Genomic DNA, 55,080 nt, shown 5'->3' with positions numbered 1-55,080 from the left:
TGAAAGGATCATTTGTACCGTGTTTTTTAACTAACTTATTAACAATTGACTTTATCGACATCACATCCAACACTCCTGTTAATCTCTATATTTTTTAGGGGTGAATTTCTGTTTCGCTACTCGTTTAGCGAGTCTTAATGAATTTTCTAAACTTGATAATAATAATTCTCTATCTTCTAACTCATCTTCACTTAACTCGTCAAGAGTTCTACCATCAAAAGCAGCGTGTCCACTTATAGATAGACCTTCAATCATTTTTTTAAGTTCATCTTGTATAGATTCTTCGTCTTTTTCAGTTAAATCGTAGTAACGTTTCTTGTCAGTACGACCAAGCAAGTAATCCGTGCTTACATTGAAATAGTCTGCTACTCTAATTAAATTACTTCCTTTAGGAGTATTTTTCTTCCAAGAATATAGAGTGTTTTTGCCTAATCCAATCTCTTCTTCGAGTTTATTTACAGAAATACCTTGCTCATCACAAAGTTTTTTTAGTATGTCAAACGCATTCATATCAACGTTTCCTCCCGTTTGCATACCTATCAATTAAATCTAGTTTTAATAAAATGCTTGATTTTTAAATCTAGTTTTAATATACTCTAGGTAAGCTAATTGTTCAGCTAAAAAAGAGTACAAAAAAGACGACCTATTTAAAAACATTTTTCGTTGGGGAACGGTTTAAATGTTGGTTTAAAGGCTTTTTAAAAGTCTTATTTAGCTATGTCTTAATATTAAAACTAGTTTTAATAATTGTCAATACTTTAGCGAATGTTTTAGCTTATTCTTTAACTCATGCGCTGTGATACCGAGCCAATGACGGTATAAATATTCGAACTTATAGCTGATATGACGGTAGCTACGTCAGGTAAGAAAGTGAGGTTAAATTATGCCAGAAGATTTAGGGGCTCAAGTTCGTTCTGAACTATTTAAGCGAAAAATGAGCCAAAAAGAATTGGCTGCAATGGTAGGTATTTCAGGTGCCTATTTAACAGATATTATTCGCGGACGCAAAGATGGTCCAAAAGCGCAAGAACACATTAAGCATATACGTAAAATTCTATGCATTTAGAGTGAGGTGAACTAAATGTTGCAAATCCAAGTAGATGAAGCAAAAGTAGAACAACTCTATATCGATGCGATTAATAAAAAGGTAGAGAAAGTTGATGTCGATTTAGTCTTTTGGGACACCAAAGAATTGAAGCGTCGAGTATGTATGAGTTGGGCAATGATTCAAGATACATTTTTCTTTGATGAGAGGTTCCCAAAAGTGAAGGTGGGAGGCAAGTGGTTTTACCCAGCGAAAGAAACTGAACTGTTTTTGAGAAATTGGTTACTCGAAAGAAGGTGAGTAATTGAAAACGTTATTCGCACTAATCAGCACAAATAGGAAGTCGTTACAACAACGATTATATGAAGTTAGCAATGCTATTAAAAATTAGATATATATTGAGCAGTAACAAGAGGTGATGATTTTGGGATTTAACATGCTTGATTTATGTTCGGGTATTGGCGGGATTTCATTAGCTGCTGAATGGGCAGGGATAAAAACTGTTGCTCACTGCGATATAGAAGAATTTTGTCAAAAGGTACTAAAAAAACATTGGCCTGACACACCAATATTTTCAGATATAAGAACAATAACAAGACAGTCATTAATGGAAAGAGGGATAGATGTTGATTCAATTAGAGCTGTTTCAGCAGGATATCCATGCCAACCATACTCACTTGCAGGAGATCAACAGGGAGATGAAGACGATAGATACTTATGGGATGAAGTCTTCAGAGTCATCAAGGAAGTCGAAGCTGATTGGTTTGTTGGAGAAAACGTATTTGGACATGTTAACAACGGACTATCAGATGTCATCAACGATTTGGAATCTGAAAACTACGAAGTCGAATGTATTGTATTACCGGCTCAAGCCGTTGGAGCGCCACATCAAAGAGACCGTGTCTTCATCATTGCTAGGAACACCTGCAGCGAGTCAATCATACAAAAAGATTCGACCGTTAGCACCTTCAGAAGCCAGTGGCAAGCATGGCAAAGTTTTACCTGGGAGCATTGGAGAAAAGTTTCCGAATTACATTGGTCAGTACCCAAACCCGGCATTTGTGGAATGGATGATGGGTTTTCCAGAGAATTGGACAAAAGTAGATTAATAGCTTTAGGGAATGCTGTTGTTCCGCAACAAATTTATCCGGTATTTGATGCGATTGTTAAATTTGATTACTGAACATTTTGTCAAAATTATAAATAGGGGGAAAAAGAGCATGAATGAAATTCCAACAGCTGATTTTTTAAAAGAATTAGCAAAAGGTGGTCGAACAAGTTATGAGCAAGACGTGTTAAACGGTCCATTGCTCAAAAGAATTATTAGTCGAATAGAAGATTCCGCATTGGAAGGTTATACAGCGTGGGAGAAACTGTTAGATTCGCATGATGATATTAGGGCTTTGAATGTTATTCGGAAAGAGTTACAGGAAAAAGGCTTTAAATGTGAATTTAAAACACGTGAATCATGTGGGCTTTTAGGTAGCTATACAAATCAATTCTTAATTGTTAATTGGGGAGGGGACAACAAATGAAAAGTACAGGTATCGTTCGTAAAGTCGATGAGTTAGGTCGTGTGGTAATTCCAATTGAGCTACGTCGTACATTAAATATCGCTGAAAAGGATGCGTTAGAAATCTTTGTTGATGGTGAGCAAATCATCTTAAAGAAATACAAAGCAAATATGACGTGTGCCGTTACTGGTGAAGTATCAGACGATAATCATAGTTTGCTAGGCGGTAAGTTAATTCTTTCGGATGAAGGGCTTAAAGCGCTAACGGAGCAGTTAAAAGGAGTGGTTAAATAATGCGTCCAGTATTAACTGTGGAGGGCAAAAACTACCCAGCAATGATTAAGGTGATTGGATTTTATGATGATAATTCAACCTTTAATACTGTACATGTTTTGGAAGATACTGATTTGAAATGGGAGTTACCAAAAGATGAATCGTTAAGCGCGTTAGAAAAACGCATCTATGCACATGAAGAACGTATGAGTGAGCTTGCTACAGAATTTATGGAATTGGCAATAGCAAATAATAATATTCCATTCCCAGAAATCGAGGGAAAGGTATTGAAAGAAGAATATCAAATGTTGATGCTGCAAACGGAAGGGTTAATCGAAGCAAAACGAATCATTTTGAATGAACGTAGTTTGATTGAGCAACAGATTGGCGAAGAAGTAAAACAATTTATTGCTAATCCATTCTAACGTGTTAGGGGGTTCAAAATTGGACATTGAAAATCCAATCATTGCAGATGAGTACGAAGAAATATTTTTAGATATATACGGTACTGAAATTGTGCCAGGTGAAGAGTATATTGAGGCTGGTTTCGGTTGTGCCATCCACAAGGAAAATGCCATTCGTTATCTATTAGAGGATGATTCACACAAATTAAAAACTCGCTAGAAGTTGCACCTTCTAAACGAGTCATTATCATACTATTACACCGCTATTATAGCGCAGGAGGAATTTCATTGGCAAATATTTATGAGGTAACAGGATCAATTTTAGAAATCCAACAGCTTATCGAATCGGGTTCAGAAGGTTTAGAGGACACACTCGAATCACTTGAAATGGCATTAGAAGAAAAACTCGAAGGCTATGCAATGGTTATCAAAAATATCGAATCGGATGCAGCTGGTATAAAAGCTGAAGAAAGTCGTTTGGCTGAGCGTCGTAAATCGATGGAAAATGCCATCAAGCGTATGAAAGAAAATATGCAGTATTCAATGGTGGCAACAGGTCAGTTAAAAGTGAAAGGTGAGAAATTCAATTTCACTGTTCAAAAGAACCCACCTTCATTGAAGGTGCTTGATGAAGATCTAATTCCACAAAATTTTGTCACGGTGCAAGAAGTTAAAAATATCGATAAGAAAGCCATTTTAGCAGAGTTGAAGAATGGCACAGAAATCGATGGTGTTGAAATATCACAAGGCGAATCGATTCGTATTCGATAAGCCTTCCACAATTAGAAATGGAGGTCTGTATATATGACAAATGAAGAAATATTAAATGGCATTTTACTACGTGAGCACTTAGTTTTATCAGCAAAATATTCACATGACGAGTTGTTTGCGAAAAATTTAGAAGGTCATAAGGAAGATGTTGAAGCATTATCTGATTGCGATAAATGCGAGTTACTCGAAGAACTTTCGAAAGTAGATGAAACGTTTGAAGATGGCGGGCGTTGGTACAATTGGAAAACTGAAATTTTATCAACTTATTACGAAGGAGAAACTCGTTACATTAGCATTCGTAAACAAGTGCCAGCTACAGAAATGCAAGAGGGTGGGGATTTTGAACCGCCAGAAATTAACATCGTTCAACGTAAAAAAGTAGAAACGTATATTTACGAATAGGAGGCAATGATTAATGGCTAAAGAAAAATTATATACAAAAGAACGTTGGTATGCTGATTCGCACGAAGAGGCGGAAGGGATTGTAACGGAAGCTAAACAAGACGAATCTTTAACGATGCAGAAGATCCATGAAAAGCATAATTCGAAAGGATTTTACTATCTAGTAGATTTAGAGCGCACGTACTCCACTGCTAAAGAAGAAATGGATAAGCGCCCAGAAAAGGATGAAGCACCTGACGGTCAAATGTCCATTGAAGAAGTGCATGAGGGTGTTGAAGTAACTACGGACGGCAAAGGTAACGTATCGGTTAAAAATGATGAAATGCCAAACTTTTAGGAGGTGAAATAATTGGAAATTCAAAATGGTGCAGATATTACAAAAAGTAAAAAAGCGCACATCGTTATTTATTCTAAGCCTGGTGATGGTAAAACGTCGGTCGCTCGACTTTTACCAGGCAAAACATTGGTACTTGATATTGATGGTACTAGCCAAGTTTTAGCGAGTCATACAAATGTAGATGTTGCGAAAATCGATGGTGAGGATGCTCATAATAGCATTCTGAAATTCTACGCATTAGCAAAAGCTAACATTGCGAAATACGACAATATTTTCGTTGATAACCTTACACACTATCAAAAATTATGGTTGCTTAATAAAGGCGAAAAAACGAAAAGTGGAATGCCTGAATTGAAGGATTATGCATTATTGGACAATCACCTTTTGAAGTTAGTTGAAACATTTAATGCGCTAGATGCTAATGTCATTTTTACCGCATGGGAAACAACACGAGAAATTGTTGAGGAAGGCGGCAGTAAATACAATCAATTCATTCCCGATATTCGCGATAAAATTGTGAATCATATCATGGGTATCGAACATGTTGTAGCACGCTTAGTAAAAAAAGCAGATGGTACTCGAGGTTTCATTTTAGAAGGTAACCAATCAATGTACGCAAAAAATCATTTAGACGATCGCACAGGGTGTTTGCAAAGTGAACTAATCCTGTCATCCACAATTAAGGGGGAAAACAAATAATGGGTTTTAAAATTGATTTCGATGAAAATAACGTTTTGACAGGTGAATTTGAATTAGTTGCAGAGGGTAAATATGAAGCGACAATTCTTAATGCAAAAGCAGAAGAATTTCAAGGGAATTGGAATATCGGTTTCGATGTAGAAATTCGTTCAGATGTTACCCAAAAACATCAAGGTGCAAAGGTTTTATATAACACGCTTTATTTATCGAGCAGCAATCCCGAGTATAAAGAATCGACGGAAAAGAAACGTAATTCATTCTTTGTTGCTTGTGGGTACAAGGGTAAACAAAGCCTTGATTTAGAACAAGTCGTGAATGAAATTATCGGGAAAGCGGTGTACGTTTACATTAAACATCGAACTAAGAACGATAAAACATTCCCGCACGTAACATTTGTAGCGGAATCGAAAGTAAATCCGCCTGTGCAGCAAGGTGCGCCAATTGTTGTGGGAGAAGATGATTTACCATTTTAATTAAAATTTCATAGAGAGGTCGCTTTTCGGTGACTTCTCTTTTTTATACCCAAATTTCAATTCTAGGGGTGAAACCGAATGGCAAAAGGCAACAAAAATCGTGTAATTACAACGAGCAATAGCAAAGTGATGATTCGTTATGGTGAGCTTACTAGGATTTTGAATAAAACGGAAATCGTGCAATGGCATAATATTTTGCAGAAGATACGTGATTTCGATGAAAAGGAGATGAATAGGTTAAATGGCTGAAAAAGTGAAGGTTAGTCGTGAGGTTGCAGAAGAAATCGAACGTATAAGGGCATTATATGATAACGATAAAGAGTATTTAATTTTAAGTGCAGCTACTGGTTTTTTGACTAGAAATTATAAAACCTTAAAACATTTAAAAGGTCATGAAGTTGCTGAAATTTTTATCAGTGGTTACAAAATCGTAGAAACACCAGAGGAACAAGTTGTTGCTTATTACAACGAAATTAAATCTCATATCGAATATTCAAAGTCTAAAGGCGAACGAAATAAAGCTGGTGAAGATGCAATGAAAATCATTGAGGACATCACAGGAATATTAGGTTGCAAAATAAAAGGCATCAACGAATGAAGGTGAAACATCATGTCAATAAACTTTAACGACATACCCAATGATTTAAAAATGTTACCCCAATGGATTTTATGGCGCAAAGAAGAACGTAACGGCAAGCCTACGAAAATCCCGTATCAAGTAGATGGAAATGAAGCACGTTCGAATGATCGTCGTACATGGTCCACGTTCGCAACAGCCGTTAAATTCTATATGCAAGGCGGCTATGACGGCATCGGTTTCGTGTTCTCGCGTCAGGACACTTACATCGGCATTGATATTGATAATTGTGTTGTGGACGGCAAACCGAATGAATTTGCTAACGGAATCATTGAAACATTAGATTCATATACGGAATTTTCACCAAGCGGAAAAGGTCTACATGTAATCATCAAGGGGAGCCTTCCACAATCTGTTTTAGGTACGGGCCGAAAATCCGTAAAGCATGGATTGGAAATTTACCAACATGGCCGCTATTTTTCTTTCACTGGTAATACCGAAAATTCAAATGGGATTGAAGAACGTACAGAAGAACTTGCAGAAGTATTTGAACAGTACTTTGACGATAGCGATATACAAGGTCGAGTTAATTTAAGCGAATTCGAAAAAGATGAAATCAAATTCTCGAACGAGCAACTTTGGGAGCGCATGTTTAGAAGTAAGTCTGGTGACGAAATTCGAGCGATGTATAAAGGTGAGTTAATTGTTGATAACGACCATTCATCAACGGATATCGCTTTGTGTAATCACCTTGCATTCTGGACAGGGAAATCAGCAACGCGTATGGATGCAATGTTCCGCGAAACAGGCTTAGCGCGTGATAAATGGGACAGAATCACTTATGGCGATACAGGCGAAACATACGGTGAACGAACGCTTGCGAAGGCGATTGCATCTACCACTACCACCGTTTTAGAGCACAAGCACGAACAAGAATACGCTGAGTTTTCCTTTGACTTCCACAGTGATGCAGTGGCAGCGGATGAGGAAGAAAAACCAAAGAAGAAATTCCGTTTAAATGAATTAGGAAATGCTGAACGTATCGCTCATTCATATGGTCATGTTATCCGTTTTGTCGGTGATACAGGCTATTGGTATTTATGGGACGGTAAGCGTTGGAAAGTTGACCGAGCAATGCAAATTGAGCGTATAGCAAATAAAGTTTTACGTGAATTAGAAAAGTCTGATGATGAAATGGAAGTGCGCTGGGCTCGCAGTTGCGGCAAACGTAATATCCGCATGAATAGCATCAAAGATTTAATGCCATTGGTGCCAGCGGAGAGAGAAGAATTCGACCGTCATAAATATTTGTTCAATGTGGAAAATGGCATCATCAATTTAAAAGATGGCAAGCTGCAGCAACATGATCGTGATTTGCGATTATCCAAAATATCGAATGTCTCATTTGATGAAAAAGCAACGTGTCTAACATGGCTAAATTTCCTAGACCAAATTTTCAAAGGTGATACAGATTTAATTGAATACATGCAGCGTTTAGTCGGTTATTCACTCACAGGAGATATTAGTGAACAAGGTATGTATTTCCTTGTCGGTGGGGGTTCAAACGGTAAATCCACATTCGTAAATATTATTAAAAATCTAATGGGTGACTATGGACTGCAAACGAAATCCGACACGTTTATCAAGAAAAAAGATACAGGTGCAAACAATGATATTGCCCGTTTAGCTAGTGCAAGATTTGTATCGGCGGTTGAATCGGAAGAAGGGGAAAAGTTACAGGAATCGCTTGTAAAAACAATTACAGGTGGGGAGCCGATTTTGGCCCGTTTCCTAAGACAAGAATTCTTCGAGTTCATTCCAGAGTTCAAAGTTTTCTTCACTACGAACCACAAACCGATTATCGGTGGTGTCGATGAAGGTATTTGGCGACGTGTAAAAATCATTCCGTTCACTTTAAATCTAAAACCACATGAACGTGATAAAAAATTAGAAGAAAAGTTGTCGCTTGAAATGCCAGGCATCTTAAATTGGGCGCTAGAAGGTTGCTTGAAGTGGCAGCAGTCAGGCATCAAAGAGCCACGCGTTGTGGTGGATGCGACAGGTAATTACAAAGAAGAAATGGATATATTGGCGCCGTTCCTTTCGGAAATTTGCTACACCGACGAGCCAAAAAACGAAGCGATCCGCATTGAAGCGCAGGAGCTTTATAAAGTTTATGACAGATGGTGTCTTAATTCGGGTGAGCGACAAATCGGAAATCGGTCATTTTATCGAATGTTAGAGACAAAAGGATTCGGAAAAGTGAAGGGCGCTAAAAATAAAGCGTTCCTAACGGGAATTACATTAAATGAAAGAAAGCCAACTTTAGGGGTTATTGAAGGGGTTACCGAAAACGGTGAAACGGGTGGTTTTAAGCTAGTTTAATAACACTTTTAACCCTTTAATAACCCTTGTTAAAAAAATACAAATTCAGTTGTATCAAGGGTTTGAAGTGGTTATTTAAAGGGTTAGGTTATTAAGGTTATTTGTTTTTAGGTTAATTTAAAAAATAAAAATAAATATATAAGTATATATAGAGCCTTTAACCCCGAATCATGTAACCCAAATAACCTAATTTGTATCAAACCCTTATAGCTGTAGGCGTGAGGGTGGGTTATTAAAGAAAAAACAGGGGTTTTAAAGGGGTTATTAGAAGTTTTCGGCAAAATTCAGTAACCCGAAAGGTGGGAGGAATTGGTTCTTAATGTTTTATCACGAATTTGGAAGTCAGGTGGAGTCATTGAGCGTGAAAAAGACGGCTCACTGAAATTATCCAACCATAAAAATATATCTGGTGATGTGCTGAAGGCAGCTGAACCAATTTTTGATGAAATCGATGCATGGTTTAAAAGATTTGAAAATATGAATCCAGTCGATCAGTCAATGCAAAAGGCTATGCTTCATTTCTGTGGATGGCAAGACAACGAAAAATTAGAAGAATGGCTTAAACAAGATAAAAATTCCATAGAAATTTTTTATCAATGGACAATTGAATTAGAGAAAAACGGTTGGGGTGATAAATTTACTGACTATGTAGAATTTGAAAACAAAAAAACAAACGCTTTGAAGAAAGAATTTTTTGATCGAGCAACGGCATTTGCGAAGGGAGCGAAATGAATGTGTAAATTTAGTTTATTTTTAGGATGCGCATTTTTAGTTATGTGGATAGCGATTCTTTGGGGTTATACACCAGGACGTTTTGAAATGCTGTGTGCATATCTAGCTTGTGCGTTTGTTTGTTTCGCTAGAGCGTTTGAAGGTGATTCGAATTGACCCATTTCAAATACACAGACAAAGAAATTAATGAGCTCGTAAAAACAATGATTATTATCATGGACACGCGAGAAAAAAACAGTGTTCATATCATCGATTATTTCAAACAAAAAAACGTACAAATGAAAATACAAAAAATCGATACAGGCGATTATTCATTCATGTTGCCAGCTAATCCCGAAATGGGCGTTATGCGCGACACCTATTTTAAAAGTTTCGTAGAACGTAAAAATTCGGTCGATGAAATTTGTGGCAATTTACAAAAGGATACGCAGCAGGCTTTTATCAATGAGTTGATTCGTTCGCAGGGTAATCGCTTCGTTATCTTTGTCGAGGACGAGCATTTTGACGAAAACCTAGCGCAAGGGAAATATCGTAGTAAATACGACCCGAAAGCGTTAAAAGGTCGACTGGAGAGCTTGAAGGTAAAATACAATTTCGAAATTTGTCCAATGAGTAAAACATTAATTGGCCATAACATTTACCATCGTTTTTTATACCAGTTACGACATTTCTTAAAATACGGACAACTATAAATTTAATCGGGGTGTTCTAAATGCAGATGAATAAAAACGGCATTCCAGTCCAAACAAAAACAGCCCGACAACAGCGAGCCAATTTATTAGAGGATAAAAAATTACGCATGAAGAGATATGTATTAATCGATGAAGAAGCGGAGGTTGAGATTGTAGTACCTCACTTTTCGCCAATCGTTGCAGTATTAGAAAAAGACGGATGGAGGGAGTTAAAGTGAATGCTAAGGAGTTAAGAGTTGAGCGACTTAAAGTTTTGCGTGAAATCGATAAGTTATCAGATCAATGTGAATGCGATACACATGGCGTGAGAAATGAAGATTGCAAGAATTGTAAAGCGCTCGAAAAATTAGGCACTAAATTATCTAAATTAGTTGGTAAACGTAAAGTTGTTGAAGGTGATGAAACGTCAACAAAACCGCATTTGAAATGGAATGACGAACTTATTCAGAAACTCCGTAAAGATGGTGAAATATACACGTATGAGCAAGTTGCTGAAAAATGGGAAGTTAGCGAAGATGCAATACGTCAACGTTGCAGACAATTTAGAGTGAAATGTCAATTAAATAATAAGTATCCAGTTTATGAGTTATATAAAGGTGGCATTTTAATTGCTGTAGGGGGAATAAGTGGTATTGCCAAAGAGACAGGTATTGGCAGAGGCAAAATCGAATATTGCCGTTCTAAACGTACGCACGAAGATATGGAGATGAAACGAATTGGATAAAGAAATTATGAACGAATTAATCACAAATATCGAACAATGGTCAATTAACAAAGGATTGGATAAAGCCAAATCAAGAAAGCAATTTTTAAAAGTAACAGAAGAAGTTGGGGAAGTAGCAGCTGCATTAGCACGTAATGATAAAGACGCGCTACGCGATGGAATTGGTGATGTAGTCGTAACGTTAATCATTCTTGCTCAACAAAACGGCATGGATTTACATGAATGTGTTAATCAAGCTTACGATGAAATTAAAGGGCGTACTGGAAAGATGGTTAATGGTGTTTTTGTGAAGAGTGAAGATTTAACGTAAAATACCCATCATTTTAGCCGTTTTATCTATTACCCTACCAAATACACCTAAAAGAGTATAAGACGTCGAGAAGAGCCTTATAGACATATGAAAATGAACGATAAACTTGCGGAGGGATAACGATGGCAGAGAGAAAAGTTTTAATAGATTTAGGTAATGTTCGCGTCAGTGAATATGATTCAATGAATTTACAAATCGAACGCTTAGAAGGTGTGACAAGTCGCGTTACAAAGCAAACAAATAGTAGGTGGGTGTTTAAAGGTTATTCTCGAACGATTCTGATGGCTTTAGAATCGATATTGAAGAATGAACTATTAATAGATAAAAAGAGTGTCAATGGCTTGGAATCCTATTTAAAATCGGTGCATGATTCTAATGGTGAAATTAGAAAGGCGCTCGCACAACTATAAATATCATCTGTGGAGGGCAAAATGAGCAAATTATCAGCAGCACAAAATAAAGCAATCGAGGAATATTGGTCAGGCTTAGATGATTTAAGAAAACAGTTACGTTATCGTGAATGGGAATTGTTAAATGCTTATCAAAAAGCTGACACAAATATAGGCGGTGGTAAGGCTAATCGGATTTCTGATACAACAGGCAATAAGGCAATCATACTGGCTAACGATACACGTTATCAACATTTGCAAAATATTGTACACATTATAGAAAAGCTATATAGCGAATTGGACGACGATCTTAAGACAATCGTAGACATGCGTTATTGGGATATAGGTAATAATTGTTATGAGTGGGAGGAAATAGCGGACTGTTTATATATGTCTAGGAATAAGGTCTTGAGGAAACGGAATGCCTTGATTGATGAGACAGCTAAACGGATTGGATGGGTTTAAAAAACGTATACTTACCAAAAAAAGTAAAAAAGAAAGGAATTATCACGAGGATATCCCGTAAGGATGCACCTGATGATAATTCCTTGTAGAGTAACGTTGAATTTTTGTATAAAAAAATGTTGTTTCCCTTTGTGTTTAATGAGAACTAAAACTAGTTTCCCAATCTCCAATCCAATATTCTTCACTAGAATCTGCCCACACTTTGAAGTAGACTTTATACATTCCAGGACCGTAAGTTTTAAGTGTCACAGAATGTGCTCCACTTGAAAAGGTACCCTTTTTTCCAGAATCAGGTGTTTTATTCCACATTGAACCTTCCTGTTTATATATATCTACTCGATAATAAACTGTAGGACTGCTACCAGACCTTTCTGCTTTAACTTTAACAGACTCACCAAGGCCATATTGATCTTTATCAGTAGAAACTTTTGCCTTTATTCCACCTTTTGTTTGCCAACCTGAACCTGAAATTGATCTAGTTGAAATTGAATCATCTAATTCATTTAAAACTTGTGAATCTAAAACTGATGTATCAAAATCTAATGCTGAAGCATCTAAAATTGCTTCTGATTTAATTAATTCTGATGCATCAGCTTTTTCTATTGGAAATAAACCAAGACCTGTTATTGATAACGCAGCTGTCATTGTAAGTACTTTTAATTTTTTCATATTTACAAAACTCCCTTAATAATTATTCTTTTTTACAACTATTTAATTATACATTTAGTGTTAAATATAGATACCTTTTCTATTGTTTCCTTAATTTTCCTCGAGGTATCTTTATATTAACATATCAATTATAAAAAAACAATAGGTAATTTTTATGGAAGATTACATATTATAACAAAAATCGACTAAGTTCTACGACTTGTGTTCTTATTTCCTCTGGAGGTAAACTCTATCCTTTGCTAATTTTTATTAAAAAATACTGGTGAACTTCCTTACACTAGCGAAGTTCACAATAAAACAATGTAAATTGATATTATCGAGTTTTACATCAAAGTCGTAGGCGATTGCTTACGGCTTTTTTAATAGCAAATTAACAAACACGTTTACTTGTATGCGTATTTATAAAAAAAGCATAAAAGACTACTAAATTGGTAGTATTTTTTTGTAATGACATATATTTCATTATATTCTATAATAATTATTATCGTATATGGATTGGAAAAGAGGAAACTAAAATGAAAACAAACTTATCATTTAAAGTATTAGGTGCAAGCGCAATTTTATCAGCAGCACTTTTATTTGGAGCACCATCATCTGAACCAGTTCAAGCAGCTTCAGTTCAGACACAAGAATACAAAAAGACTGACCTAAAATCATTAGAGCAGTTAAAACAAATTGCTGTTGATTACTTCAATAAAGGTGAATCACGACCTGAAGAATTAATCGTTTACTCTTCTAAAGATTACGAAGAAGAGCTAGGTATGTATTACTTTACCTCTATGGACATTAGTGAGAAAATTCAAGGATATACTAGCTATGGTAATACGCTTCAAATTGGAGTAGAAGAAATTAAGAAAGGTCTTTATAAGAATACAATTTATGTTTATAATGACCGTGAAGAAGCTCGAGATAAAGAGTGGAATAACATTTTAGACAAGGCTGAAAAACACATTGTAGACAACTACTCATTAAAAACTGATGCAGAAGTTGTACATGCTATCGTTGATTTTGTTGGACAACAAATCACTAATGGTAAGGGTATTGATGAAGATAAAGAGTTTATCTTGGGTTATGATATCGGTAACTCATGTACTGGTTACACTAACTATGCAGCTGAGTTGTACAAACGATTCGGAATTGAATCTCGTTATGTACATGGTGTTGGTAGTACTGGTAATGCACACGCATGGAATGCTGTAAAAGTTGGTGGTAACTGGTATCATTCTGATGTAATGCGTTACGATTCAGGAGATGCTAAAATTAAAAGTGCTGCTTTAATGACTGCTAATAACGGAAACAAAGCTCTTAATACAAACTTCAAAGCAACTGATGTAGCTTTCCAAGATAGCATGGCAAAACCTTACAACTATCAAGAAGTAAAGAAGGCTCAAGCTCCGAAAAATAATACAAAACAAAGCTCCAAGAAATAGATTATTTTATAGCGATTAACATACCAGCTGTATTTACAAATTAATAATACGATTCTAATTTAGAAAGTCACTAGTCGTACCTGATTGGTATAGCTTTTTATTATCAGATTTTTATCATGTCCTTTCGTCAATTATTTGCTTACAATTGTAGGTGGATTGGAGGTGAGTAAGGTGAATAATTTTAAAGTTACATATTATTTCAACGATGAAGATAGTTTCGTTGCAAATATTAGTGCTTTGAATATGGAAACTGCTGTGAAAATGGTAGCTGAAACCATAGAGAACAAAAAGGTAGTTGTAAAGCCTGGTAGCAATCACATGTGGGGATATAATTTAGCTAACGTAACTAAATTCCATATTTCATAATCAACACATAAAAGTCGCACTCACTACGAGTTGCGGCTTTTTATTATGCATTGGAAGAAGATGTTTTTAATGTTTAAAATAATTACTTTTAATGAAATAAATTACATATTTATATTGACGTGAGTAAACATAAATGTTATAATTAAATTATAGAAAGGGGGTAAGGAATTGGAACTTGAAAGAGTAGTAGCGCTTACAGCGTTCGTAAACTTAGCAATCGCACTAGTTAACTTCCAAACAGCGAAGATAAACAGTAAGAAAGCTAAAGAAATCAAAAAGCAAGAAAAGAAAAAAGGCACTACCTCAAAGAAGTAGCACCCAACAAAGTTTTAAAAAAGAAGGTTAAGGCTCGAACCCTTAGCCTTCTAACTTAAATATAAACGATTTTGAAATGCTATTCAACGAATATAGAACATAATAAAAAAATCGAGGTGATTATTATGACGACTGTTATTATTATTTTAACTGTTGTAACAATAGTAGTATTGGGTGCGACTGTTGTTACAATGATAAAAAGCAATAAACAATAGGTGGTGAAATCTAATGTCTGAAAACTACTCTTTCAATTCCAAAGAAAAACTTACCGAGTATATACAAAGTGAAATTATCAATACAACTGAAGCACTGGAAATTCTACAATGCTCACGTCAAAATTTGAACAACCTCGTGAAACGTGGTGTATTAACACCTATTAAAGATTTGCCAAGAGACCGACTCTTCTATAAAGAGGATATTGTTAAACGTAAAAATGAAATGGATAGTAAAAATAATGTTTAGTCACATCAATTACGATGTGGCTTTTTCTTTTGCCCAATAATCTGTGGAAGGCGGTGAGCGCATGACAATTTACGATTTAATCGATGACGATACACGACGGCAATTAAACGCAAAGAAACCTGATGTTCATCGTCTTAAGCAATCACAAAAAGAATAGTTATCGCAACATGATTTACGTGAGTTGATGGGTACGAATCGGCAAACGTACAAGAAAGTGAATGGGAAGGTGAGAAGGAAATGAAGATTAATTAATGCACAAAAAAACAGCCAAAAAGTTTTTGACTGTTCCTTCTACTTGGTTATTAAAAAATAGATAATATCAAAATTGGTCTTTGCAATATAAAGGACCGTGGCATTTACCACCAGATGCACTTGCAGATGGAGCTGTTGCTCCTATTAACAATACAGAAAGACACAAAGCAGATAAGGCAAAACTAAGTTTCTTTTTCATATTATTCCTCCTATTCTGATTATTTATTTAAATTCTATCATACCGGATGTGGTAATAAAATGGGAAAAATACCAAAAATTCCAACACGGTTCGACATATAAGTTGAACTATAGGGGCTTGAAAGAGTAAATGGGCTGACGTATTCAAAGAAGAATGGAAGGGTGAGAGGGAAATGAAATGGTTGCACAAACTATTTAGTTTAGTTGGTATGTCGTTAGGTGGCGCTAATGCTTGTTTCAAGTATGGATGTAAAAAATATTGCGGATATTCGCCATCTGAAGCAATGAGGTTACACGAACTTGAACATCCATTATCATCGCTTTTGTTGCAGAAGGATTGTGACGATGAATTACCAACACATATAGAAGGTAGCGATTAGCCTTGCAGCAGTCCTACGATAAGCATAAACGTGATAAAGAACTAGACCGTTTCTATCATTCATCCGATTGGAAACGTTGTCGTGAATTGGCATTAATCCGTGACAATTATCTATGTCAAGATTGCCTATCAAACAAACGTATTCGCAAAGCGGACATGGTGCATCACATCATCGAAGTTAAAGATGACATGCAGTTTGCATTAACCATTGAAAACCTACGCAGCCTTTGCAATCCTTGTCACAATCAACAACATAGTATTCATTCAAATAAACTAAATAAACTTTCTGACAAGATTACGGTAATTCGTGCAGCAGAGAACGAGGAACGATGGTAGCCCCCCCTAGACCTAAACATTTAGGACAAACGGCGTTACACCGACTGCCTCCTTCCTTTGCTACGCGGAAGAGTTTATGAAAGGGGGGTACCTTATGGAAAAAGTCACAAATGAGTTGTTGCGCAGTTATTTAGGTGATAATTATCAACCATCTGATGATCAATTAATTGCGTTATATGTTGAAACTTATGAATTTTACAAGCGTATGCAAACTGAATTGAAAAAAATGCCGTTGATGATGGAACACACCAATAAAGCAAAAGCAACTAACTTTATCAAGAATCCTCTTTCGATTGAATTGACTAAAGCCGTGCAAACTTTAAATAATTTATTGAAATCTTTAGGTTTGACTCCAGCTCAACGCAAGGAATTTAAGTTGGGTGGTGGACATACTGATGATGGATTCGACAGTTTCTAAAATCGAGGGCTTATTGATTGTTGTAAAACCTTCACCAGTTTTGTTGGCTACTTGGTACGCTAATCAAGTTGTTGAAGGCAAAATAACAGCATGCAAAAAAGTTATACAAGCGTCTAAACGTCATTTGAACGATTTAAAACGACAGGGCGCGGATGATTTCCCTTGGATTTTCGATGAAGAGCTAGCTCACAGGCCTATTCAATTTATTGAAAAATTTTGCAAACCCTCTAAAGGGGCATTCAATCAATTAGTAATGCAAGCGTGGCAACATTTCACACTTGGTAGTTGTTTCGGTTGGGTCCATAAAGATACACGTGTTAGGCGCTTTAAAGAGGCGCTTATTTTTGTTGCACGTAAACAAGGGAAGACAACTAAGATTGCTGGAGCAACGATTTATGGCGCATCTAAGGATAAGGAAAATGGAGCGGATGTTGTTCTATTAGCGAACAGTATGAAACAAGCTAGACTGTTATTTGATGAAGCGAAAGCTATGATTAAATCTTCTCCAGCACTTGCTAAACGTTTCAGACCTTTGCGCGATGCTATCCATTTTGACGCTACGTTTTCCAAAATAGAGCCACAAGCATCCGATTCGGAAAAGCTTGATGGATTAAATACGCACATCGGAGTATTTGATGAAATACACGAATATAAGGATTACAAATTAATCAACGTTATTAAGAACAGTCGTCAAAGTCGTACGCAACCTTTGCTCATTTATATTACAACTGCTGGATATCAATTAGATGGTCCGTTAGTTAACTATTACGAGCAATCAGCAGATGTTTTAAACGGCGATATCGTGGATGACAGAACTTTTTACTACATTGCCGAACTAGACAGTGTAGAGGAATTCGATATCCCTGAAATGTGGGTTAAAGCAAATCCGAACATGGGAGTTTCGATTAAATTAGCGGATATGATTGAAGATTGGGAGAAGGCCAAACGTACACCATCTGAGCGAAATGACTTTATCACGAAGCGTTTTAACAAATTCGAGAGCAGTAACGAGGCTTCATTTTTGGATTACGAGGTATTAAAGCGCAACGATAAAACGATTGACTATTCCACTGCCACTTCATCAGCTGTGGGGGGCTTTGACCTTTCCGACAGTGAGGACCATACGTCAGCTTATCTTGAATGGGCAATTCCAAAGACTGGCGAGATTGTTTTACTTGGCCATACTTGGGTACCGCAAGCTAAGGTTGATAGCGATAACGAAAAAATTGATTATTACAGCTTGCAAGAGGAAGGTCTATTAACCATCGTTCCAGGAGAATACGTCAAAAAAGAATATGTATTCGATTGGTACGTTGAACAGTCCAAAAAATATCCGATTGAAAAAATTATGTACGATCCAGCGAAAGCGTTTGGATTAGTTGAAATGTTACAAGGATATGGATTTAAAACAGAAGTAGTTCGTCAAGGTTTCATTACACTCGGTCCCGCATTAGATGATGCGAAAGAACGCTTTATTGATGGGAATGTAATTTTCAATAATAACCGATTATTCCGTTGGTACACCAACAATGTCGTTCTTGTGGAAGACAGAAATAAAAATAAAATGCCTACTAAGCAGTCGCGCTATCGAAAAATCGATGGATTCGCGGCTTTTTTAAATGCTCATGTAGAAATTATGAAGAAATTCACTTCAATTGTAGGTAATGGAGATATAGCGTTTATTTCACTAAAGGATTTATAACGAGGAGGTGAAAAATTGAAATTATGGCAACGTACAAAACAAGCAGTTTACATGGCTTACGCGAGTTGGAAAGGGAAAGGTTATGACTTTAGTGATTGGTCAGGGCGAACCTTTTGGGGAATCGATAACAGTCAATTAGCTACAAACGAAACAATTTTTAGTGTGATTACGCGTTTATCCAACACTTTATCCACTTTACCGATTAAATTGCATCAAAATTATGATGTAATCGTCAATCAAGCGGCAGATGTTCTGATTAATGAACCGAACCAAAACATGAGCTCATTTGACTTTATCAACGCATTAGAAGTCAGTCGTAATGAAAGTGGTAACGGGTATGCGGTTATTTTACGTGACGTGCGTATGCAACCGAGCGAAATCATTCCACTGGATCCGTCATGTGTTACTGAATTTATTGACCGTGATGATGGCTCGCTGTGGTACGAAGTGCGTGGCGAATCCAAAAATATGTACGTCCACAACATGGATATGATTCATGTTAAGCACATTCGCGGTCCTAATAGATGGAATGGTCTTAGTCCAATAAAAGTTCTAGCAAATACAATTAAGTATGATAAAGCAGTTCAAGATTTCTCACTTTCCGAAATGGAGAAGAAAGAATCGTTTATTTTGAGTTACGCAGCGAATGTTAGCAACGATACGCGCGATCAAATTATAGGTGATTTCCGACGTTTTTATAAAGAAAATGGCGGTATTTTATTTAAAGAGCCTGGCGTAGAGATTGATAAATTAAAAAAGGAATACTTTGCATCCGATACGTTATCTTCCGAAAAAATTACACGTTCTCGCGTAGCTAACGTATTTAATGTACCAGTTAGTTTTTTGAATGAAACAGGCGGCGGTACTTTTGGTAGCAATGAACAAGAGATGATTCGCTTTGTACAAATGACACTATCGCCGATTGTACGTCAATACGAGCATGAATTTAACCGTAAGTTGCTCACGAAAGACGACAGAAAGTATGGAATGTACTTTAAGTTTAACCTCGGTGCTCTCTTACGTGGCGATACAGCTGCACGTACTGCGTTTTATCAAATGATGTTACGTTCGGCTGGTATGAAGCCAAATGAGGTTAGACAATTTGAAGATTTGCCGCCAGATAAGTCAGAAATGGCAAATCAATTATGGATCAGTGGAGATTTATATCCAATCGATTTACCTATTGCAGAGCGTAAGTCCACTACTACTTCAACTGTGGGAGGAGGTGAGAAAAGTGACTAAAAAACAATTACAAAAGTTTTTTCAAATGAAGGCATCAACTGATGGTAAAACAGCGGATATTTTCATTTACGGAGAGATTACAAAGTGGGCGTGGGAAGAACTTGGAGAGGTTTCTTCAATTACTTTCAAAAGCGAGCTTGACGCATTGGGTGATGATGTAGAAACCATCAATGTATACATTAATAGCCCAGGAGGTAGTGTTTTTGAAGGTTTAGCTATTGGTAACATGTTGAAACGTCATAAAGCTAGAGTAATTGCTCACGTCGATGCCTTAGCCGCATCAATCGCATCTGTAATTGCCATGTTTGCGGATGAAATTCGAATGGCATCCAATAGTTTAATGATGGTCCACAACGCTTGGACGTGGGCGAGTGGTAATGCGGAACAGCTTCGTAAAGCTGCGGATGATATCGAGCGCATTAACGAGTCTGTAATCCAATCTTACTTAGATAAGGCAGGAGATAAACTAAATAGTGACACACTAAAGTCTCTTTTAGATGCCGAAACATGGCTATCTGCTGAAGAGGCTTTTAATTATGGGCTTTGCGATGCGATTGATGATTTCAATCAAGCGGCGGCTTGCATTGACGAAAGATTAATCAAACAATACAAAAATGTACCACAACAACTTGTACAATCAAAGCCATCTTCACCAGTAATGAGTGCGGAAGAAAAAGCTTTACGAGAACGTATCCTTGCAGATTCAGAGGCGAATCTAACTTATTTAAATACAATACTTTAATATAAAGGGGAAAAATCATGAAAACACAAACTAAACAACTATTAAAAGCATTAGAGCACAAAAATGCAATTAAATTAGTATTACCTTTAAAAGATTTACAATTTTTTGGCGATAAAACACTTTACGAATTAAAGCAAGCAATGGCGACGATTGGTCAACAATTAAAAAAAGTAGAGGGTGACCTTTCAGCAAAAGCGATCGACCCATCTGCATCGATTGAAGATATTCAAGTGCAACAAAAATCGAAAGAAGATTTACAAGCGCGCTTTAACGTAATTAAACAACAACACGATGAATTAGAAGCGGAACAACAAGCGAAGTTCGCTCAACAACAAGCTGCTAAAAACGCAACATTAGGTGGTATTGATAATCCACAGCAAAAAGTTACAGCTGCTAAAGCAGAGCTGATCCGTTCAGCTATGTTGAATAAACCTGTTTCTACGGAAGTACGAGCTGTTCTAGGCGATGATTCAAGTACTGGTGGTGGAAAGTTCTTGCCTAAAACAGTATCAAATGAAATCATCATGGAACCATTAGCGACGAATCCATTGCGCGGCAATTCAGCAGTTACACGCATTACAAACTTAGAAATTCCAAAACTTAGCTATACATTAGATGATGATGACTTCATTGCTGACAAAGAAACGGCGAAAGAACTTAAATTAACAGGTGATACAGTTTCTTTTGGTCGCTTTAAATTTAAAGTATTTGCAGGTGTGTCGGAAACAGTTTTAAATGGCACTGACACGGAACTTGTAGGTCATGTTGAAAATGCATTGAAGTCAGGTGTGGCAGCAAAAGAAAAGAAAGTAGCATTTGCGAAAACGCCAAAAGCAGGCGAGGAACACATGAGTTTCTATCGTACAGGTCCAACAGCTTTAAAGCGTATTGAAGGCGAATCTAAATACGATTCTATCATTAACGCGTATGCGGATTTACATGAAGATTATCGCGAAAATGCAAAGGTAGCTATGTCTAGAGTAGACTACCTTAAAATGATTAAAGAATTAGCAAATGGAAATGCATCTTTGTATGCCGCACAACCAGAACAAATTTTAGGTATTCCAACTATTTTCATCGATAGTGCAACGGAACCAATTGTAGGAGACTTTAATTACTCTCACTTTAATTATGATTTAAATGAATTATTTGATCGCGCTAAAGACATCAAAACAGGTGTTGAGCAATTTGTAGTTACTGCATGGTTAGATCACCAAATTAAATTAGCTTCAGCATTCCGTATTGCGGAAGTAAAAACGCCCTAATCAGCCCACAATTGGGCAAATGACAATTGGTTCGGATTTTATTATTGGATAGGAGGATTAATTTCAAATGGCTAAAACGAAAGATGAATTAAAAGCAATGTTTGCTACTGGTAAAGAACCAACAGGAGCTGATTTCGCGGAATTAATTGAGGGCGTTGTTGGTCCTAAAGGTGACCCAGGAGTTGCCGGAAAAGGTACTACAGGAGCAAATGGTAAAGATGGCTTCGGTACGGAAACACAGTACAACGATATCATCGCACGTTTAGAAGCTCTCGAAACATCAGGAGGGTGATAACCTGTGAATATACTTTTAGATGATTTAAAAGATTACTTGCGCATTGATGGGGATGATGAAAATTCGTCCCTATCTTTATTTTTGCAATCAGCAATTTTATATTTGGCTAATGCCGGAGTAAAACAACCATCTGACTACTACCATAAATCTGTGGAGGGCAATGACGTTTTTTCGCAACATAGATTAGCCGTCCACATGCTTGCTACTCATTATTATGAGAACCGCATTGTTTATAGCGCTGGTAAAAGTGGAGAGGTTATTCCATACGGATTACAAACGATAATTTTGCAGTTAAAGTGGGTGAATCCCGATGAATTATCAACACAATAACAATTCTGGTCGCATGAATAAACGTGTGACTTTTTTTAATCCACCAGGGGAAATTATCAATGGTTGGCCATCTAAAGATTGGACACCTTATAAGCGAGTTTGGGCCGAGGTTAAAACTCAAAAAGGTTATCGGGTATTTAATTCAGATGCTACGCAATGGCACGGAAAAAAGATTTTAGGAATCAGGTATCGTGAAGATGTACACGCTGGAATGCGAATTAATATAGGTGGAAAAATGGTAGAGGGAGAATTAGTCGGTGGCACAATGTACGAAATGGATTCTCCACCAATAAATGATGATGAGCTTAATCAGTGGTTAACAATTATTTTGAAAGAAGTGTTGTAAATGGATCTTGATATGAGGGGCTTAGAGGCTATATTGCAAAGTTTAGTGCGATTACCGATAGAAGAAGCCGAGGAAAACAAGATTTTGAATAAAGCAGCAGAAGTCGTGAAAAAAGCGGCAATTGAAGAAGCGCCACAAGATGACGGAGCACTAGACGAACATTCGTTGAAAAAGAACATCAAAATTAAACGGGCTAAAGAAGGAGAAGTAAAAATCCACTCAGGCGGAGCGTACCATGCTCATATTGTGGAGGGTGGACGTTCAGCAGGTAATAAATACGCATTAAAAAATGGAAAGCGCCAACTTGTCACATGGGGCGCAACAGCACCTAACCCGTTCTTTTCCCGTGCTTTCGCTAAGAGTAAAGCTGAAGCGACACAAGTTATGATTGACGAAATCAAGAAGGTGAAAAACCTATGATTGATATTGTTGAACATGTCGTTACTGCATTAGTTTCAACGAAATTACCTGTGTTATTTAATTCGGTTCCAACAGGATCTAATATACCGAATCAGTACATTACATTCTTAGAAGTTACTTCTTCCGCAGCGTTAGAAGCAGCTGACCGAGAATTTGAAACCAAAAGGCTGATACAGGTTAATGTATGGTCAAAAGGCAACTATTATCAGCTTGTGGAAGACGTAAAAAAGTTATTAGAATCAGCAGATTACGAAAGAACATTAGAATATGATAACCCAAAATCAGACGGCGACTCGCACTTTAACAAAGTGTTGCAGTTCGCCTTTTTTGATGAATATTAATAAGGAGGTCATGTAAATGGCAGCGACAACAGTAAACGAAAAACCACAGAAAATTAGTTTGAAACGGATTCATTATGCATTAATGACGGATGAACAAGCGGAAAATTGGGGCGATGTTAAAACATTAACAATGCCGATTTCTTTAACGCTTACACCAAACTTTTCGGAAGCTTCATTAGATGCAGGAGATCGTGTGGTAGATTCGGAAGCTCAACTTGACTCGATTACGATAGCAGGTGAAACGGCGGATTTACCAACAGAAGTTTTAGTTGATTGGTATGGTCATAAAATGTCGGCAGAGGGCGGTATTATTACAAACTCAAACGATTCACCAAATGCGATTGCGATTGGCTTTGAATCGGGCTCAAAATTAACTTGGTTCTTTAAATCAAAATTAAAACCAGGCGAAGAATCGGCAGCTACTCGAAAAAAAGGTGAAACGAATTATAAAATTTATCCTTTCAGTGGTGAGGCTTTGCCTTTAATTGACGGTAACATTAAACACACAGTTGATACACGCGACACAGGAGTGGTGGCAACAGCAGAAACATTCTTTGCAACAGTTACAAAAGCTACGCTAAAGCCTCCTACTCCCTAATGAGCCCCAACCGATAGGGGCGGCTGAAATTGGTGTCGATTTTATAATCCAGTAAAAAGAAGGTCCTCCACAGAATAATTGTGGAAGGCCTTTTATTTTTATATTAAATTGAGTAATTAACGAAAAGGATAGATGAATTATGCAAATTACATTGAAAATTGAAGGTAACGATAAAACGTTTGTAAACGATTTTGTATCAGCTCGATTATTGCGTGACGCGTTGAAGTTGAACGAAGACACAGCACAAAAAAAAGAAGAAGGTACGTATACCGCGACGCAACAATTAGATGACTTAGCAGAAATCGTTGTGAAGGCGTTTAACCACCAATTCACTTTAGATCAATTATGGGATAGTACGGCGTTAGAAGATTTCCAAGGAGAATTAATGCGCGTGTTCAATAAAATTTTAGGACTTGGCGGCTACGCTTTAAATGGAGCTGAAAACGAGGGAAAGTAAGTAATTTAACGCCATATCAAGCGATTAAAAATATGTACAGGTCGCTATTAAAGAATGGGTACAAATTGCACGAAATCGATGCAATAGATATTCACTTTTGGTACGAACTTGGAAATGAAGATGAATTTATAGAAGAAGTCACAGCCGACGATATTTCGTGGTTGTGATTTTTTTGTGGATAAAAGGAGGTGAGAATTTATGGCAGCAGAAATAGGCTCATTAGCAGTCAGTCTATCAATGGATGCGAATAACTTTAACGGTACCATTTCGCAAGTTGACCGTAATTTACGCGCGATGGGTGGCGAATTACAAGCTGTACGTGCGCAAGGGACCGAGTATGGTCAATCTGTGGAAGGCTTATCGCAGAAACAGGATATCTTACAACGGTCATTAACTGCATCATCTATTAAATTGCAAGAACAGCGTCAGAAATATGATGAAATGGTTGCCAGTGGAAACGCAAGTGAAGCAGCACTTGAACGACAGGCGGCGGCAGTTAACCGAGCACAAGCGCAATATAACAGATTTCAGACAGAATTAGATCAAGTATCAACAGAACTTAACGAGTTACAAGATGTATCTAGGAGAGCCGGGCAAGCAGTCACGGAGCTTGGCGAAAATGTATCTAAAACAGGCGGCAAAATGAAGGACCTTGGCGGCACTATGACGGCATCTGTTTCGGTTCCTTTACTCGCATTAGGAACAGGTGCACTTGCAGTAGCGGCTCAATTTGATACGGCGCAAGCGCGTATGCAAGCGGAATTAGGAGTTACAGCAGAAGCGGCTAAAGAACTCGAAGGCACTGCACGTAATGTATGGAAGGCTGGATTTGGTGAGTCATTAGATGAAGTGACGAGTGCGCTTGTACGTGTCAAACAAAACATGAAGGAAATCGACGGTAGCGAAATTGAAGGTGTAACTAAAAACGCATTAGCATTAGCGAAATCTTTTGATTCGGATGTTAATGAGGTAACACGAGCCGCTAATAACTTAATGGTCAACTTTGGTATTACATCCGAAGAAGCATTTGATCAATTATCTAATGGCGCACAAAGCGGATTAAACTTTTCGAATGAATTATTTGATAACGTAGCCGAGTATTCTGGATTGTTTAGCACATTAGGTTTCGAAGCGGATGAATACTTTTCTCTATTATCAAAAGGTGCACAAGCCGGAGTATACAATTTAGATTACCTTAATGATGTTGTAAAGGAGTTTGGTATACGAATTAAGGATGGTAGTGACGGCGTTTCCGATGCGCTAGCTGTCTTATTTGCACCAGAAGGCATCGATGATTTCACTTACGCTTTACAACAAAACGGTAAAGCAACAGACGAATATATGCAATTAACGCAAAAGGTAAGCGCTGAAACAGCAGATGAAATGATTAAAAACCTTCAAAAAGGCGGTAAATCAGCAGCCGATACAAGCACAGTTCTTCAAATGGTGATGGGCGACTATCACGAATTTACTGAAGGTATTGATAGTGGAGCGATTCGCGGTTCAGAAGCCATGGATACTATCCTCAAAAAATTACAAGCATTAGAAAGTCCTGCGGAACGAGCACAATTAGGTGTAGCGCTATTCGGAACGAAATGGGAAGACCTAGAAGAAAAAGCAATGTTCTCGCTTATTGGAATGAGCGAAGGTTTAACAGATGTCGCAGGCACGATGGGGAAATTGACAGAAGTTCAAGAACAAACTTTTGGGCAACGTTGGGATAACTTAACGCGTAGTGCTGCATCATCATTGGAACCTGCTGGAAAGATAATGCTTGATTTAGCTGAAGATTGGCTACCTAAAATAGCAACAGCCGTTGAAGATGTTACAGGATGGTTTGCGGACCTATCGCCTAAAGCACAAGGAGCCACGTTAGCGATAGGCGGTATTGTCGCGGTTGCAGGTCCAGCAGTAGCGGTTTTAGGTATGTTTGTTACTGGCATTGGCGGAATTGTAACTGCATCAGCACCGCTAATTGCAGGATTAGCCGGAGCAAGTTCAGGTGTTGGACTGCTCGGTACCGCTTTGGCATTTGCATCAGGTCCCATTGGATTAACGGTAGCGGCAGTGGGTGCATTAGGCGTGGGCGTTTACGCGTTATCACAAGATTTAGGTGAATCGTCTATACAGGTTGAGGATTGGTCAAACAGGGTGTCCGAATCGACTATAAAAGCCGTCGAAGGATTCACCAACATTTCTAACGATGTAGGTCAATCGTTAAGTCAATTACATTTGACCTCCACAACTATTACCGACGAAATGGCTACGGAAATGACGTCTAAATTTGATGCGATGTACTCTCAAATTGTGGAGGGCGCTAACGTTAAGCATCAAGAGCAAATGGATAGCCTTAGCAATTATTTTTTAAATTCTTCTGCTTTAACTTCTGATGAAGAAGCGAAAATATTAGAAAAGCGTCAGCAAACGCATGATACGGAAATTGAAATATTAGCCGCGAAAAATCAAATAGTTGCAGAAATTATGGCTACTGCAACAGAAGAAAAACGAGCTTTAACTGACCAAGAACGCGAAGTTATTAATAATATTAATCAACAAATGAAAGAAGATGCTGTTCGTGTTCTTTCTGAAAATGAAGTTGAGCAAAAAGTTATCCTCGAAAAAATGAAAGCTGACGCAAGTGAAATTAGCGCTCAACAGGCAGCGGAAGTTGTGAAGAATGCGGTCGAACAGAAAGAAAAAGTAATCGATGAAGCGAATAAACAGTACGAAGAATCCATTGCTCATATCACTCGTATGCGTGATGAAACAGGCGATATTACAACAGAACAAGCGGAAAAGATGATTGCCGAAGCTAAAAAATCACGTGATACAACAATTAAATATGCGGAAGAAATGCATACTGAAATTGTTTCTGAAGCTAAGGCACAAGCGGGAGAACATGTAAAACAAGTCGATTGGGAAACAGGCGAGATTAAATCAAAGTGGGAAGTCATGAAGCGAGATGTCTCCTCTCATATGAAAGAATTAGGCGGTAACATTAAAAGTGACTGGACCCAAGCTTACAAAGATGCTTCCTCATGGATCGATAAAAAGGCGGATAAGGTCGACAAAAGTTTTCAAGCAATGGGCAAAAATGTCGGAATTAAAATGAATGAGACCGCTGACGCAATATCTAAAGGTTGGAATAAGGCATACGATTATTTAGCCTCAATCGATTTGCTGCAAGTAGGTCGTGACATCGTACAAGGGTTGATTAATGGTATAAACGGAAAAATCGATGATGTCGCTAAAGCTACAAGGGATTTAGGGCAATCGGTTATCGACTCCGTTTCAAATGTCCTTCAACGAAAATCACCGTCGCGTGTCATGATAGCAATTGGTAAAGATACGGGTGAAGGTTTAGCGATTGGCGTTGAAGAAAAAAAAGATCGCGTCGCTAATGCAATGGCGGATGTAGCGAAGGGTTTAATTGATGTTACTAAAAAATATAGCGATGAAGAAAAGAAATTCATCGAAAAATCAAACGCTGATATCGGTAAGATTGAAAAACGTCTAGGTGAAGATTTGGCTAAGATTAAGCGTACTGCTGCTACGGCAAAAAGAAAACTTACAACTGATGAAAATCTAAAAATGCAACGACTTATTGAAGATGCTGCTAAGAAAACTCAGGCTATCGAAGATAAAGTAGACAAATCTTCCACGGATAAAATGAAGAAGGCGCAAAAAGAACGTTACGATGCTATTAAGTTGTATGTTGATGATAAAAAATCGTTAGAGCAATTAAGCATATCTGACGAGGCTGAAATTTGGAAATTAGCAACAGAGCAATTTGCTGCAGGCACAAAAGAACGTGTAGAAGCCCAAAAGAATTACAAAAAATCAATCGACGCTATCAATAAAGAGGATTTAGAAAGCATTAAGCAATATATAACTGATAAGAAATCACTGGAAGAGTTGTCATTGACTGAAGAAGCAGCTATTTGGGAAAGAACCTCAACTCTATTTGAAGAAGGCACAAAAGAGCGTATTGAAGCGCAGAAATCATATCAAACAGCTGTGCAAGCCATTAACAAAGAGTTGACTGCAACTAATAAAGAATACTCTGATCAAATTACAAAAGTAAATGAAGACTTAGTTAAAAGTGAAGAAGCACTTAATAAAGCTTATGAAGATGCGGTAGACAAACGCGCTACTTCTTTAGTTAACTTCAAAGGGATTTTTGACGAATTTAAATTCGAAATTGGTGCTACAGGCGAAGAACTCATGTCGAACCTCAGTTCACAAGTGTTAGCATTTGAGGAATGGCAACGTCAAATTGATATGTTATCAGATAAAGCGATTAATAAAGGTTTGCTTGCGGAATTAAAAGAAATGGGTCCCAATGCACTTCCGCAATTAATTGCACTAAACAGCATGACTGACACGCAATTAACGGAGTATAGCAATCTTTACTCCAAAAAATCTAAGTTAGCAAGGGAGCAAGCCGAAAAAGAGCTAGTTGGTATGAAAGACGATACCGAAAAGCAAATTAAAGGTTTGCGTGATGGTGCTAACAAACAATTAGATATGTTGCAAAAAGAATGGGATGCGAAAATTAAGTCACTTACAAAAACAACGTCCACCGAATTATCATCGCTCGAAAAAGTCGGTCGTGATGCTGGGCAAGGTTTATTAAATGGACTAGCTAGTCAAGAAGGTGCATTACAAGCAAAAGCTAAACAGATAGCTGATAGTATCAAGCGTACCATTCAATCAGCCTTAGATATTCATAGTCCAAGCCGTGTAATGCGTGGTTTTGGTGTTAACATCGGACAAGGCTTAATTCAAGGTATGGATGATTCGGTGAATAAAGTTGCGGGTGCTGCACAACGGTTAGCTTCATCTGTGGAGGACGGTGGCAGTTTTAATAATTTAACATCTTCATCTGTTAATAGATCCCGAACGTATCATGGTGGCGAAACACATATCCATGTATACGGCGAAAAACCATCACCATCAGAAATTGCTCGACGAAACGCACAAGTACAACGCCAACAAGCTATGGAATGGGGTATGGCATGATAACGGAAAAAGTAACATTTATAAATACGCGAGGGCAGTCTATTGATTTATCAAATAGGCGCCCTTTTTTACTTCAATCTGTGGATGGCAAAGGGAATATTACGGCTACTGTACAAACGCAAAAGGCTCCTTATCAGGATGGCGCTACTTATATAGATAGCGAATTAGAAGTGAGACCGATGGCGTTGAACGTAAATATTCATTCGTCCTCCGCAGATGAATTAGAAGAATTAAAGCAATCGCTTACAACTGTATTCAATCCGAAGTTAGGTCCAGGTAAATTGATTTATTCCAAAGGTGCAACGGTTCGCGAAATCAAAACGACAGTTGAAAGTATTGTTCAGCCTGTAGGTAAGGAAAATCATGGATTAAGATTCCAAAGGACTGTAATAAATTTATTGTGCCCATCGGTATTTTTTGAGGACATCAACAGTGAAAATTATAAATTAGAAGATTTTGTCGGTAATTTCCGTTTTAAATTTAGATTTCCGGTAAGATTCGCAACCCGTGGTGATTCAAGAATTTTGCTAAACAAAGGTGATGTACCAACGCCAATCGTCGTTGAATTTAGAGGTGCAGCAGTTAATCCAAAAATAACAAACGTTACAACGGGTGAATTTATCCGTGTTAATCGAACAATTCCACCGGGCTATAAATTAGTACTTGATACGTCTTTCGGTAATAAACGAGTCGAAATTATAGCGCCTGATGGAGTCGTAGAAAATGCGTTCCATTACATTGATTTGAATTCAACGTTTTTTTCATTAGACGTAGGCGAAACCAAATTTAGCTTTGTCGCAGAAGGTGGAAAACCCGAAGTATATGTGGAGTACAAGCATAAATATTTGAGTGTATAAGGATGTGAAAGTATGGCTGAAAAATATAGATTTATGGATTCGGTAGAAGATAAATTTGGCAATTACACCAATGAATATGATGCGCAAGATTTTACCGATTATTTCAAGGCATTGATAACGACAGGGGTTATGAAAGGTGTCGGCAATCAATTACTTGTAACTGCAAACAATTCTAATATGATTACACGAATCGATACGGGAATTGCTTTTATTCTTGGTCGATATTATGAAAATGACGACTTTAAAGAGTGGACGCATGATACAGAAACGCTTGGTAAAAGTCGTATTGACCGCATTGTAATTAGAATGGATTTGAATACGGATAAAATGCATGTGCTTTCGTTTATTAAAAAAGGAGTATCTAACCCTAATCCTGTCCCACCACAATTGACACAGACAACGAATGTTTACGAAATATCATTAGCACAAGTACGAGTAGTTGGTGGTCAAACGTTTATTGCCGCAAATGCTGTCACAGACGAACGTGGTACAAATATCATATGTCCGTGGGCGGGTTCTAACATTTTACCATCTTATGATGACAATGCACTTGCTAAGCATTTGGAAGATGATAAAGTACACGTTACTCAAGCCAAACAGGATTTATGGAATAAATTATTCAATGCCAATTCTAATGTATTCCTAAGCGGTCCTAGTGCAAATTTCGACACGCTAGTCAAAAATACGGCTTACACTGTCGGAAATGTTGCCGGTGCGCACAATGCGCCGCCGGAATCATGGGGAATTTTAATATACTATATGCCCGGTCCGTCATATGCGATTCAAGAATTTACCACGGCAGTCGGTGATATAAAATATACAAGGCGATATGATGACGGTCTAAAAACATGGTCACCGTGGAAACAGGCTACTTTTAACGAGGGCACTATAAAATCTTGGAACAGTGCATATAACACATATTTAAGATTTCCCGAATATTGTTCAGTAATAACCGATTGGAATAATGCTAAACAAAACGGCATGTATATGGGTACTAATACATTAAACAATCCACATGGTGTCGTAAATGGTACATGGTTTATGGGCGAAGTAATCGCACACAATGAGATATATATAGTGCAACGACTCATACAATTCACAGATCCTAGCCGTCCAACGTATGAACGTAGTTGTAATGGTGGTACTTGGGGACCTTGGGTAGATGTTTCATTTAGTAAACTTTTCACATCTGTAAGTGAGGGGAAAGCAAGTAACAGGAACGCCCTCGCCCAAAAAGGAGTATCGGTTCCTGTTAATCCGACTTTTGCGGAAATTTCGGATGGGATTTTAAGAATAGAAACAAAAAACGCCGTATCGGGTACGGGTAGGTCTTATGCCAGTGGTGATAAATCTATTTTTGCTATTACAGGTTTACCATTTGCGCCGAAGGCTGTCACGGTAAAATTTGACGCTTTCGATGGACACATAGTATATAACGCGTTTTGGAATGTGTACGCGAGTGCTTATTCGGTAAATAGGGGGTTGGGTGGTGGGTGGCAGAATTGGACCACCGACACAACGAGGAACGGCAATGACATTACATTTTTCGTAGGTAACAATAACCATGTAACAAATTTCAGCTATGAAGCAATCAAATAATAGGGGTGATATTTTGGACATTGGAAATCGAGTTTATTATAAAAAGAGCGACAATACAGTTATATTCCAAACAGGGGAATTATCCGGCGCGGAAGAAGAAAGACCGGATGTGGACGAAATAGGGTTTATAGATATTCCGTTTGGTGCAGTCGATTACACTAACACTTTAATTATTGGTGTAGAGGATGGAAAGCCAAAGTTAAAAACGTTTGAAAAAGATGGACAAAAATACATTCGTGAAATTGAAGATGAGCTATTAGTAAAAATTGAAAATGAAACTGGAGGAATTTTATAATGACAAACGTAAATAAAGTGGTTGTACGTATCGCAGCGGAAAGAATTATGAAGGGTGGTTTAAATCCAAAAACGGAACTAGTGTATGTTATTGATGACATTACGAATCCAGATTACCGTTTGGCTGTGGAAAATTACATCCTAAATGCCACAGAAGGTATTTAAGCAATCGTCCCAGAATGTTTAGTAACATTAATTTTCTTATTGAACTAACGGATCAGTTTAGTTGAATAGCAATAATAGAATTAATTCTGGTAGAATAAGTATCAAATAAATATGGAGGTGTTCAAATGACACCAGAACAAATAATCAGAAAATTCTTTGAAGAAGTACGATCAGGTAAAAATCCAGACTACTCAGATCAATTAATGTCCGAACAAGTATTGGCTCATCAAATTGCTTCAGAGGAAGAACAAACAGTCTTAAGGACGCCTAAAGATTATGCTGAACACGTAAGAGAAATGATTGAAGCCTATGGTAATTATACTTTAGAAATTCAAGAATTATTGGTACAAGGACATAAAGTATATGTCCGCTGGAAACAAGTAGGTACACACGTAGGAGTAGTCGATGGATATCAACCTACAGGACTTCCAATAACTCAAATGACAAGTGCCGTATATAGGGTAGAAGATGAAAAAATTTCCGAGTATTGGATTCAGATTGATAGATCAGGAGTTCAAAAACAATTAGAGTTAAATAAACATATTAAATAGCTATTTAATATTGCAAAGTATTAGGATAACAAACTCTTCTTGAACAAATGGGGGATTTAGTTAAACAAATTAAGTCAACAATTTGTTGGCTTTTTTGTTGAGCATTCGTCTTAAAATGCGTAGTAACTAGCGTTATTCAAAATATCAAATTAATATCATTTAGCCTTCCACAGATTGAGGTGATACATTGAAAAAACCAATCCGAATATTATCTTTAAGCATGGACATTCTCGGTGAAATCGACAACTACGAGTCCATGTTTTTTAATCGTTCATGGCATGGTATCGGCGCCATTGAATTACGCATTAATCGATACCAAAAATACGCAGATACATTATTAAAAGATAACCTTATTTTAGTCGGCACTGACTTGAATAAGGTTTTTATTATTAAGCATAGAGAAATCGAACTTGATGAAAACGGTAAGATTACGGAAAATTGGCTAGTGAAAGGTTATGCATTAAAATCAATCGTTGCCCAGCGTATTACAATACCACCATTGCATACGTTACATGATAATAAAAGTGGTAGCGCCGAAACGGTAATGAAGCACTACGTTAACAGTCACCTAATCAATCCTGTGGATGGCAGACGTAAAATACCACAACTAGTGATTGCACCCGATTTACAACGTGGCGTCCACATGACGTATGCTTCTCGCTTTAAAAATGCGGCAGAAGAAATGTCTACATTATCATTAACCAGTGGATTAGGCTGGGATGTAGCGCTTGATATCGGTAATAAAAAGTGGGTATTTGATGTGATGGAAGGACGTAATTTAGTAGCTAGTCAATCGGTTAATGCACCTGTTATTTTCTCGCCACAATTTGAATCGCTGAAATCATTGCAGTACACACAAAGTGAGCTCAATTATAAAAATGTTGCAATCGTTGCTGGGCAGGGTGAAGGGGTAGAACGTCGCGTAATTGAGGTCGGTAATCATTCAGCTATTAATCGCCATGAAATATTCATAGATGCTAGGGATGTTGCTGAAACTGATGATGACGAACAACCGATTCCAGTCGAGAAAGTAATACAGGCATTAACTGATCGTGGGCAACAAAATTTGAATGAGTTGTTGCAAGAAGAATATTTAGAAGGTCAGATATTAACGAATAGTCCTTTTGTATATCAACGTGATTATGATTTAGGGGATGTTGTCACAATTCAAAATAAGGATTGGGGCGTAACAATGGATGCTCGTATTACGGATATAAAGGAAATTCATGAAACGGGTGGATTTAAAATTGAGGCTACATTTGGGAATAATCGACCTACGTTGATACAGAAGATTAAACAGGAGCTTAGTCAGATTAGCGGTGAGGTTAGACGGTAATTGTTTTAATGTTTTTTTAATATCAAAAAGTTATTAATGTTTTTTCAATATAAAGAGCATATGATTATTAAAATAAGGGAGGTTAAGACAATGACTATTATAAGTGATATGAAAGAAAAGCTAGATGAAGCAAAATACTATTTAAAAAACATGGAAATTTCCCAAACTTCGGGTACAAAGCAAGAATTCACATATGCGTTTAGTTCGTTTTTAACAAGTATTAGAAGTGTCACGCAATACGCATATGACCATAAAAAACAAGCATATAATTCATTAATTTCTAATCTTAAATACAAGGATGTATTTACAAATTTAAGAAATGAGAATATACATGCAAAACCTGTAAAAACTTCAAATGCAGGACAAAGCGATTTAGTAGGAGTCATTACGATAACAACCTATGAAAGCGATGCAGATGCATTAGAAGAAGTTAAAGAAGAAAGTAACGCTTCGCCGATAAATGAATATTTTCACATTTTCGAAGGACAATATGATAGACCTGAATATAGGGATAAAACTCTTATCGATTTAGCAGGTTTGTATATTAATGAAGTAGAAAAATTCATTAATGACTTTGAGCAATTGATATAAATCACGTCAGTACTAACTGAGAAAGCCTTCCACGTAATCATTGTGGAGGGCTTTTATTATGCAAAAATAAAATATAAAGGATGAGGTACATGGATATGTTAGAATACTTACAACAATTTTTAGAATCAGATAGCACAAAATTAATTTACATTTTAGCGTTGATTTTAAGTGCCAACATGATTGATTTTACAATCGGTTGGTTAAACGCTAAATTTAATCCGAAAGTAAAATTTAGTAGCGCAAAAGCCATTTTCGGTATTGCTCGTAAATTAATATTATTTATCGTATTGGTTTACGCGATTCCAGTAGCATTATTAATGCCAGAACCATTAGGAGTTAGTGCGCTATATGTATTGTACGGCGGCTATTTATTCAGCGAAATTAATTCCATTTTGAATCATTTTAAATTAACTGACGATGATAAAAGTATGGACCCATTTATTGAGTTTTTCAAAGGACTCATGCGTAGAGGTGATAAATAATGATTACAATTTCTCCAGGACATTACGGTCCATTTACCGGAGCTAGTGGTATTATCGATGAAGTAACCGAAGCAATTAAAGTAGCAAAACGAGTAATGTCCATTTTACGTGCAGCGGATATTATCACAAATTACATCGAGGACAATGTGAGTAAATCGCAATCAGCTAATATTAATTGGCTCATTGCGCAGCATAATAAATCAAGTCGTGACATTGATGTATCTATCCATTTTAATTCATCGGCTAGCACACACAGTAGGGGCATCGGAGTAGAAACGTTAGTATATAGCGATAAAAATGCCGATACTGCTGCAAGCATTACAAGCGCAATTAGTAATGCATCGGGTTTAAAAAGTCGAGGTGCAAAAATCCGTACAGATTTAGGATTGCTGAAAGGTACGAATAAACCGTGTTATTTAATTGAAGTTTGCTTTGTAAATGATTCTGTAGACGTCGCATTGTACAAGCGTGATTTTGAAAAGATATGCCAAGCGATTGCTGAACAATTAGCAAAAGCGGCAGGTAAAACGTTGAAGCCATCCACAACATTAACTGTGGATGACAAAGCGCGTGATCTAATCCGTAAAGCAGTTGCAGATGAAGTATTTACTTCACCGCATACTGACGTTGATAAGTATTCAACGGAAAAGTTATTAGAATATGCATTGATTTATATTGAGCGTAAAGTTAAATAATTTTCAAAGACCAAGATAGCTTAATTGCCGTCTTGGTCTTTTTTTATCTGTTAACGTAATCCCAATAACCAAATAAATGGTGTAAATAAATATTGTAATGGATGTATTACCAATGATAGGATAATATTTTACTCGCAAAAATAACATAATTTTCAAGATGGCACGGTACAATAATAGAATCTGACTAGTCGGTAAGTGTAAATGTAAATGTAGATATAAGAAAGAGAGAAATGAGGTTTTAAAGATGAGAAATATATGTCCTGTTTGCGGATTTGATGAGTTAACAGATCCACCGTATAGTAAATTTTCTAATCCGTCTTTTGAAATATGTGGTTGTTGTGGTTTTCAATTCGGTTTTGATGATATGAGTGAAGGTAAATCATTTGAAGAGTTTAGAAATAGTTGGATTGATAACAACTATGAATGGTTTAACGAATACAAGAAACCGAAAAATTGGGATTATAAAGAACAATTAAAAAACTTACAATTACTTTAAATTATAGGTAAAGATAAAAAGCCCATGTACTCAATTAATTTTGAGCCTGGGCTTGGTTTATTTTAATAGAGTAATAGTTTTACAAAAAGTAAAAAATGCTATAAATTGGTATATAACTGGCAACCTATTAACTGATTTGTAGTTGGTATTGCTATGTATCATTTAGGTTACATAATCTCCATATGAAGTTGGTTAATGGTTACCAGCCAGAAAAGCCAACAACGGGATAGGAGATATGTATAATGAAAAGGGATTTAAAGCGTGATTTGATTTTTGCAGGTTTAATTATTTTTCTGGGTGTTTATGTACAAATGATTGAAGTGAAATTTGATATTTCCATTAACAAAGATAATATTGGTACAACTGTTTTATTTATTCTAGGTATTGTATTTACACTTTACACTAGTTGGGATAATGGAAATAAAAAATTGTAACGGAAAATATATAAATACTCAGAATGAAAAGGGAAGGGGGTGGTAAAAAAATGAAAATTGGGCGTGTATTAGCGCAAGTTTTTGCGCAGATAAATTATACACTTAGAATCTGATGTTAATAATATTTATTTATAAAAACGCTTTAACTTTTCATTCAGCTATCCCTTAGTTGGTGGACCGTCATAATTTATGGCGGTCTTTTTTTATTTCCATAAATTTTTTCTTGCCAAAATACAAACATCTGTTCTAATATGTATACAAACAGATGTTCTTGTGTAGATTAGGTAAAGGGGAATTTCATCGTGCCAATAGTAAACAACAATAACTTACAAGTGATATTTGGAACAGGTGATATAGCAATTAAAATTGGGTGTAAAGGCAAGACGAATCCAAGTGTAATGCAATTTGTAGAAGTAGAGAAATCACGTATAGGTCAACATGTGGAGATAGGTAGTAACGAAAAGATGAAGGTTGATGAGGCTCCGATAGCATTAGTTTTCAACAAAATTGAAAGTTTAGACGTCGTAATTAATCAATTACTAAAATTAAGAGGAATAATGGGAGGTAACTAAAGTGAGTGAACAACTGATTAAAGCTATGCAACGCAATCAATTATTGAACATGATGTATGTAGCCAAAAATGGTTCTATAACGAAAAGGCAAATTAAAATCATCAAGGTTGTTGGTGATTCATTTCAAGCATTTTGTTTCACAAGGCAAGCAAAGCGTACTTTTTTAATCAGTAACGTTCTCGCAATCACTCCTGTTATTCGAAAAGAGCGTGAGGTTGTATGAATTACGAGGGCATGCCTAATCGTCCAATCATTTGCATAGACATGAAAAGTTTTTATGCAAGTTGTATAGCTATGTTAGAAGGATTAGATATTATGAAAGATCCTATTGCAGTCATCGGTAACTTTGACCAACCAGGAAGTGTGGTACTTGCAGCATCCCCAGTCATGAAGGAAAGATTTAAAATCAAAACCGGTAACCGCCGTTACGAAATCCCAAAGCACCCTGATATCAAACTATTTGAGCCTAAGATGAAATTTTTTATTCAAATGTCTATGAATATTACCAAACTTATTGCCAACTATGTACCTGCGGATGCTATACATGTATATAGTGTGGATGAAAGTTTTGTGGATTTAACTGGCACGGAAAAGTTATGGGGTTCTCCAGAAGAAACAGCTAAGGAAATTCAAAGAGCTATTCTTGACCAATTCAATGTACTTAGCGCAGTAGGAATGGGACCTAACATGTTAATGGCTAAATTAGCGTTGGATTTGGAGTCCAAGAAAACCGGGTTTGCAAAATGGACTTATGAAGACATTCCTAAAAAGTTATGGCCAGTACGTCCACTATCTGAAATGTGGGGTATCGGTAGACAAATGGAAGTTAATTTAAATGCTATGGGCATTCAAACAATCGGTGGATTGGCAAATACTGATTTAAAGGAATTAGAAAAACGTTTTGGTGTGATGGGAAATCAGTTATATCACCATGCATGGGGAATTGATTTATCGAAACTAGGTGAGCCACTAGTTAAAAATCCATCATTAAGTTTCGGTAAGGGGCAAATGCTGATGAAGGATTATCACACTAGAAAAGAAATTTCAGTCGTACTATTGGAAATGTGTGAAGATGTTATGAAGCGTACAAGAGATGCGGGTTTTGTAGGACGAACAATTAGCTTAGGTCTTTCATACAGTCGCCAAGCTATGACAAAAGGATTCCATCGTTCAAGGACTATCGAGGTACCAACTAACGAAACACTTGTGATGCATAAAATGTGCATCGAACTACTTGATGAACACTTTAAAGGTGAACCTGCTCGGCAATTATCAGTTCGCATATCCAACTTAGAGCGAGAGCAAAGTATCCAGTTGGATTTATTTGACGAAAGAAAACCACAACGTAAAATAATTGGACCTACTATGGATGCTATACGCAATAGATTTGGAGCAACATCAATATTAAGGGCAGCTTCTTATACTAAAGCTGGTACGGCTATTAAACGAGATCGCTTAATTGGTGGTCATCTAGCATAGGAGTGATTTATCGATGATACAAGATAGAGGAAATATTAAATGGACCGCTATGATGTTGCCAGAACACCTGGAGTTGCTTAGAGAGTATAAGCAAGCAGACCATGTAGAACCGATAAAAGTGCTTACGGAGTGGGAATTAGAAGAACTACAACAAACAATAGACCAAGCAATAAATCAGCAATTGGATATTAAATTAAATGTGTGGGAAAACGGTAAATATACGCAATGGACTGGAATAATAAAATCGATTAATTCTAATACAAATGAACTTACACTCGAAACACTCCTTAAAACAAAACGAATTCCATTGTCATATGTACAATCAGCACAACTGGAAGTTGATTATTATGATTAAAGCTGACGAAAGGCAGTTGCTACACAAATACTTATTGATAGAATTAGCCGTGAAATCATTACAGATTGATTATCAAAAGACTGAACAATTTAAAATGAAGGTAGTTTTTCTGCCTTTAATGGATGCGCTACTAAAAGAATTGCGCCAAGAATTTTTCAATCTTAAAAGACAACTTGCAAAGCAACGTATAAGAGTTGTAGGTTGGACGACTGTTGACGAATACTTTAGTGATGTACAAGTAGCAACTTCAGGAGGCGACGTAGTACTTCGTTATGCTAATCAAGCTATAAAATCGCAAGTGGAGAAATTGATTATTGGTCGTATGAATAAATAAAAAGCTGCCGTTTTGAATAACTATTAATCAAAATGACAGCTTCTTTGTATTTATTTATTTATTTATTTATTTAAAAGAGGCCTTGTTCAACTAAAGCCCCCGTTAGTTTAAGTACATTCTTTCACAATTTCAATAGGGATCCCATCAGAATTAGTGTGGACTTACAACTTTGAGAAATGGGCTACGTATACAAGATTTTATACAATACTTGAGCCAGTGCAGTTTCTTTTTAACAGCGTTGAAAGCCTTGTTATATCTAGGTTCAAACGATTGTGCATAAAAAGATGTATATGAATAGAATAAAGAAAAACACTTAAAACATTGATATAACAACATTTTAAGTGTTCTGTTGTAACCCCAAACTTTGATTTGGGAACGTTATTTTGAATAGCTATGTATGCTGCATAGTGAGAATTAATTAACCAAATTAATCCCCAAAATGAATCATCCATTTATTTTTTTTTATTGCTTCATCAATTTTTTTTATTAAATTCTCAAGTTCTTCTGATTTATAATTGTCGTTCACTTCACGCACAATCTTTAAAAAGTAAGCATGAGAATTCGGTGGTATCAATGTTGTTCCGAAATAGCAGAGATTGTTATACGGTCTATCTGTGCTATGTGCGAATGTCTGTAAGTTGTCTATTTTTTTCCCGAAATCTGTAGCACATAGTTCGTTAAGAAAGTCGCCATCTACGGTTATGCAATCATATTTTTCAGGTTCATATCTAATGTCTTCTTTAATCTCTTCTATACTGTCAATTATTCCAAAATCATGAACATGAGGCATATTAACAACTCCTTCGTCTTACCTTAATATATACATCTACTATCCTATATTCCAATGAATATTTATATAAAATGTCCAAAGAGGTTCCCAAAGCGTCGTTTGGGGACCATTTGAAATCCTTGTTAAACTAAACTGCCTCGTTAGTTTAATAAGAAAAAAGATCTGCAAATGCAACTCGATGAACTTCAAGTAAAGCCCCCGTTAGTTGAATAAGAACACTGCAACAAAAAAGCCAACTAATATATTGACTTAATTTTTTTGAAAACTCTTAAATTGAATAATTGTCCAAGTTCAACTTATATAAAAGTTCATCATCAATTATCTCTCCGGTATTTACAAACCCGACCTTTTCGTATAGCTTTTTAGCTCTTTCATTTTGAGGATCGAAACTTAAAACTACTTCTTTACAATCTTTATTACTTCTCAACTCATCAATTACGATTAACATTGCTTTTATACCATAACCTTTTCGTTGAAACTTATGGTCTATCATTAATCTACAAATCTCGTAATATTTGTTCTCTACAGAATATCCATACATTGTGAACCCTACCATTGTGCTTTCTTCATAAATCGCCTTAATCGTCCATCCTTCTTGAACTTTTGACTGGGCAATCGACAATGCATTTGAGGCAACAAACTTTTGAAATACAGTATTGCTGTTATCCTCATTTGTCGTTAAACGAATACATTCAATCCAATTCTCATTTGTAATTTTTTTTAAATTAATACTCATACCTTTAGTCATTCCTTTCTTAAGTTCGAAATATAATGTTAGAAATCAGAGTTGTTTGAAGTAAATTTTCCATCTAAAAATATTAAAAACATCATTTTGCTTATTGAACTAACCTGCTCCGTTAGTTTAACAAGTACAATTTTCTCTATTTGCTTTTATGTTTGATAATAAAATGTGAACATACTACCATTATGCTTGCTAAATACAAGATTGAAAAACCTATAAAACCTAAATAAGAACTTCCAATTTCAGATGCACCAGAACTAAAAATACTTGCTAGAGTACTACATAAGATAAATCCTATTAGTAACGTTCCAATCCCTAAACCTAATGATTTCAACATAAACATCTCACCTCAATTAAAATAATTTTTTCACTAATCTGCTGCGTTAGTTTAAGTACATTACTTCACAATCTTAATTACAGTAATGCTAACATAAATATCCAATTGAAGGTTAACAATCTTTTTTTAAAATCGAAAAGTGCCTGGTCATTTTTATTTGTAGAATAAACTAAATAATGACCAAAAAGAAATTTTGCCACCTTTTATAGATTATCCAATCCTTATATTGTAAATTTGGAATATAAGGGGGTGAGACAATGCACAAATATAAAATTAAACTTGGCGACGGTAGTGAAATTGAATTTGAAAGTGAATTATTTTTAGCGGATATGTTATCGGACGAAATTAACGGTACCAACATAGCATTTTTTGAAGATGCGGGAATAGGGATAAATTTAGATGGAATTGAGGATTTAAACATCGATGGTCAGACATATACAGTTGGGTATAGTTCGTAAAAAAATAGCCGTCCACAAATCAGTGGATGGCTTATTTTTATTGCATCTTTATTAACGCTTTATCCATCTGCGCCTCATTTGCTTTTACTGCGTCACTATCGGGTGCATCTGCGCCACGATATGTATATTTAGTATTTTGATAAAAATCAAAGGCGAAATCATTTATCGGGGAAGTGGTCTTACCGTAAAAAGAAGTAATAACATTCGCTCTAAAAATATTACTCAACATGTATTCGGCGTTGTTAATGTCAGCGATGTAATTTTTATTTTGATATTCAGTGATGATATATTTTTCGAATTCTTTAATTTCATCTTCTGTTACAGAATAATCTTTCGCATACAACATAACTGCGTCATATTTATCGGTAGGAGAGTCATTTGTTGTAGCGATTTCATCAATTTTACTTTTCCACACGGGAACTTCATTCGCTAATTTTTCTTGACGTTCTTTTTCTTCTTGCTCAACTTTTGCTCTAGCTGCGGCTTCTTCTTTGGTCTTTTGTTCAGCAATCGCTTTCTCTTCTATTTCCTTTTTATATCGAGCATCTCGTTCTTCTTTCGTTTCCTTTGGTTCTTCTGCTTCTTTTTCTACCTCATCAACATTTGCAGTAGTCGCTACAAGCTCACCTTCCTTTTCTTTTTTATCTTCCGTTTCAGATGATTCTGTAGTCGAAATAAAGATAGCAAATGAAGCGATCATAACAACGGCAGATATACCTCCATTGCGTAATTGTTTCTTACCTGCAGCCTTATCCTTTTTAACGAGTTGTAATGCTGCCAATGCGATAAATACCACAATAGAAATCAAACTTAAACCCCAAATAATAAAAAATAATGTATTCATATTAACCCTCCTAATAATTACATTTTAGGTAATTTACTTGGAAATGTACATAATAAAAAGCAGGCAACTGTTATTAGTTATCTGCTAAAAATTCGTTAGTAAGATTTAGTTGTTTATATTTTAGTTCCATCTTCTAGTATGAAATTGATTTCAACCTTCGCATTGCAAACTTCCGCAATATCCTCTAATTCCTTTTCACTAAAATTATCGCGTTTCAACTTATTGGATAAGTTTGATTGTGATGTTTGTAATTTTTCCGCTAAATCCTTCACTGTAATTTCATTTGCAGCTACTAACATTTTTATTTTTCGTGATGCTCCCAATTTTAATTCACTCACCTTCATACACTCGTTTCCTCCATTCTACACTGTTTTTCATTCATTCGAAAATAAAATTCACTTAAAAGTGAAATTAAATACTTTACAAGTGATACCTTTAGATATATTATATATTCAAGAAGTGAATTTGTAAATGTTTTAAGTGAAGTAAATTCACTATAAAATGAATGTGAGGTGAAAGAGTAATGGCGTTTGAATACTTAGCAGAATACGCAACATTTCAATCTGTGGGAGACATGGATGAAGCAGTCAAACAACATATTGATAAATTAAGATTAGATTTAACAACATCTGAGCGCGCTATCGTTTTTGCACTTGCTGGACGTTCATTATTACACGTTGGCGCCAGTCACCTTAAAGCTGAAACAATCGCTAATGCGGTCAGTGTATCGACTAAAACTGTATACCGCAGTATTAAAAAGTTAACTGATCTAAACATTATCGAAAAGGTACTGCAACCGAAATTAAACGGCATTAAAGGCGCTTCAATCTATCGTATTTTACCTTTTGATAATAATGTCCCATCGAATGTGTCTCAACGAGCGGTAGTCGATGAAGCTAGTAATGACGAGGGTTGCCCTCCACAATTTGAAGAGCTAAGCATTAAATCTTTTAATCTTTTAAGTTCTAAACAAGCAAATAATATTATGAGTCTTGAAAATGAATTAGCTTTACAAGCTGAAAAGAAAAAAGAATGGATGAACGAGTATCAAATAATGCTATTCAATTTCTTACACTCGTTGCCTTTGGCTGATAAATTAAAAGATGAATTGCACAAGGTTGTATTAGCTGCACAAGTTAATTCTGTGGAAGGCTTCGTAAAAGCTAAAAATGTAATCTTTAAGATTGCTAAAGATATTGCAGATGGTACTTTAACGGTTACAAGCACATTGAGAGCAGTATTTACAGGAGCGTACAACAAGGCTTTAGAGCGATTAAATAGTAAAGCGGGAAATTCATCTATTATAGAAAAAACTCCAATTAGAGAACGTCCAGTTGAATTTTACGACTGGTTGAATGAACGCGAAAATAATGAACCGATTTATATAAATACTAGACCATCCATCGATAACTGGTTGGGATGGTGAAAAGGGGAGAATGTAAATGTCGCATTTCGAAATAATGGAAGCTGCAGGTCAAACGAACATATTTGATTTTATAACGATTACACCAACTTCAATTCGTAATGTCGGTTTTATGGAAGGTGATAGCGTGAAGATTCGGTTTTATGAAGATGAAGTTTCTTATATAAATAATTGCCATCCACAGTTATTAAATGTAGGGGAAATCGTCGGTAAGCAGCATGATTTTTATTTGATAAATATGAATGGAATTATTGTGGAAGTACCTGGGGAGAAATTAGTACTTGTATAAATACGGTGTTTTATGGAGTAGTTGGTGGATTAGATGTTGTATCAGATTAAAGAGTACCCTAAAACTCGAACTGCTCCACGAAAACCTTGTCATGACGATAGTTTGATACCCATTTTAATGGAGCAGTTCGATGCAACTCTTACTATGTAAGATAACCGTGACGACAACCAAATTACGAAAGGATGAAAATGTGCTGTTTGAAATTTTAACGACAAGTTTAATGGGTGGAATTGCGTTGAAAGCTTTTTCAAAACAAAGGGGATTATCGACAAATGATAGCGGAAAGATTCAACGTATTATGTCACTCTCAGGACTAAATGTACGTGATGGAAAAGATACATTGACCACTCAATTGTTAAAGAAAAAGAAATGCGATTGGGGATGGGAGTATAAATATCGAATTCCTCTTGGTCGGTCATTCAATGACTATGAATCGAAATTAAAAGTGTTTGAAGATGGGTTAAATAATCGCAAGAAAATGATTTCATTTAACGATTTAAAGCAATTGGATTTCGATGCAAATATCGCACAGCAACTTCAATCTCTGTGGAAGGCAAAGCTAACGGAACAAAAGGAAATTGAGTTAGCTTATGACGGCTTATTAATTGTAAGAGTGTACGACAAACCTTTAGTTAAAGAGGTGTCATATGTAACAGGCGTAAGTTGGAAAGTACCTGTAGGGGTCACAAGGGCTATGAATGAATTTAAGTTTCACGACTTTGAAATGATACCTCATTTAGTGCTTGGTGGAGCTACACGATACGGTAAAAGTAATTTCATCAATTCGGCTATTTGCAGTCTAGTTCAAAGTGAACCTGAGCATACGAACCTTTATTTAATCGATCTAAAAGGTGGAGTGGAACTGTGCGATTACGAAAATATAAAACAAACGTTATCAATTGCATATGAGCCGGAAGATGCCCTCCACACTTTACAGGCTGCCTATAACAAAATGCGTGAAATACAGCGTGACTTGAAACGGCTAGGTAAGAAAAATGTTCAACAGGCAAATATAAAGGAACGCTATTTTGTCATTATCGATGAAGTAGGGGAATTAAATGCTGCTGAATCCGTGACGCGAGATGAAAAATTACTTAAACAAGAATGCCAAACGATCATGTCGCAAATTGCACGTTTAGGAGCTGGGTTAGGGTTCCGTTTGGTAGTTGCTACTCAATATCCTGTGGGTGATGTTATCCCACGACAGGTAAAGCAAAATGCAGATGCAAAGCTATGTTTTAGAGTTCAATCATCAGTTGCATCTCGGGTCGTACTGGATGCAGAAGGCGCTGAATCATTACCAATGATTAAAGGAAGGGCCATATACCAAACAGCCGATAAACGCGAAACAGTACAAACACCTTTAATTACACAAGAAACTATCAACGAGACAATTCATCCGAATATCGTTACGAAAGGGGAGCTCGTTGAAGAAACAGCTGTCATCGAGAGAAGAAAAAATCCTATTACTTTTACAGAAGTTTGATTTTCTGACGCGTGATCAATTGAATCAATATTTCCACCTTGGAACGATAGGCAATGCCAACAAGGTTCTATACAAATTAACGGACTACCTCTCAACAATTCGAGATGGGTACGAAACAATTTATTATTTAAACAGTTTGGGTAGGGAGTACGTAGGTTGCGATAAAGTGCGTAGGAAGGGCGGCCAAGTGAAACATACAATCATGCGCAATGAGTTTTGGTTGTTTTATAAAAGCCCTGTAGATTGGAAGAACGAGATTAAAATATCGGATGGTACTACAAACATCATTGTGGATGGGATATTTACGCGAAATGGTTTTCAACATTACCTAGAAGTCGATAATTTTCAGACAATGAAACAAAATCGTGAAAAGATAAAAAGGTATAGAACGTTGATGGATAGCATTGTAAAACAAATGGGCTATTACCCAACAATCGTATGGCTCACAACCACTGAATTAAGGCGTAACCAACTTGAAAAAGCTTGCGAAGGTTTAAAGTGCAAAGTCTATACATTGGAAGACATTAAATAATAGGGGGAATTTAAATGTTATTTAAACGAAATAAAATGCAAGTGGTTACTGCTGCGGATCAAACTGATTTTAGCGAACGTTTTGAAGCGTTAGGGAAAATGCGTGAAGAGTCGAAATTTGCAACTCGTAAAGATGTGTTGGTTATGGGAGCTGTTCCAGTCTTAGGTGCTGCAGGATTAATTGCATATAACAAAACGGCTGTTGCGCCCTCCACAGTTGAGGTAGCGGCACCTGTTAGCTATCAACCAATCGAGCCGATTCCTGACATTTCGAGCTTATCCGACACTTATACAACAGTAGCGTTTAATATAGCAGCACCATCACCGACAGGAGTAATTGCAGATACATCATTAGAGATGTTAGCGACTATTTTAAATCCAGTCATCGATATTTTAGTGGCGATATCATTTCCGATTGCTAGTGTAATTATGGTCGGAGCTTGTTTCTTCTTTATGCTTGGAAATTCAGAAAAGGCATGGGGGATGATTATGAATGCAGGGCTCGGTTATGTACTTATTCAATTGTCACCATTGTTTTTGGATATTTTACGTGTAGTTGGTGAAGCGGTTTAATAAGAAAAAGAATACTTAGTGATGGGTGGCATTAAATAATATATTTGTGCCTGAATCATGCCGATTTCATGCCGAATCTATAACAAAACATGCACTATAATAAATAATTCATAGTGCATGTGGTTGCTTTAGTAGCGGTGTTTCTACTATTATAATTAATCATAACTAAACTTTGGCAATTCCCATATGGAATGGACATCAAATACTAGATGAATTGCAAATGTTTTCAAGTTTTCGTTGAAAAAAAGTTGCATTATCCGCCAATCTGTTATACATTTTGCAACAGGAAACACTTTGAAAAAATATTGACAAATCGCAATGAGCGAATTTGATAAAATAAAAACCTCTCCAAGGAGGAATAATAGATGGCAGATTATTTAGTAATTGTAGAATCACCCGCAAAGGCAAAAACAATTGAACGATATTTAGGGAAAAAATACAAAGTGAAGGCATCAATAGGGCATGTGCGTGATTTACCGCGAAGTCAGATGGGGATTGATACAGAAAATGAGTATCAACCAAAATATATTACAATTCGCGGAAAAGGCCCTGTTTTGCAAGAATTGAAAACAGCAGCAAAAAAAGTAAAAAAAATCTATCTCGCGGCCGATCCAGATCGCGAAGGGGAAGCAATAGCTTGGCACTTGGCGAATGCATTGAATGTGGATATTGATTCGGATTGCCGAGTTGTATTCAATGAAATTACGAAGGATGCGATTTTAGAAAGCTTTAAACATCCGCGTCCGATTAATATGGATTTAGTAGATGCACAGCAAGCACGTCGAATTTTAGACCGACTTGTAGGTTATAATATTAGTCCGATTTTATGGAAGAAAGTAAAAAAAGGGCTTTCAGCGGGACGAGTTCAGTCTGTATCGCTACGTTTAATTATTGACCGTGAAAATGAGATTAAAAAATTCATACCGGAAGAATACTGGACGGTTGAAGCTTCATTTGAAAAAGGTAAAAAACAATTTGATGCACTTTACTACGGTGATGGTGAAGGTAAAATCAAATTAACGAATGAAGCACAAGTACAGGCAACTTTGAAAAATATTAAAGGAGATTCTTTTGAAGTGAAGAATGTTGTGAAAAAAGAAAGAAGACGAAATGCAGCTCCTGCGTTTACAACTTCTTCTTTACAGCAAGAGGCCGCACGTAAATTAAATTATCGTGCGAAAAAAACGATGATGCTTGCACAGCAACTTTACGAAGGAATTGAAATGAGTAAAAAAGAAGGTGCTACCGGTTTAATTACGTATATGCGTACGGATTCTACACGTATTTCTGATACAGCAAGAGCAGAGGCTGTTGCTTATATTGATGGAAAGTACGGCGAAGCATTTATTGCGCAAGAAGTAAAACAACCGAAAAAGAAAGCCAATGCACAAGACGCTCACGAAGCGATTCGCCCTACGAGTGCAATGCGTACACCTGAAGAGTTGAAGGCGATTTTAAGTCGTGACCAGTTGCGTTTATATCGTTTAATTTGGGAACGTTTTATCGCTAGTCAAATGGCCTCAGCTGTACTAGATACAGTGACGGTAGATTTACAAAACGCAGATGTGCTTTTCCGAGCGAATGGTTCTCAAGTGAAATTCCCTGGATTTATGAAGCTTTATATTGAGGGCACAGATGACCAAGCAGAAGAAACGACGAAATTATTACCTGAAATGGAAGTTGGAAATCAAGTGAAATCCCTTGAAATTGAACCCAAACAACATTTTACACAACCACCACCGCGTTATTCAGAGGCGCGTTTAGTGAAAGCGTTAGAAGAATTAGGTATTGGTCGTCCATCGACATATGCACCGACTTTAGATACAATCCAAAAACGTGGCTATGTACAACTTGATGCAAAGCGCTTTGTTCCAACTGAGCTAGGCGAAATTGTTCATCAAGCGACATTTGAGTTTTTCCCAGAAATTATCAATATTGAATTTACCGCTCAAATGGAGCAAAACTTAGATGGAATTGAAGAAGGCATCACGAAATGGGTAAAAGTAATTGATGACTTTTATAAAGATTTCGAGCCACGCGTAAAATATGCGGATGAGGCTATGGAAAAAATTGAGATTAAAGATGAGCCAGCTGGTGAAGATTGTGAAAAATGTGGCGCGGCGATGGTTTATAAATTAGGTCGATACGGGAAATTTATGGCTTGCTCAGACTTCCCAGACTGCCGCAATACAAAAGCAATCGTAAAATTGATTGATGTCAAATGCCCAACTTGTAAAGAGGGCGAAGTGGTTGAACGAAAATCAAAAACAAAGCGTGTGTTTTACGGCTGTAATCGCTATCCTGAATGTGAATTTGTTTCATGGGATAAGCCAATTAGTAGACCTTGTCCGAAATGTAGCGCATCGTTAGTAGAGAAAAAGCTGAAAAAAGGTGTTCAAATTCAGTGTACGAACAGCGACTGTGATTATGAGGAAACACCTTCACAATAGGTTGGGTAGTGGGTAAAAGAATTATGACTCAACAATTAGTGAATGGTAGGGGTAAAGTACAGGCTTTATGAAATGTATCCAGTAAAGCAAACGCCAACATACCGTACTAATATATTTGTAAGAATAATTTATTCAAATTCTTTATGTGCTGCTTAACAAAAGCAGTATGTGTCATTAAAGAAAAGATACCATTGTAAAATATTGTGAATTTTATTAATTATCAGAAAATTTAATTGCGAAAAGCCCTTAAAGCCTGTTATACTTTAAGGGCTTTTAATTTTGCTCATAATGTAAAACAAATATTGGATAAACTTGGGCAAAATAATGAAAAAATAAGATGATTATTTGATTTATTGATAAAATTACAAAAAAGATGAATAAATCATAGTTTTTTACTTGAAATATTCGCTTGATAGGTATAGTGTCAGTATGTATGTTTATTGTGGTGGTTAAATAATCACTTTTTTCGAAATCCACTTATGAAAAATTCATGGAGGTATAGTAGATGGATCGTCAATCGACAGAAGCATTAGAGCAATTTATTCGATATGTGCAACTCGAAAAAAACTTTTCATTGCATACTGTACGTGAATATGAATATGATTTAATTGATTTTTTTCAGTTTTTAAAAGCTGAAGGAGTTTCCAATATAGTGGAAATTGATTATATCCATGCAAGATTGTACGTGACAAAGCTTTATGATGAACAAAAAGCAAGAACTTCAATATCAAGGAAGATTTCATCCATTCGTTCTTTTTTTCGCTTTTTAAATCGCGAACAGAATATAGATGATGCTCCGTTTCGATCTCTTTATCATCCGAAAAAAGAAGAGCGATTACCGAGTTTTTTTTATGAAGAAGAACTGAATCAACTTTTTGAGAAAAATAAAGGCACTGATCCAAAGCAAGTGCGTAATATGGCATTGTTAGAGCTACTATACGCTACTGGAATACGCGTTAGTGAATGTGTTTCCGTTGAACTTGGAGATATTGATTTTCATTACGGGATCATTCGTGTGATGGGAAAAGGGCGAAAAGAACGTATTATTCCGTTTGGACAATATGCTCAAGATGCCTTAATCTCTTATATGGAACAAGTGCGTCCTCGATTGATGAAAAATCAAAATCACCAAAAAGTTTTTGTTAATATGCGTGGCGGTGAACTTACTGCGCGCGGTGTACGTTATATATTAAGTGAGATGATAGAAAATACGAGTATGCATACGAAAATATATCCACATATGCTACGTCATACATTTGCGACCCATTTGCTCAATAATGGAGCAGATATGCGAACGGTGCAGGAATTATTGGGGCATACTAACCTATCTTCTACACAAATTTATACACATGTAACAAAAGAAGCGTTAAGGAAGACATATATGAATAGTCATCCGAGAGCTTAAATTTAGGGGGATGTGCAATGGGTCAAATTCATGCAACGACAATCTTTGCAGTTCATCATAAAGGTGAATGTGCAATGGCTGGTGATGGTCAAGTAACACTAGGGAATGCAGTCGTAATGAAGCATACTGCTAAAAAGGTCAGACGTCTGTTTAATGGCAAGGTACTGGCTGGCTTTGCGGGTTCGGTTGCGGATGCCTTTACACTTTTTGAAATGTTTGAAGCGAAATTAAATGAATACAATGGGAATTTACAAAGAGCTGCCGTCGAAGTTGCAAAACAATGGCGTGGAGATAAAATGTTACGTCAATTAGAAGCGATGCTACTTGTGATGGATCAATCCACATTATTACTCGTTTCTGGTACGGGTGAAGTAATTGAACCAGATGATGGAATTTTAGCAATTGGTTCAGGTGGAAATTATGCGTTATCAGCAGGGCGTGCATTAAAAAAACATGCAGGTGATCATTTATCTGCGAAAGAAATTGCAGAGGCAGCCTTAACAACAGCAGCTGATATTTGTGTGTTTACGAACCATAATATTATCTTGGAGGCATTGTAATGACAGCGAATAATTTAACGCCAAAACAAATTACGGAACAATTAAATCGACATATTGTCGGGCAAGAAACTGCAAAGCGTGCCGTGGCCATTGCGTTACGAAACCGTTATCGTCGTTCTCTATTACCCGAAGATTTGAAAAATGAAGTCATTCCTAAGAATATTTTAATGATTGGTCCAACGGGTGTTGGTAAAACGGAAATTGCACGCCGACTTGCAAAACTAACGAATGCACCATTTATAAAAGTTGAAGCGACAAAGTTTACAGAAGTAGGGTATGTTGGTCGTGATGTGGAGTCGATGGTACGTGATTTAGTGGAGGCCTCTCGTCGACTTGTGAAGGAAGAGATGGTTGGAGCTGTTCAAGAGCAAGCGGAGTACAATGCGAACGAGCAACTTGTAAAATTATTAGCCCCGTCTAAGTTGAAGGATAAAGTTGTTCAAAATCCATTTGAAATGTTTTTTGGTCAAAAAGATAATCCACAAGAAGACGTAAATCAAACGGAAGATACGGAAGTTCGTTCTCGTCGTGTTCAAATTGCCCAAGATTTAAAAAACGGCAAACTTGAAGAACAATGGGTAACGATTGAAGTAACTGAAGCCCCCCCGTCTATGTTTGATGCAATGCCGGGTATGGATATGAATGCTGGTGGCATGCAAGATATGCTTTCCAATTTAATGCCGAAAAAAACTAAAAAGCGTAAAGTACTAGTAAAAGATGCGCGCCGAATCTTAATACAAGAAGAAGCGAGTAAATTAATCGATTCAGACGAACTATCGAATGAAGCAATCCGAAGAGCAGAGCAGGCAGGCATTATTTTTATTGATGAAATCGATAAAATTGCGAGTAAAGGCTCTTCGTCTGCAGAAGTTTCCCGTGAAGGTGTGCAACGCGATATTTTACCGATTGTGGAAGGGTCTACTGTAACAACGAAATACGGATCTGTTAAAACGGATTATATGCTATTTATTGCAGCAGGGGCTTTCCATATGTCAAAACCAAGCGATTTGATTCCAGAATTGCAAGGGCGATTCCCAATTCGTGTTGAGTTAGAAAAATTGACGAAAGCCGATTTCGTGCGCATTTTGCAAGAACCAGATCAATCATTGATTATCCAATACAAAGCACTGCTTGAAACTGAGGGCGTTACAATTGATTTCACAGAGGCAGCCATTGAACGAATTGCAGAAATTGCAACAGAAGTGAATCAAGAAACCGATAATATTGGTGCGCGCCGTTTGCATACAATTTTAGAACGTTTATTAGAAGAACTATCCTATGAAGCATCAGAAATTGCTCCAGCACATATTGAAATTACGCCGAATTATGTAAATCAAAAGTTGGAAAATATCGTAAAAAACAAAGATTTGTCACAATTTATCTTATAATGCAAGTTGAATTAGTATCATTCAATTGTAAAAACCTTTAGAATATTAAGAGAATTAATACATCCTGTAGGAGGAAACGAAATGAATTTATTATCAAAAACAAGAAAAATTAATGCAATGCTCCAAGCGTCTGCAGGAAAGCCAGTAAACTTTAAGGAAATGGCCGATACATTAGGTGACATTATTGAAAGTAATATATTTATCGTAAGCCGTAAAGGGAAATTACTAGGGATCTCAATTCAACAACAAATTGAAAATGACCGCATTAAAAAGTTTATTGTAGAGCGTCAATTCCCTGAAAAATATACTCAAAATTTATTTAACATTACTGAAACATCTCCAAACCTTGATATTGACAACGAGCATACTGCTTTCCCAGTTGAAAATAAAGAATTATTTGCGACAGGGTTAACAACAATCGTTCCAATTATTGGTGGTGGCGAGCGTTTAGGTACATTAGTGTTAGCGCGTTTCCGTGACCAATTTGAAGATGATGATTTAATCATGGCTGAATACGGTGCAACAGTAGTAGGTATGGAAATTTTACGTGAAAAGTCTGAAGAGATTGAAGAAGAAGCACGCTCGAAAGCTGTTGTTCAAATGGCAATCAATTCATTATCTTATTCAGAGCTTGAAGCGATTGAACATATTTTTGAAGAGTTAGATGGAAATGAAGGTCTATTAGTTGCTTCTAAAATTGCCGACCGTGTTGGAATTACGCGTTCAGTAATCGTGAACGCATTACGTAAGCTGGAATCAGCGGGCGTAATTGAATCACGTTCTTTAGGTATGAAAGGGACGTATATCAAAGTACTAAATGATAAGTTCTTAACGGCCTTAGCTGAAATTAAAATGAAATAATGAATGAATTAAAGTGCAGTTGCTTGTTTAACAAGCAACATTGCACTTTTTTATTTTGTAAAAATGGATTAAAAATAGGGAGGCTTATAAGTAAATACTCATATGAAAGCTTAAAACGAATCAAATTTAATGGATGCTAGATGTTTTTTTGAAAAATAGTTTGAACAAATTGTTACATACATATGTACTTTTGCCAAAAAAATGTAGTGAAATCTCGTTTGAATCATCCAACTAGAGGGAATCTATTAAAAAGAGTAGTGGATGGATATTGAGAAATTCGCGAAAAAGCATTACTTTAAAACTAAATATATAGGATATATTGAAAAAAACAGGGTCGAATGTATTGTTAAATTGTCGAATTGCGAAGAAGTATATACATTTAGAAAAAAGAGGAAATTCGATTTTTTAAAAAATAGTCCCTAAAGACTACTAAAAAGAGTCGAAAGATGATAGACACATCGTTTCATAATTATTACAATTGTATTATATAGAGAAGGCTGTAGTATTACGAAAGAATAGTAGAGGTGAAAAATTTGAATCTTTTTGGCGGAACAATAAATAGTTTGGAAAGAGGACTTACCTACGCGACATTAAAAAATAAAACCATTGCGCAAAATATAGCGAATGTTGACACGCCAAATTACAAAACAAAAGATGTTAGTTTTAAAGACGTGTTTGCTGATGTGAATAAATCGACAATATCTGCAAATCGTACGGATGTGCGACATTATGACTTTCACATTGAAGGTGGGAAAAGTGGCGTATATTCTAATGAAAATTTCCGATCAAGACCGAATGGCAATGCCGTAAATATGGATGCTGAACAAGCGAAGTTAGCGGAAAATACAATTTACTACAATGCGCTAATTGAACGCGTTAACGGGAAGTTTAGAACGTTAAATACAGTTATTAAAGGAGGGAAATAAT

Annotated in this window: 78 protein-coding genes (1 of these 78 cut by a window edge); 69 read left to right on the top strand and 9 right to left on the bottom strand. The window is 36.5% G+C overall.

From position 1 onward, the window contains the following. Both ACQKIH_RS00950 and ACQKIH_RS00945 read right to left on the bottom strand, forming a co-directional pair. Window positions 1-61: the 5' portion of an ImmA/IrrE family metallo-endopeptidase gene (locus tag ACQKIH_RS00950; RefSeq protein WP_427762930.1), read on the bottom strand. 389 nt of this gene lie to the left of the window's left edge; the window shows 61 of its 450 coding nt (coding positions 1-61); the start codon lies at window positions 59-61; the stop codon falls past the left edge of the window. A gap of 17 nt (window positions 62-78) precedes the next feature. After that, complete coding sequence (locus ACQKIH_RS00945) at window positions 79-510, bottom strand: helix-turn-helix domain-containing protein (RefSeq protein ID WP_427762929.1); 432 nt, start codon at window positions 508-510, stop codon at window positions 79-81. A 373-nt stretch (window positions 511-883) separates the two neighbouring features. Here ACQKIH_RS00945 and ACQKIH_RS00940 point away from each other — a divergent pair, with 373 nt between their 5' ends. From ACQKIH_RS00940 to ACQKIH_RS00835, 22 genes are all read left to right on the top strand, one after another. Continuing rightward, complete coding sequence (locus ACQKIH_RS00940; RefSeq protein ID WP_427762927.1) at window positions 884-1,066, top strand: helix-turn-helix domain-containing protein; 183 nt, start codon at window positions 884-886, stop codon at window positions 1,064-1,066. A 15-nt stretch (window positions 1,067-1,081) separates the two neighbouring features. Then, window positions 1,082-1,345 carry a group-specific protein gene (locus ACQKIH_RS00935; protein ID WP_427762926.1) on the top strand — a complete coding sequence of 88 codons (264 nt, stop codon included), beginning with the start codon at window positions 1,082-1,084 and terminating at the stop codon, window positions 1,343-1,345. A 136-nt stretch (window positions 1,346-1,481) separates the two neighbouring features. Then, window positions 1,482-2,228 (top strand): DNA cytosine methyltransferase, encoded by a 747-nt coding sequence (locus ACQKIH_RS00930; protein WP_427763119.1) that lies wholly within the window; start codon window positions 1,482-1,484, stop codon window positions 2,226-2,228. Window positions 2,229-2,265: 37 nt separating this feature from the next. Next, the gene (locus ACQKIH_RS00925; protein WP_427762925.1) at window positions 2,266-2,580 is read left to right on the top strand and encodes a hypothetical protein; all 315 of its coding nucleotides are present in this window, start codon (window positions 2,266-2,268) and stop codon (window positions 2,578-2,580) included. Beyond that, window positions 2,577-2,852 carry a transition state genes transcriptional regulator AbrB gene (abrB, locus tag ACQKIH_RS00920; RefSeq protein WP_427762923.1) on the top strand — a complete coding sequence of 92 codons (276 nt, stop codon included), beginning with the start codon at window positions 2,577-2,579 and terminating at the stop codon, window positions 2,850-2,852. The genes ACQKIH_RS00925 and abrB overlap by 4 nt, the downstream gene beginning before the upstream one ends. After that, window positions 2,852-3,256 carry a hypothetical protein gene (locus tag ACQKIH_RS00915; RefSeq protein WP_427762922.1) on the top strand — a complete coding sequence of 135 codons (405 nt, stop codon included), beginning with the start codon at window positions 2,852-2,854 and terminating at the stop codon, window positions 3,254-3,256. The genes abrB and ACQKIH_RS00915 overlap by 1 nt, the downstream gene beginning before the upstream one ends. Window positions 3,257-3,275: 19 nt before the next feature. Next, entirely contained in the window at window positions 3,276-3,455 is a 180-nt protein-coding gene (locus ACQKIH_RS00910) for a YqaI family protein (RefSeq protein WP_427762920.1), read from the top strand. Between the two features lie 68 nt (window positions 3,456-3,523). Continuing rightward, a complete protein-coding gene (locus ACQKIH_RS00905; protein ID WP_427762919.1) occupies window positions 3,524-4,006 on the top strand; it encodes a siphovirus Gp157 family protein in 483 nt (160 codons plus the stop codon). A 33-nt stretch (window positions 4,007-4,039) separates the two neighbouring features. Continuing rightward, on the top strand, window positions 4,040-4,408 hold the full coding sequence (locus ACQKIH_RS00900; protein ID WP_427762917.1) for a hypothetical protein: 369 nt from the start codon (window positions 4,040-4,042) through the stop codon (window positions 4,406-4,408). Between the two features lie 13 nt (window positions 4,409-4,421). Further along, window positions 4,422-4,745 carry an organic solvent tolerance protein OstA gene (locus ACQKIH_RS00895; RefSeq protein ID WP_427762916.1) on the top strand — a complete coding sequence of 108 codons (324 nt, stop codon included), beginning with the start codon at window positions 4,422-4,424 and terminating at the stop codon, window positions 4,743-4,745. Window positions 4,746-4,757: 12 nt separating this feature from the next. After that, complete coding sequence (locus ACQKIH_RS00890; protein WP_427762915.1) at window positions 4,758-5,444, top strand: AAA family ATPase; 687 nt, start codon at window positions 4,758-4,760, stop codon at window positions 5,442-5,444. Next, the gene (locus ACQKIH_RS00885; protein WP_427762913.1) at window positions 5,444-5,917 is read left to right on the top strand and encodes a DUF669 domain-containing protein; all 474 of its coding nucleotides are present in this window, start codon (window positions 5,444-5,446) and stop codon (window positions 5,915-5,917) included. Before ACQKIH_RS00890 ends, ACQKIH_RS00885 begins: the two co-directional genes overlap by 1 nt. A 78-nt stretch (window positions 5,918-5,995) precedes the next feature. Further along, window positions 5,996-6,166 carry a hypothetical protein gene (locus ACQKIH_RS00880; protein ID WP_427762912.1) on the top strand — a complete coding sequence of 57 codons (171 nt, stop codon included), beginning with the start codon at window positions 5,996-5,998 and terminating at the stop codon, window positions 6,164-6,166. Then, window positions 6,159-6,515, top strand: a complete 357-nt coding sequence (locus tag ACQKIH_RS00875) for a hypothetical protein (protein WP_427762911.1) — start codon at window positions 6,159-6,161, stop codon at window positions 6,513-6,515. Before ACQKIH_RS00880 ends, ACQKIH_RS00875 begins: the two co-directional genes overlap by 8 nt. A 12-nt stretch (window positions 6,516-6,527) precedes the next feature. Further along, complete coding sequence (locus ACQKIH_RS00870; protein ID WP_427762909.1) at window positions 6,528-8,879, top strand: phage/plasmid primase, P4 family; 2,352 nt, start codon at window positions 6,528-6,530, stop codon at window positions 8,877-8,879. A gap of 309 nt (window positions 8,880-9,188) precedes the next feature. Next, window positions 9,189-9,611 carry a hypothetical protein gene (locus tag ACQKIH_RS00865; RefSeq protein ID WP_427762907.1) on the top strand — a complete coding sequence of 141 codons (423 nt, stop codon included), beginning with the start codon at window positions 9,189-9,191 and terminating at the stop codon, window positions 9,609-9,611. Window positions 9,612-9,763: 152 nt separating this feature from the next. Beyond that, on the top strand, window positions 9,764-10,303 hold the full coding sequence (locus ACQKIH_RS00860; RefSeq protein WP_427762906.1) for an ERCC4 domain-containing protein: 540 nt from the start codon (window positions 9,764-9,766) through the stop codon (window positions 10,301-10,303). A gap of 20 nt (window positions 10,304-10,323) precedes the next feature. Beyond that, window positions 10,324-10,521, top strand: a complete 198-nt coding sequence (locus ACQKIH_RS00855) for a hypothetical protein (RefSeq protein WP_427762905.1) — start codon at window positions 10,324-10,326, stop codon at window positions 10,519-10,521. Next, window positions 10,518-11,027, top strand: coding sequence for a hypothetical protein (locus ACQKIH_RS00850; protein WP_427762904.1), 510 nt, complete (start codon window positions 10,518-10,520; stop codon window positions 11,025-11,027). The genes ACQKIH_RS00855 and ACQKIH_RS00850 overlap by 4 nt, the downstream gene beginning before the upstream one ends. A gap of 7 nt (window positions 11,028-11,034) precedes the next feature. Next, on the top strand, window positions 11,035-11,337 hold the full coding sequence (locus ACQKIH_RS00845; protein ID WP_427763118.1) for a MazG-like family protein: 303 nt from the start codon (window positions 11,035-11,037) through the stop codon (window positions 11,335-11,337). Window positions 11,338-11,459: 122 nt separating this feature from the next. After that, on the top strand, window positions 11,460-11,747 hold the full coding sequence (locus ACQKIH_RS00840) for a hypothetical protein (RefSeq protein ID WP_427762903.1): 288 nt from the start codon (window positions 11,460-11,462) through the stop codon (window positions 11,745-11,747). A 21-nt stretch (window positions 11,748-11,768) separates the two neighbouring features. Beyond that, entirely contained in the window at window positions 11,769-12,191 is a 423-nt protein-coding gene (locus tag ACQKIH_RS00835) for a transcriptional regulator (RefSeq protein ID WP_427762902.1), read from the top strand. 135 nt (window positions 12,192-12,326) lie between these two features. Here the strand turns inward: ACQKIH_RS00835 and ACQKIH_RS00830 are convergent, their stop codons facing one another. Then, window positions 12,327-12,860, bottom strand: coding sequence for a hypothetical protein (locus ACQKIH_RS00830; protein ID WP_427762901.1), 534 nt, complete (start codon window positions 12,858-12,860; stop codon window positions 12,327-12,329). 515 nt (window positions 12,861-13,375) lie between these two features. On the opposite strand from ACQKIH_RS00830, the gene ACQKIH_RS00825 reads away from it, so the two are divergent. The 4 genes from ACQKIH_RS00825 (at window position 13,376) to ACQKIH_RS00810 (ending at window position 15,433) form a co-directional block, all read left to right on the top strand. After that, on the top strand, window positions 13,376-14,290 hold the full coding sequence (locus ACQKIH_RS00825) for a transglutaminase domain-containing protein (RefSeq protein ID WP_427762899.1): 915 nt from the start codon (window positions 13,376-13,378) through the stop codon (window positions 14,288-14,290). A gap of 171 nt (window positions 14,291-14,461) precedes the next feature. Beyond that, on the top strand, window positions 14,462-14,656 hold the full coding sequence (locus ACQKIH_RS00820) for a hypothetical protein (protein ID WP_427762898.1): 195 nt from the start codon (window positions 14,462-14,464) through the stop codon (window positions 14,654-14,656). Window positions 14,657-14,824: 168 nt separating this feature from the next. Then, window positions 14,825-14,971 (top strand): hypothetical protein, encoded by a 147-nt coding sequence (locus ACQKIH_RS00815; RefSeq protein WP_427762896.1) that lies wholly within the window; start codon window positions 14,825-14,827, stop codon window positions 14,969-14,971. Between the two features lie 228 nt (window positions 14,972-15,199). Further along, window positions 15,200-15,433 carry a DNA-binding protein gene (locus ACQKIH_RS00810; protein ID WP_427762894.1) on the top strand — a complete coding sequence of 78 codons (234 nt, stop codon included), beginning with the start codon at window positions 15,200-15,202 and terminating at the stop codon, window positions 15,431-15,433. A 319-nt stretch (window positions 15,434-15,752) separates the two neighbouring features. Here ACQKIH_RS00810 and ACQKIH_RS00805 read toward each other — a convergent pair whose 3' ends face one another. Continuing rightward, window positions 15,753-15,884, bottom strand: a complete 132-nt coding sequence (locus ACQKIH_RS00805; protein WP_427762893.1) for a hypothetical protein — start codon at window positions 15,882-15,884, stop codon at window positions 15,753-15,755. Window positions 15,885-16,056: 172 nt separating this feature from the next. Here ACQKIH_RS00805 and ACQKIH_RS00800 point away from each other — a divergent pair, with 172 nt between their 5' ends. The 31 genes from ACQKIH_RS00800 to ACQKIH_RS00650 all read left to right on the top strand — a co-directional run bounded on the left by ACQKIH_RS00800 (window position 16,057) and on the right by ACQKIH_RS00650 (window position 40,016). Next, entirely contained in the window at window positions 16,057-16,263 is a 207-nt protein-coding gene (locus ACQKIH_RS00800; RefSeq protein ID WP_427762892.1) for a hypothetical protein, read from the top strand. A gap of 2 nt (window positions 16,264-16,265) precedes the next feature. Then, the gene (locus ACQKIH_RS00795; protein WP_427762891.1) at window positions 16,266-16,598 is read left to right on the top strand and encodes an HNH endonuclease; all 333 of its coding nucleotides are present in this window, start codon (window positions 16,266-16,268) and stop codon (window positions 16,596-16,598) included. A 76-nt stretch (window positions 16,599-16,674) separates the two neighbouring features. Further along, entirely contained in the window at window positions 16,675-17,016 is a 342-nt protein-coding gene (locus ACQKIH_RS00790) for a P27 family phage terminase small subunit (protein WP_427762890.1), read from the top strand. After that, complete coding sequence (locus ACQKIH_RS00785) at window positions 16,997-18,718, top strand: terminase large subunit (protein WP_427763116.1); 1,722 nt, start codon at window positions 16,997-16,999, stop codon at window positions 18,716-18,718. Before ACQKIH_RS00790 ends, ACQKIH_RS00785 begins: the two co-directional genes overlap by 20 nt. A 15-nt stretch (window positions 18,719-18,733) precedes the next feature. After that, entirely contained in the window at window positions 18,734-19,960 is a 1,227-nt protein-coding gene (locus ACQKIH_RS00780; RefSeq protein ID WP_427762889.1) for a phage portal protein, read from the top strand. Window positions 19,961-19,985: 25 nt separating this feature from the next. Then, the gene (locus ACQKIH_RS00775) at window positions 19,986-20,702 is read left to right on the top strand and encodes a head maturation protease, ClpP-related (protein WP_427763114.1); all 717 of its coding nucleotides are present in this window, start codon (window positions 19,986-19,988) and stop codon (window positions 20,700-20,702) included. Between the two features lie 17 nt (window positions 20,703-20,719). Then, on the top strand, window positions 20,720-21,967 hold the full coding sequence (locus tag ACQKIH_RS00770) for a phage major capsid protein (protein ID WP_427762888.1): 1,248 nt from the start codon (window positions 20,720-20,722) through the stop codon (window positions 21,965-21,967). 67 nt (window positions 21,968-22,034) lie between these two features. Then, entirely contained in the window at window positions 22,035-22,259 is a 225-nt protein-coding gene (locus tag ACQKIH_RS00765) for a hypothetical protein (protein WP_427762887.1), read from the top strand. A 6-nt stretch (window positions 22,260-22,265) separates the two neighbouring features. Further along, window positions 22,266-22,592, top strand: a complete 327-nt coding sequence (locus ACQKIH_RS00760; protein ID WP_427762886.1) for a head-tail connector protein — start codon at window positions 22,266-22,268, stop codon at window positions 22,590-22,592. After that, window positions 22,573-22,938, top strand: coding sequence for a phage head closure protein (locus ACQKIH_RS00755; protein ID WP_427762884.1), 366 nt, complete (start codon window positions 22,573-22,575; stop codon window positions 22,936-22,938). The genes ACQKIH_RS00760 and ACQKIH_RS00755 overlap by 20 nt, the downstream gene beginning before the upstream one ends. Continuing rightward, a complete protein-coding gene (locus ACQKIH_RS00750) occupies window positions 22,939-23,358 on the top strand; it encodes an HK97-gp10 family putative phage morphogenesis protein (RefSeq protein WP_427762882.1) in 420 nt (139 codons plus the stop codon). Continuing rightward, window positions 23,355-23,699 (top strand): hypothetical protein, encoded by a 345-nt coding sequence (locus ACQKIH_RS00745; protein WP_427762881.1) that lies wholly within the window; start codon window positions 23,355-23,357, stop codon window positions 23,697-23,699. The genes ACQKIH_RS00750 and ACQKIH_RS00745 overlap by 4 nt, the downstream gene beginning before the upstream one ends. A 16-nt stretch (window positions 23,700-23,715) precedes the next feature. Next, window positions 23,716-24,297, top strand: a complete 582-nt coding sequence (locus tag ACQKIH_RS00740; protein WP_427762880.1) for a major tail protein — start codon at window positions 23,716-23,718, stop codon at window positions 24,295-24,297. A 139-nt stretch (window positions 24,298-24,436) separates the two neighbouring features. Further along, window positions 24,437-24,754, top strand: coding sequence for a phage tail assembly chaperone G (gene gpG, locus ACQKIH_RS00735; RefSeq protein WP_427762879.1), 318 nt, complete (start codon window positions 24,437-24,439; stop codon window positions 24,752-24,754). 198 nt (window positions 24,755-24,952) lie between these two features. Continuing rightward, window positions 24,953-29,776, top strand: coding sequence for a phage tail tape measure protein (locus ACQKIH_RS00730; RefSeq protein WP_427762877.1), 4,824 nt, complete (start codon window positions 24,953-24,955; stop codon window positions 29,774-29,776). Then, window positions 29,773-30,633 carry a phage tail family protein gene (locus ACQKIH_RS00725; protein WP_427762875.1) on the top strand — a complete coding sequence of 287 codons (861 nt, stop codon included), beginning with the start codon at window positions 29,773-29,775 and terminating at the stop codon, window positions 30,631-30,633. Before ACQKIH_RS00730 ends, ACQKIH_RS00725 begins: the two co-directional genes overlap by 4 nt. A gap of 33 nt (window positions 30,634-30,666) precedes the next feature. Beyond that, window positions 30,667-32,232, top strand: coding sequence for a pyocin knob domain-containing protein (locus ACQKIH_RS00720; RefSeq protein WP_427762874.1), 1,566 nt, complete (start codon window positions 30,667-30,669; stop codon window positions 32,230-32,232). A gap of 13 nt (window positions 32,233-32,245) precedes the next feature. Next, window positions 32,246-32,527: a hypothetical protein gene (locus tag ACQKIH_RS00715; RefSeq protein ID WP_427762873.1), complete on the top strand. Its 282-nt coding sequence runs from the start codon at window positions 32,246-32,248 to the stop codon at window positions 32,525-32,527. Further along, window positions 32,527-32,691: a hypothetical protein gene (locus ACQKIH_RS00710; RefSeq protein ID WP_427762871.1), complete on the top strand. Its 165-nt coding sequence runs from the start codon at window positions 32,527-32,529 to the stop codon at window positions 32,689-32,691. The genes ACQKIH_RS00715 and ACQKIH_RS00710 overlap by 1 nt, the downstream gene beginning before the upstream one ends. A gap of 125 nt (window positions 32,692-32,816) precedes the next feature. After that, on the top strand, window positions 32,817-33,242 hold the full coding sequence (locus ACQKIH_RS00705) for an ester cyclase (RefSeq protein ID WP_427762869.1): 426 nt from the start codon (window positions 32,817-32,819) through the stop codon (window positions 33,240-33,242). Window positions 33,243-33,429: 187 nt separating this feature from the next. Next, the gene (locus tag ACQKIH_RS00700) at window positions 33,430-34,578 is read left to right on the top strand and encodes a siphovirus ReqiPepy6 Gp37-like family protein (RefSeq protein ID WP_427762868.1); all 1,149 of its coding nucleotides are present in this window, start codon (window positions 33,430-33,432) and stop codon (window positions 34,576-34,578) included. 90 nt (window positions 34,579-34,668) lie between these two features. Next, entirely contained in the window at window positions 34,669-35,169 is a 501-nt protein-coding gene (locus tag ACQKIH_RS00695; protein ID WP_427762866.1) for a hypothetical protein, read from the top strand. 89 nt (window positions 35,170-35,258) lie between these two features. Further along, window positions 35,259-35,651: a phage holin family protein gene (locus tag ACQKIH_RS00690; RefSeq protein ID WP_427762864.1), complete on the top strand. Its 393-nt coding sequence runs from the start codon at window positions 35,259-35,261 to the stop codon at window positions 35,649-35,651. After that, complete coding sequence (locus ACQKIH_RS00685) at window positions 35,651-36,346, top strand: N-acetylmuramoyl-L-alanine amidase (protein WP_427762862.1); 696 nt, start codon at window positions 35,651-35,653, stop codon at window positions 36,344-36,346. Before ACQKIH_RS00690 ends, ACQKIH_RS00685 begins: the two co-directional genes overlap by 1 nt. Window positions 36,347-36,590: 244 nt before the next feature. Further along, window positions 36,591-36,842, top strand: coding sequence for a hypothetical protein (locus tag ACQKIH_RS00680; RefSeq protein ID WP_427762861.1), 252 nt, complete (start codon window positions 36,591-36,593; stop codon window positions 36,840-36,842). A gap of 242 nt (window positions 36,843-37,084) precedes the next feature. Continuing rightward, entirely contained in the window at window positions 37,085-37,276 is a 192-nt protein-coding gene (locus ACQKIH_RS00675) for a hypothetical protein (RefSeq protein WP_427762859.1), read from the top strand. Between the two features lie 302 nt (window positions 37,277-37,578). After that, window positions 37,579-37,848: a hypothetical protein gene (locus ACQKIH_RS00670; protein ID WP_427762858.1), complete on the top strand. Its 270-nt coding sequence runs from the start codon at window positions 37,579-37,581 to the stop codon at window positions 37,846-37,848. 1 nt (window position 37,849) lies between these two features. Next, entirely contained in the window at window positions 37,850-38,071 is a 222-nt protein-coding gene (locus tag ACQKIH_RS00665) for a transcriptional regulator (RefSeq protein WP_427762857.1), read from the top strand. Beyond that, window positions 38,068-39,327 carry a Y-family DNA polymerase gene (locus ACQKIH_RS00660; RefSeq protein ID WP_427762856.1) on the top strand — a complete coding sequence of 420 codons (1,260 nt, stop codon included), beginning with the start codon at window positions 38,068-38,070 and terminating at the stop codon, window positions 39,325-39,327. Before ACQKIH_RS00665 ends, ACQKIH_RS00660 begins: the two co-directional genes overlap by 4 nt. Window positions 39,328-39,340: 13 nt before the next feature. Next, window positions 39,341-39,682: a YolD-like family protein gene (locus tag ACQKIH_RS00655; RefSeq protein ID WP_427762854.1), complete on the top strand. Its 342-nt coding sequence runs from the start codon at window positions 39,341-39,343 to the stop codon at window positions 39,680-39,682. Beyond that, window positions 39,675-40,016, top strand: a complete 342-nt coding sequence (locus ACQKIH_RS00650) for a YhjD family protein (RefSeq protein ID WP_427762853.1) — start codon at window positions 39,675-39,677, stop codon at window positions 40,014-40,016. The genes ACQKIH_RS00655 and ACQKIH_RS00650 overlap by 8 nt, the downstream gene beginning before the upstream one ends. Before the next feature lie 427 nt (window positions 40,017-40,443). Here the strand turns inward: ACQKIH_RS00650 and ACQKIH_RS00645 are convergent, their stop codons facing one another. The 3 genes from ACQKIH_RS00645 to ACQKIH_RS00635 form a co-directional block, all read right to left on the bottom strand. Beyond that, window positions 40,444-40,806, bottom strand: a complete 363-nt coding sequence (locus ACQKIH_RS00645; protein WP_427762852.1) for a hypothetical protein — start codon at window positions 40,804-40,806, stop codon at window positions 40,444-40,446. A gap of 268 nt (window positions 40,807-41,074) precedes the next feature. Beyond that, window positions 41,075-41,542 (bottom strand): GNAT family N-acetyltransferase, encoded by a 468-nt coding sequence (locus ACQKIH_RS00640; protein ID WP_427762850.1) that lies wholly within the window; start codon window positions 41,540-41,542, stop codon window positions 41,075-41,077. A gap of 145 nt (window positions 41,543-41,687) precedes the next feature. Continuing rightward, on the bottom strand, window positions 41,688-41,885 hold the full coding sequence (locus tag ACQKIH_RS00635) for a hypothetical protein (protein ID WP_427762849.1): 198 nt from the start codon (window positions 41,883-41,885) through the stop codon (window positions 41,688-41,690). Between the two features lie 257 nt (window positions 41,886-42,142). On the opposite strand from ACQKIH_RS00635, the gene ACQKIH_RS00630 reads away from it, so the two are divergent. Continuing rightward, window positions 42,143-42,343: a hypothetical protein gene (locus ACQKIH_RS00630; protein ID WP_427762847.1), complete on the top strand. Its 201-nt coding sequence runs from the start codon at window positions 42,143-42,145 to the stop codon at window positions 42,341-42,343. A 37-nt stretch (window positions 42,344-42,380) separates the two neighbouring features. On the opposite strand, the gene ACQKIH_RS00625 is transcribed toward ACQKIH_RS00630, so the two are convergent. Together ACQKIH_RS00625 and ACQKIH_RS00620 are read right to left on the bottom strand one after the other, a co-directional pair. After that, entirely contained in the window at window positions 42,381-43,187 is an 807-nt protein-coding gene (locus tag ACQKIH_RS00625) for a hypothetical protein (protein WP_427762845.1), read from the bottom strand. 113 nt (window positions 43,188-43,300) lie between these two features. Continuing rightward, complete coding sequence (locus ACQKIH_RS00620) at window positions 43,301-43,531, bottom strand: helix-turn-helix domain-containing protein (RefSeq protein WP_427762844.1); 231 nt, start codon at window positions 43,529-43,531, stop codon at window positions 43,301-43,303. Window positions 43,532-43,710: 179 nt separating this feature from the next. On the opposite strand from ACQKIH_RS00620, the gene ACQKIH_RS00615 reads away from it, so the two are divergent. From ACQKIH_RS00615 to flgB, 11 genes are all read left to right on the top strand, one after another. Next, on the top strand, window positions 43,711-44,613 hold the full coding sequence (locus ACQKIH_RS00615; RefSeq protein WP_427762843.1) for a helix-turn-helix domain-containing protein: 903 nt from the start codon (window positions 43,711-43,713) through the stop codon (window positions 44,611-44,613). A gap of 16 nt (window positions 44,614-44,629) precedes the next feature. Beyond that, entirely contained in the window at window positions 44,630-44,899 is a 270-nt protein-coding gene (locus ACQKIH_RS00610) for a hypothetical protein (RefSeq protein ID WP_427762842.1), read from the top strand. A gap of 130 nt (window positions 44,900-45,029) precedes the next feature. Beyond that, the gene (locus ACQKIH_RS00605; protein WP_427762841.1) at window positions 45,030-46,385 is read left to right on the top strand and encodes an FtsK/SpoIIIE domain-containing protein; all 1,356 of its coding nucleotides are present in this window, start codon (window positions 45,030-45,032) and stop codon (window positions 46,383-46,385) included. Then, on the top strand, window positions 46,327-46,917 hold the full coding sequence (locus ACQKIH_RS00600) for a replication-relaxation family protein (RefSeq protein ID WP_427762840.1): 591 nt from the start codon (window positions 46,327-46,329) through the stop codon (window positions 46,915-46,917). Before ACQKIH_RS00605 ends, ACQKIH_RS00600 begins: the two co-directional genes overlap by 59 nt. 14 nt (window positions 46,918-46,931) lie before the next feature. Further along, window positions 46,932-47,489 carry a hypothetical protein gene (locus ACQKIH_RS00595; RefSeq protein WP_427762838.1) on the top strand — a complete coding sequence of 186 codons (558 nt, stop codon included), beginning with the start codon at window positions 46,932-46,934 and terminating at the stop codon, window positions 47,487-47,489. A 365-nt stretch (window positions 47,490-47,854) separates the two neighbouring features. Further along, on the top strand, window positions 47,855-49,939 hold the full coding sequence (gene topA / locus ACQKIH_RS00590; protein ID WP_427762836.1) for a type I DNA topoisomerase: 2,085 nt from the start codon (window positions 47,855-47,857) through the stop codon (window positions 49,937-49,939). A 505-nt stretch (window positions 49,940-50,444) separates the two neighbouring features. Beyond that, entirely contained in the window at window positions 50,445-51,344 is a 900-nt protein-coding gene (gene xerC / locus ACQKIH_RS00585; RefSeq protein WP_057987061.1) for a tyrosine recombinase XerC, read from the top strand. 17 nt (window positions 51,345-51,361) lie between these two features. Further along, on the top strand, window positions 51,362-51,904 hold the full coding sequence (gene hslV / locus ACQKIH_RS00580; protein ID WP_057987060.1) for an ATP-dependent protease subunit HslV: 543 nt from the start codon (window positions 51,362-51,364) through the stop codon (window positions 51,902-51,904). After that, window positions 51,904-53,292 (top strand): ATP-dependent protease ATPase subunit HslU, encoded by a 1,389-nt coding sequence (hslU, locus tag ACQKIH_RS00575; protein WP_057987058.1) that lies wholly within the window; start codon window positions 51,904-51,906, stop codon window positions 53,290-53,292. The genes hslV and hslU overlap by 1 nt, the downstream gene beginning before the upstream one ends. A gap of 81 nt (window positions 53,293-53,373) precedes the next feature. Beyond that, window positions 53,374-54,153, top strand: a complete 780-nt coding sequence (codY, locus tag ACQKIH_RS00570; RefSeq protein ID WP_057987056.1) for a GTP-sensing pleiotropic transcriptional regulator CodY — start codon at window positions 53,374-53,376, stop codon at window positions 54,151-54,153. Window positions 54,154-54,686: 533 nt separating this feature from the next. Then, a complete protein-coding gene (flgB, locus tag ACQKIH_RS00565) occupies window positions 54,687-55,079 on the top strand; it encodes a flagellar basal body rod protein FlgB (RefSeq protein WP_057987054.1) in 393 nt (130 codons plus the stop codon). Window position 55,080: the final 1 nt, after the last annotated feature.

Source organism: Solibacillus cecembensis (genome assembly GCF_050272495.1).
Classification (GTDB): domain Bacteria; phylum Bacillota; class Bacilli; order Bacillales_A; family Planococcaceae; genus Solibacillus; species Solibacillus cecembensis.
This window is presented reverse-complemented; position numbering and strand designations above follow the sequence as displayed.

Bases quoted from the DNA above. Each gene is read 5' to 3' on its own strand.
- ACQKIH_RS00945 (WP_427762929.1), bottom strand. From the start codon at position 510: ATGAATGCGTTTGACATACTAAAAAAACTTTGTGATGAGCAAGGTATT.
- ACQKIH_RS00940 (WP_427762927.1), top strand. From the start codon at position 884: ATGCCAGAAGATTTAGGGGCTCAAGTTCGTTCTGAACTATTTAAGCGA.
- ACQKIH_RS00935 (WP_427762926.1), top strand. From the start codon at position 1,082: ATGTTGCAAATCCAAGTAGATGAAGCAAAAGTAGAACAACTCTATATC.
- ACQKIH_RS00930 (WP_427763119.1), top strand. From the start codon at position 1,482: ATGCTTGATTTATGTTCGGGTATTGGCGGGATTTCATTAGCTGCTGAA.
- ACQKIH_RS00925 (WP_427762925.1), top strand. From the start codon at position 2,266: ATGAATGAAATTCCAACAGCTGATTTTTTAAAAGAATTAGCAAAAGGT.
- abrB (WP_427762923.1), top strand. From the start codon at position 2,577: ATGAAAAGTACAGGTATCGTTCGTAAAGTCGATGAGTTAGGTCGTGTG.
- ACQKIH_RS00915 (WP_427762922.1), top strand. From the start codon at position 2,852: ATGCGTCCAGTATTAACTGTGGAGGGCAAAAACTACCCAGCAATGATT.
- ACQKIH_RS00900 (WP_427762917.1), top strand. From the start codon at position 4,040: ATGACAAATGAAGAAATATTAAATGGCATTTTACTACGTGAGCACTTA.
- ACQKIH_RS00895 (WP_427762916.1), top strand. From the start codon at position 4,422: ATGGCTAAAGAAAAATTATATACAAAAGAACGTTGGTATGCTGATTCG.
- ACQKIH_RS00885 (WP_427762913.1), top strand. From the start codon at position 5,444: ATGGGTTTTAAAATTGATTTCGATGAAAATAACGTTTTGACAGGTGAA.
- ACQKIH_RS00880 (WP_427762912.1), top strand. From the start codon at position 5,996: ATGGCAAAAGGCAACAAAAATCGTGTAATTACAACGAGCAATAGCAAA.
- ACQKIH_RS00875 (WP_427762911.1), top strand. From the start codon at position 6,159: ATGGCTGAAAAAGTGAAGGTTAGTCGTGAGGTTGCAGAAGAAATCGAA.
- ACQKIH_RS00870 (WP_427762909.1), top strand. From the start codon at position 6,528: ATGTCAATAAACTTTAACGACATACCCAATGATTTAAAAATGTTACCC.
- ACQKIH_RS00855 (WP_427762905.1), top strand. From the start codon at position 10,324: ATGCAGATGAATAAAAACGGCATTCCAGTCCAAACAAAAACAGCCCGA.
- ACQKIH_RS00845 (WP_427763118.1), top strand. From the start codon at position 11,035: ATGAACGAATTAATCACAAATATCGAACAATGGTCAATTAACAAAGGA.
- ACQKIH_RS00840 (WP_427762903.1), top strand. From the start codon at position 11,460: ATGGCAGAGAGAAAAGTTTTAATAGATTTAGGTAATGTTCGCGTCAGT.
- ACQKIH_RS00835 (WP_427762902.1), top strand. From the start codon at position 11,769: ATGAGCAAATTATCAGCAGCACAAAATAAAGCAATCGAGGAATATTGG.
- ACQKIH_RS00830 (WP_427762901.1), bottom strand. From the start codon at position 12,860: ATGAAAAAATTAAAAGTACTTACAATGACAGCTGCGTTATCAATAACA.
- ACQKIH_RS00825 (WP_427762899.1), top strand. From the start codon at position 13,376: ATGAAAACAAACTTATCATTTAAAGTATTAGGTGCAAGCGCAATTTTA.
- ACQKIH_RS00810 (WP_427762894.1), top strand. From the start codon at position 15,200: ATGTCTGAAAACTACTCTTTCAATTCCAAAGAAAAACTTACCGAGTAT.
- ACQKIH_RS00805 (WP_427762893.1), bottom strand. From the start codon at position 15,884: ATGAAAAAGAAACTTAGTTTTGCCTTATCTGCTTTGTGTCTTTCTGTA.
- ACQKIH_RS00800 (WP_427762892.1), top strand. From the start codon at position 16,057: ATGAAATGGTTGCACAAACTATTTAGTTTAGTTGGTATGTCGTTAGGT.
- ACQKIH_RS00790 (WP_427762890.1), top strand. From the start codon at position 16,675: ATGAAAGGGGGGTACCTTATGGAAAAAGTCACAAATGAGTTGTTGCGC.
- ACQKIH_RS00785 (WP_427763116.1), top strand. From the start codon at position 16,997: ATGGATTCGACAGTTTCTAAAATCGAGGGCTTATTGATTGTTGTAAAA.
- ACQKIH_RS00775 (WP_427763114.1), top strand. From the start codon at position 19,986: ATGAAGGCATCAACTGATGGTAAAACAGCGGATATTTTCATTTACGGA.
- ACQKIH_RS00770 (WP_427762888.1), top strand. From the start codon at position 20,720: ATGAAAACACAAACTAAACAACTATTAAAAGCATTAGAGCACAAAAAT.
- ACQKIH_RS00765 (WP_427762887.1), top strand. From the start codon at position 22,035: ATGGCTAAAACGAAAGATGAATTAAAAGCAATGTTTGCTACTGGTAAA.
- ACQKIH_RS00755 (WP_427762884.1), top strand. From the start codon at position 22,573: ATGAATTATCAACACAATAACAATTCTGGTCGCATGAATAAACGTGTG.
- ACQKIH_RS00750 (WP_427762882.1), top strand. From the start codon at position 22,939: ATGGATCTTGATATGAGGGGCTTAGAGGCTATATTGCAAAGTTTAGTG.
- ACQKIH_RS00745 (WP_427762881.1), top strand. From the start codon at position 23,355: ATGATTGATATTGTTGAACATGTCGTTACTGCATTAGTTTCAACGAAA.
- ACQKIH_RS00740 (WP_427762880.1), top strand. From the start codon at position 23,716: ATGGCAGCGACAACAGTAAACGAAAAACCACAGAAAATTAGTTTGAAA.
- gpG (WP_427762879.1), top strand. From the start codon at position 24,437: ATGCAAATTACATTGAAAATTGAAGGTAACGATAAAACGTTTGTAAAC.
- ACQKIH_RS00730 (WP_427762877.1), top strand. From the start codon at position 24,953: ATGGCAGCAGAAATAGGCTCATTAGCAGTCAGTCTATCAATGGATGCG.
- ACQKIH_RS00725 (WP_427762875.1), top strand. From the start codon at position 29,773: ATGATAACGGAAAAAGTAACATTTATAAATACGCGAGGGCAGTCTATT.
- ACQKIH_RS00720 (WP_427762874.1), top strand. From the start codon at position 30,667: ATGGATTCGGTAGAAGATAAATTTGGCAATTACACCAATGAATATGAT.
- ACQKIH_RS00710 (WP_427762871.1), top strand. From the start codon at position 32,527: ATGACAAACGTAAATAAAGTGGTTGTACGTATCGCAGCGGAAAGAATT.
- ACQKIH_RS00705 (WP_427762869.1), top strand. From the start codon at position 32,817: ATGACACCAGAACAAATAATCAGAAAATTCTTTGAAGAAGTACGATCA.
- ACQKIH_RS00695 (WP_427762866.1), top strand. From the start codon at position 34,669: ATGACTATTATAAGTGATATGAAAGAAAAGCTAGATGAAGCAAAATAC.
- ACQKIH_RS00690 (WP_427762864.1), top strand. From the start codon at position 35,259: ATGGATATGTTAGAATACTTACAACAATTTTTAGAATCAGATAGCACA.
- ACQKIH_RS00685 (WP_427762862.1), top strand. From the start codon at position 35,651: ATGATTACAATTTCTCCAGGACATTACGGTCCATTTACCGGAGCTAGT.
- ACQKIH_RS00680 (WP_427762861.1), top strand. From the start codon at position 36,591: ATGAGAAATATATGTCCTGTTTGCGGATTTGATGAGTTAACAGATCCA.
- ACQKIH_RS00675 (WP_427762859.1), top strand. From the start codon at position 37,085: ATGAAAAGGGATTTAAAGCGTGATTTGATTTTTGCAGGTTTAATTATT.
- ACQKIH_RS00660 (WP_427762856.1), top strand. From the start codon at position 38,068: ATGAATTACGAGGGCATGCCTAATCGTCCAATCATTTGCATAGACATG.
- ACQKIH_RS00655 (WP_427762854.1), top strand. From the start codon at position 39,341: ATGATACAAGATAGAGGAAATATTAAATGGACCGCTATGATGTTGCCA.
- ACQKIH_RS00650 (WP_427762853.1), top strand. From the start codon at position 39,675: ATGATTAAAGCTGACGAAAGGCAGTTGCTACACAAATACTTATTGATA.
- ACQKIH_RS00645 (WP_427762852.1), bottom strand. From the start codon at position 40,806: ATGCCTCATGTTCATGATTTTGGAATAATTGACAGTATAGAAGAGATT.
- ACQKIH_RS00640 (WP_427762850.1), bottom strand. From the start codon at position 41,542: ATGAGTATTAATTTAAAAAAAATTACAAATGAGAATTGGATTGAATGT.
- ACQKIH_RS00635 (WP_427762849.1), bottom strand. From the start codon at position 41,885: ATGTTGAAATCATTAGGTTTAGGGATTGGAACGTTACTAATAGGATTT.
- ACQKIH_RS00630 (WP_427762847.1), top strand. From the start codon at position 42,143: ATGCACAAATATAAAATTAAACTTGGCGACGGTAGTGAAATTGAATTT.
- ACQKIH_RS00625 (WP_427762845.1), bottom strand. From the start codon at position 43,187: ATGAATACATTATTTTTTATTATTTGGGGTTTAAGTTTGATTTCTATT.
- ACQKIH_RS00620 (WP_427762844.1), bottom strand. From the start codon at position 43,531: ATGAAGGTGAGTGAATTAAAATTGGGAGCATCACGAAAAATAAAAATG.
- ACQKIH_RS00615 (WP_427762843.1), top strand. From the start codon at position 43,711: ATGGCGTTTGAATACTTAGCAGAATACGCAACATTTCAATCTGTGGGA.
- ACQKIH_RS00610 (WP_427762842.1), top strand. From the start codon at position 44,630: ATGTCGCATTTCGAAATAATGGAAGCTGCAGGTCAAACGAACATATTT.
- ACQKIH_RS00605 (WP_427762841.1), top strand. From the start codon at position 45,030: ATGCAACTCTTACTATGTAAGATAACCGTGACGACAACCAAATTACGA.
- ACQKIH_RS00595 (WP_427762838.1), top strand. From the start codon at position 46,932: ATGTTATTTAAACGAAATAAAATGCAAGTGGTTACTGCTGCGGATCAA.
- topA (WP_427762836.1), top strand. From the start codon at position 47,855: ATGGCAGATTATTTAGTAATTGTAGAATCACCCGCAAAGGCAAAAACA.
- xerC (WP_057987061.1), top strand. From the start codon at position 50,445: ATGGATCGTCAATCGACAGAAGCATTAGAGCAATTTATTCGATATGTG.
- hslV (WP_057987060.1), top strand. From the start codon at position 51,362: ATGGGTCAAATTCATGCAACGACAATCTTTGCAGTTCATCATAAAGGT.
- hslU (WP_057987058.1), top strand. From the start codon at position 51,904: ATGACAGCGAATAATTTAACGCCAAAACAAATTACGGAACAATTAAAT.
- codY (WP_057987056.1), top strand. From the start codon at position 53,374: ATGAATTTATTATCAAAAACAAGAAAAATTAATGCAATGCTCCAAGCG.